Source organism: Pedobacter sp. (genome assembly GCF_965279535.1).
Classification (GTDB): Bacteria; Bacteroidota; Bacteroidia; order Sphingobacteriales; family Sphingobacteriaceae; genus Pedobacter.
Map to the genome: position 1 here is coordinate 5,362,513 of NZ_OZ257244.1, position 57,671 is coordinate 5,420,183.

A 57,671-nucleotide genomic window follows, 5' to 3' on the forward strand; every position below is an offset into this window, starting at 1 on the left:
TTAATTATTCTCTTGCCGTTATCAATTTCACTACGGAAGCAAACATTCGGCTACAACTATCTGTTAGGTAATCAATTGATTCCTATGCAAGTAAAAACAAGCCGTTCGCAACAAATATTCAGGATTTTATTAGGTATGGCCATGTTGTTGGCTGGAATTGGACACCTGAGCTTCCAACGTGAGGAGTTTCAGGCACAGGTACCACAATGGCTCCCACTGGGAAAAGATTTTGTGGTAATCGCTTCCGGAGTTGTAGAAATTGCACTCGGCCTGGCCATGATCTTTTGGGAAAAGCAGCAGTTAAAAATCGGTTTCATACTGGCGGTTTTTTATGTACTGGTATTTCCCGGAAACATTGCGCAATACTTAAATAAGGAGGATGCTTTTGGCTTAAATACCGACCAGGCCAGACTGATCAGGTTGTTCTTTCAACCTGTCTTGATTTTTTGGGCCTTATGGTCAACAGGAGTTATTGCTTACTGGAAAACATCCAGAAAAGAACGATAAAGAGCAAAGCGTATCTCATGGTTAACCTGAACATAAGGGCTCCGCGCAGTTAATTTTCTTCTAAAGGCCTATTCATATTCGCACAGAACCTTCCTTCGGCAGACAAATAAATTAATATTTTGCACTAAGCAAAACCCTTTTCACAAAGATGTGGTTATAAACAATGCCCATGGGGCAGATATAACGCGAATTGAAATTGGAAAAAGAACTTAATATTGCCATTCTGGGAGCAGGCCCCAGCGGAATGTTTCTGTTGAAACGTTTAATAGAATCGGGTAGAAAGAATTTTCGTGTTGACATTTTCGAACGGGGAGATAAACTGGGATCGGGGATGCCTTACTCCCGGCAGGGAGCAGGCGATGAACATGTAACCAATGTATCGGCCAATGAAATACCGCTGCTCGTTCATCCGGTAGCTGAATGGCTCAATACGGTAAATGCAGATACACTCTCGCGGTTTAACATCAGTGCTGAGCGATTTAATGATTACAAAGTACTGCCACGTTTGCTCTTCGGTAACTATCTTTCAGATCAGTTTTCGGCAATAATTAAGCAAGGTCTTGATTTGGGCATTAAAATTAACATCAGGCTTAATTCTATGGTTACGGATATTGCAGATCAACCCGATGCAGATCAGGTGGTTGTTCATACCAACAAGGGTAAAGCGTATAGCTATGATCGGGTAGTGGTTTGTACAGGACATCACTGGCCTGCTGGCAGCCAACACGATACACCAGGCTATTATGATGCCCCTTATCCGCCACACCGGATCAGGCAAAAGGTTAATCATGAGGTGGGTATTCTAGGGGCATCGCTTACAGCAATAGATGCTGTGCGAACGCTTGCCCGTGAAAACGGAGAATTCTACCGCGATAATGATCAGCAATTGGCCTACCGCCGGGATTCATCCTGTCCAAACTTTAAGATCGTTATGCACAGCCGTGGAGGAATGCTCCCTGCCATCCGTTTTCACCTGGATGATTCTACACTTAGCAGTCAGGGGATGCTCTCTAAGGCTGAATTAGCTGCAATCAGGGAAAGTAACGACGGTTTTTTGCCTTTGGATGAGATTTTTAAACGAAGTTTTCTGGAGCCTTTACAAAAGCGGGATCCCGAATTTTATAATGAGATCAGCAACCTGAATCTGGAAGCCTTTGTTGCCAAGATGATGTCGCTGCGCGAGGAATTAGATCCATTTGTGCTTTTCAGGGCCGAATACACCCAGGCCCAGAAATCCATTAACAGGAAACAGTCTATTCATTGGAAAGAGCTGTTGGCCGTGTTGAGCTTCTCCATGAATTATCCGGCTAAATATTTCTCTGCCGAAGATATGCTTCGTTTGAAAGAAGTACTTATGCCATTAATTTCGCTGGTGATTGCTTTTGTACCCCAGGTGTCTGCCGAAGAACTGTTGGCACTTAATGCGGCTGGCGTGCTCGAACTGATTGCTGTCTCTTCTGATAGTGTGGTCATTCCATCGGATAAAGGGGGAGCCGATATCATCATTGATGGTGCAACAAAACACGAAAGAAAAATACATTATCCATTGTTTATAGATTGCAGGGGTCAGCCACAGCTATCATTTGATCAGCTGCCATACCCTTCATTAATTGAACAAGGTACAGCAAGCCCCGCTTCATTAAGGTTCAACAATGCTGCTCGTGCTGCGGCGCTGATGGATGCAGGTGATCATCCCATCGGAAAGGATGAAAACGGACGATATCACCTTCGGGTATCGGGCATTGCTATTAATGATCATTTTCAGCTGGTAGATAGTTACGGCGGGCATAATCAGCGCATATATATGATGGCTGTACCCTTTATAGGTGGTTATAATCCTGATTACTCTGGTCTGGATTTCTGTGAGGAAGCTTCAGGCCGTATAACAGAAAAAATATTTAACTGATATGGAATAATTTTTAAGCTGATGACATTGAATTCGAACGATGCAACGCAGGAGCCTAAACTGTTTATGGTGCTGTTGGGGTCAAAGGCTCCCAAAAGAAATGTGGAGCAACATGATTATTTTTTTGGTATTGGGAGCAGTTTAAAGGATCTGGTGCCTCAAATGCAGGCATTCTGGCCTGAGGCCGGAAAGAGTTTGCATGTAGATGGATGGAGAGTGGTAACCAATGTGGATGGTTATCGCATTCGTGTGCGGGAAAAAGATTCGCAACCTGCTGAAAACGATAATGGCCTCAGGCTATTTTTTATCAACCTGGGTGGCTACAGCCATGGCAGATTGGAAGAACAGCATTACACAGTACTTTCGGTTCATCCAGATAAGGCTTTGGCCATGAAGGATTCTAAACAAACCGTTTTCTTTAAGGAAACCTCAGTAAAAGGGGCAAACTCTCATATCGACGAAAAATATGGTATTGATGTAGACGATGTTTACAGGATTGAAGAAATCCTGAGCAGCGCGCTTAAATCAGCTTTTGAAATCCATATAGCAGATACAAAGGAAAACCTTGATGAAGACGAAATTCATCTGGGTTATTTTAAGCTTGATAAGTTATAACAAAAAAGAGGTTGCGTTTTTAAAGCAACCTCTTCACATTTACGCATAACCTATGGTTTTATGCATGCGCGTCTCTTAATGCTTTTATGGAATCATGACTGGCATTAATGCCTTCCTGTTGAGATAAAAGTACTGATCTTACTGTCTCGCCCAAATCATTTTCCTGGAGTGCATCACGATAAGCCTTTTTAATGGCATCTTCACCACGCTCGCATTCTTCGAGTATGCTATGTCGGCCGTCGCCACCAAAACTTGCTTTAATGTCTATCCAGGCCCTGTGAAGACTGCCCAATATCGTATTTCCCTGGTCAGGAGCGCCTCCGTGTTGACCGATAAGACCTGCCAGCTCAGTTACATTACTTCGGCTACCCGCGGCAAGCTTCTCGAAAACGGCCTTCAGGTCGATATTCTCTTCGCTTAAATCCTTAGCAGCTTTGTCAAATCCATCTGCTCTGTCGTTGTTGATCTCAATAAGATCATTTAGTACCTGAACGGTATTTTCTGTATTTTCCATGGTAATGATGTTTTTCTTTATTACCTAGAACACGCGCTTTCAAAATAGGTTTTACTTTGTTTACAACCTCAGGCCATGAAAAGGGCTTAGCATGCCGGAAGATTATTTTTAAAATCACCTGAGGATCGTCAAACATTTTTTTGATAACGTTGTTGAACTGGTACTATGAAAAAAATGGGTAACAGGAGTGTAGTGTTATCAGAAATGAATACCGCTTCTTCATCTGGTAACATCAATAATAGCTTTTACAAAATGAGGTTCGGGTTATGAATGCAGGGAATGTTATTTTTATTGTTTTTGCCGTTATGCTCATGCGCAGGACCTGGTTTTTTTATAAAATAAATAAAAGGCCATGACCGCAATAGCGAAAAGAATTTGGAGAGAAAAATACCCTCGATTAACTGATTATTCGTCCCTAAAACTATAAATTGTGATAGCTAGTGTTCGCCAGGTTATTCACGCTTTTCTTGGTTTTTATCTTCAAGTTTTTTGAGTTTAAGTGCCGTTTCCTCGGCCTCGATCTTTTCTTTTTTAAGATCTATCCTGATTAAGGCATACAGACTCATGTAGATATTGGCTGTCCAGACAATGGTAAATCCTGAAACCACAAAACCGATCCAGTTATCATATATCATTTTGTACCCGGTAATTGCCAGCAATAAAATGGTAACATAATGGCTGAAACAATATTCGCAGGTAAACACATAAAAGAATTTTCGCTTCCAAACCGTGTTGCACGACTTTGATTTGTCTACGCAAAACTCACGAGACTCTCTAAAAACCTCCTCTTTGGTAATGGTCCAGGCAATGCATGCCACTACCGCTGCAAGGATCAGGAAATTGTAGGGGTTGCTTTCCATATCAGTGTGTTTTATCTGTCAGTAATCCGTCTGTTTATAACGGGTAACTGGCAAATGAACATGATATAGCTAAGAAAAGTTTGGCGTTTTTAAAATTGCTTATCCATTAATAATTTTCCCGATGATTTAATCCTTTAATCCAGCCAATCAGATAATGAATAAAGCTTGCAAGGATTGTCCAGTAAATGGCAAAGCCGATAACCAAAAACGGGGGAGGTGGATCAGGCAGATTAAGTAACGGAAGCATAGGGCCTGCGAGCACAATTTTTACCGGATACAGCAAACCAGCAATCGTGTTTTTCCATCCATATTTCAAAATAATATTTTAAGCGCTGGATTACAGTGGTTTAAAAGGGGGTAGAGAATAGATTATTCCGGTAATAATTTCATCTGTTTCATCCAGGCTACAAATGTATCCATCCAGTTATCAGTTCGGCTGGAGTTGTTAAGACCAAATCCGTGTCCTCCTGCAGCATAAACATGCACTTCGGCTTTTATGCCATTTTTTACCAGGGCTTCATAATAATTTAGCGTATTGGATACAGGTACAACTTTATCGTCGGTATAGTGGATCATAAAGACAGGTGGTGTATTGATACTACATAAGCTCTCTGGTCTAATAAAATAGTTGATCTTCATGATTGGAAGATCGTTGTTTAAAGTGTTTGTAGGTTATAAAAGAACTTTTTATTAAATTTAGCTGTTGACGCTAATTTTGATATGTTGTTTTAGTTGTTGGTATATAGTGTGTTAAAGAGCGTTTTAGATTTGTATAGGCGATAACTTTAAGGGAAACTATTGATTCACGAACAAAAATATACTGGGAATTCAATCGTATTTATTGATACTGAGATTGAACCTAAAAGTGGCAGGATTTTGGATATTGGAGCCACTAAGAATGATGGAAGCAATTTACACAATGCCTCGATAACAGCATTTGTTAGGTTTATAAATGACGCAGAATATCTCTGTGGACATAATATTATTAATCACGACATAAAATATATTGGAAGCATAATAAATGATTCAAGCGCTACATCGGTCAGAATTATAGATACACTCTACTTATCCCCACTTCTTTTTCCAACAAAGCCCTATCATGCTTTAATAAAAGATGATAAACTTCAATCCGATGATGCAAATAATCCATTAAATGATTCAATAAAAGCTAAGGATCTATTTCATGATGAAATTTCTTCCTTTAAACACATAAATGAAGTACTCCAAAAAATTTTCTACCTTCTTTTACATGATAAGAAAGAATTTTCTGCGTTTTTTCATGTCCTGGGTTATTCAAGCTTAAACTTAGATCTTGAAAAACTTATTTTTCAAAAATTCAAAGGTGAAATTTGTGAACAAGTAGATTTGTTAAGAATAATTTCAAACCAACCTGTTGAACTGGCTTATAGTTTGTCGCTAATCAACGCCTTAGTCAGCCATAAGAAACTTCGTTCCATCACTCCACCCTGGGTATTAAAAAACTACCCAGAGGTGGAAAAAATAATATTTAAACTCCGAAACAAGCCGTGTATAAGTGGTTGTTCTTACTGTAATTCTGCATTAGATATACATAAAGGCTTAAAAAAATTTTTTGGGCATAGTTCATACAGGACTTATGGAGATTTACCGCTGCAAGAGAGCGCAGTAAAAGCTGCTGTTCAAAATAATTCGTTAATTGCGGTTTTTCCAACCGGAGGTGGTAAATCTATTACCTTTCAAGTTCCTGCATTGATGAGTGGAGAAAGTTCAAATGGGTTAACTATTGTGATATCTCCTCTACAATCTTTAATGAAAGATCAGGTAGATAATCTTGAAAAAGTTGGGATTACGGATGCCGTTACGATAAATGGTTTGCTAGATCCGATAGAAAGGGCAAAATCCATTGAAAGAGTGGAAGACGGTTCAGCGTGTATTCTTTATATTTCGCCCGAGTCTCTGCGTTCTAAAACTATAGAACGCTTAGTTTTGGGAAGAAAAATTACTCGCTTTGTAATTGATGAAGCACATTGTTTTTCCTCTTGGGGGCAAGATTTTAGGGTCGATTATCTATACATCGGTGATTTTATTAAGTTAATTCAGGAGAAGAAGGGACTTGATGATGCTATTCCCGTATCTTGTTTCACAGCTACAGCAAAGCAGAAAGTGATTGAAGATATTGTTGAGTATTTTAAAGAAAAATTATCTCTTGATCTTAAAGTGTTCTCTTCAACAGCCTCTCGAACAAATCTTCAGTATAGGGTTTTCGAAAAAACTGATGAAGAAGAGAAGTATTTAGCAGTAAGGGAATTAATTGAAGAGAAGAATTGTCCAACAATAATTTATGTTTCGCGAACAAAGAAGGCTTATTTACTTGCTGAACGATTGGCTAAGGACGGTTTTAATGCAAAACCCTACCATGGCAAAATGGATAAACAAGAAAAATCTTCAAACCAAAATACTTTCATTAATGGAGAAACGAAAATAATGGTTGCTACTTCTGCTTTTGGAATGGGGGTAGATAAAAAAGATGTAGGTATGGTTATCCATTATGAAATTTCTGATTCTCTTGAGAATTATGTGCAAGAGGCAGGTAGGGCAGGGAGAGATGAAAATATTATTGCGGACTGCTTTGTTTTATTTAATGAAGAAGACCTTGGAAAACATTTTATTTTATTAAATCAAACAAAGCTTTCCATTAAGGAAATTCAGCAGGTTTGGAAAGCAATAAAAGAAATCACAAAATTTCGTTCAAAGGCATCTAATTCTGCACTTGAGATTGCCAGAAAAGCGGGCTGGGATGATAGTGTAGCGGAAATAGAAACCAGGGTAACTACAGCAATTGCTGCGCTGGAAGATGCAGGATATTTAAAGCGAGGACAAAATATGCCTCGGGTTTTCGCAAATAGCATTCTTGCTAGAAATGCTCAAGAGGCAGTAAGTAAAATCAGGGAATCTGAAAAAATAGATGAGAGCCGAAAAGAGAAAGCCATTAGAATTATCAAAAAACTTTTTTCGAGCAAAAGCAAAAAACATTTGAATGAAGAATCTGCAGAATCGAGAATTGACTACATCAGTGATCATTTAGGGATTGTAAAGGAAGAAGTCATCAATATTGTAAATCTTCTTCGTGAAGAGTCTATTCTAGCTGATACAAAAGATTTAACTGCGTTTATTAAAAAGGGAGAGCAGAAAAACCGTTCTTTTAGTATTGTAGAGGCCTTTAATAAAATTGAAAGTTTTTTACTTCAGATTTTTGATGAAGAAGAGAAAAACTTTCACTTCAAAGAATTAAATGAAGAAGCTGAAGCATATGGATGTACAGATGTAAATGCTGCAAAAATAAAAACGGTTATCAATTTTTGGGCAATTAAAAATTGGATTAAAAGGCGGAGTTTGGATCATTCAAAAAATCATTTAAGGGTATTATGCTTGCACCCGAGAGAATCCTTAAAAGAAAAATTAGAAAAACGACATGAACTAGCTAAGTTTATAGTCGAATTTTTATACGATAAAAGTAATTTAAACCTTCCAAATGCCATCAAGGATAAAGAAGAAGTATTAATTGAGTTTTCTGTTTATGAATTAAGAACAGCTTATGAAAATGGGATTAATTTACGTTTAAATATAGATCTGAATGATATTGAAGAAACATTGTTCTATTTGTCGAGAATTGAAGCGATTAAAATAGAAGGTGGTTTTTTAGTTGTATATAATCGTTTGACGATCGAACGTACTGAAGAAGATAATAAAAAGCGCTATACGAAGGAAGATTATCAGAAACTTCATCAGTTTTATGAAAATAGAATCCAGCAAATCCATATTGTTGGTGAATATGCAAGTAAAATGATTATCGATTATAAGAATGCATTGCAATTTGTGGATGACTATTTCCAACTGAATTATGGTTCATTTTTGAATAAATATTTTAAGGGAAGCAGGCAAAATGAAATCAAACGAAATTTAACTCCCGCTAAATTCAGGCAGCTCTTTGGAGAATTATCTCCAACGCAATTAAAGATTATCAATGACAACGAATCTAGATACATTGTTGTTGCTGCTGGGCCTGGAAGTGGAAAAACAAGATTACTTGTACATAAACTTGCTTCTTTACTTTTGATGGAGGATGTGAAACATGAGCAATTGCTGATGGTTACATTTTCAAGAGCCGCAGCCACAGAGTTTAAAAAAAGATTACTCGCTCTTATCGGAAATGCGGCTAACTACATTGAAATAAAAACCTTTCATTCTTATTGTTTTGACTTGCTGGGGAAAGTGGGTAACCTGGAAAATTCTGATCTAATCCTAAAAAAGACAATTGAAAAAATTAAAAACGGAGAAGTTGAACCAAATCGAATCACAAAAACCGTTTTGGTAATTGACGAAGCTCAGGATATGGATCAAGATGAATTTGATCTGATTAAAACCTTAATGGAACGGAATGATGAAATGAGGGTGATTGCCGTTGGTGATGATGATCAAAATATTTATGAATTTAGGGGAGCGAGTTCAAGATATCTCGAGAAATTCATCCGAATAGAATCAACGGCTAAGTATGAATTGGTTGAAAATTATCGAAGTAAAAATAATCTCGTTATATTCAGTAATCAATTCATTAAACGTGTTGCTAATAGATTAAAGCAAACACAAATTATTGCAGTTCAAGAGGACAATGGGAAAATAAAAATAGTTAAATATCAAAATGGAAATCTGATTGATCCAGTTGTGAAAGATATATTGGATTCTGAGTTAACAGGATCTACATGTATCCTTACGAAAACAAATGAAGAAGCTATACAGATTACAGGACAACTGCTAAAAAACAACGTTCCGGCAAAGTTGATTCAAGCAAACGATAACTTCAATTTATATAATCTTCAAGAAATTAGATTTTTTCTGGATAGCTTAAATCTAAAAGATGATAGTTTCGTAATCAATGATGATCTATGGGAAAATGCAAAACGCCAACTGATTAGTGAATTTTATAGTAGCACTCTGTTAGATGTTTGTAAAAACATTATAAAAGATTTTGAAGTAACGAATACAAAAAAGAAATATAAATCTGATTTGGAAATTTTTATTCGTGAATCCAAATTAGAAGATTTTTTTAACGGGAATAAGGAAGTCATTTTCGTTTCAACTATTCACAAAGCTAAAGGTAGAGAGTTTGATAATGTTTTTTTGTTACTTGAAAATTTCATTTCAACTTCTGATGAAGCAAGAAGACAATTGTATGTTGCATTGACAAGAGCTAAACAAAACTTGACAGTTCATTTGAATTCGAATTTTCTTGATGATCTTTCTGCAGATAATTTATTGCGGATAGATAATCAAGAGAAATTTGCTCTTCCAAAGGAATATATTATACAGTTGCATCATGAAAATGTCAACCTTGGATATTTTAGGTATGTTCAACAGCACATTGAGAACATGATAAGTGGTGAAATGTTAGAAATAAGGGAAGAAGGTTGTCTAAATAAACAAGGTAAGATGGTTTTGAAATTTTCAAAAAAATTCCTGGAGACCTTGGCTGCTAAAAGAAATGGAGGATATTTTTTGAAGCGTGCTAAAGTCAATTTTGTGGTTTATTGGAAAAATGAAGATTTACAGCAAGAAATCAAAATAATTTTGCCAGAGCTTTATTTAGAGAAGGTAAATTCATGAGGCATGTGCTTCCTCAATTTTCGGATATCCCATAAAATCCTGCGGATATTGAACGGAAACGATTAAATGTGCAGTGGTATTTTTGAGGATAGTTTGCTATTAATATCTTTAGCAAAAAATCTATTCCTTATTAAATAACCGGTTCTGTATTATGCATTCTCCTCATATCAGCATTAAGCACTTAAATACCAAAAATATTTGGAAAACTATCGGTGTAATCATGCTGTTTATGGTTTTTTCATGCAAACAAAAAAATGACCCTACCGGGAAAACCTCCGGCCAGGCAGCAGGTCAAACCAGCCAGACTGATTATTTAACCCTCGTTATTTCTTTAGATACACTGTCTCCCCCTCAATATAATAAAACGATCCATGGACTTGTACAACAGTTTGAAAAATCTGGAAATGCGGTACATAATCCCTTTTACCATTATTTTAGGGCAAAGAAAATGATTCTGGAAAAAAAACGTGACAGTGCCCTTATTGAGTATAGGCATATGAAGGGACCAGGAGGTACAAACGATACGGATCTGTTAAGTGATTATAGTGTTTTGAACAACAGTTCCGGTAATGGAGTGGTAATAGAGGCGGCCATGATGAAGCGGATGCTTGGCAAAATGGAGACAGCTGAACGGAGCAATAGTAAAATCACCTATTTATTTTACGATTTGCTCGCCAAAGCATACTACCAGAGTTATAATGAAAAGGATGCACTAATTTATATAGAACGTTACCACAAAAGTCATCCCTACCGGATGCATCGTGTTATTCAGCAGCGATATTTTGATATCTGCTTTCTTCTGGCTTCACGAATGAACGACTTCAAAAAAATGATGGACTTTAATACCAAGGCAAGGGTACTGGCCAAAAATATTAACGATAGCCTGGCCCTTGCCCGAACTTATGATAATGAGGCTCAAATTTATGTTCAGCAAGGGGAAAATGAAAAAGCTATAGCTGCCAGTAAAGTTTATTTTAATTATTTAAAGCGCAAAAAGAACTTAAATGGTACCGCTTTTAATAATCTGGCAACAAGTTTTGAAATGGGCGGACAACCTGATTCTGCCATTCATTATTATCTTGAAGGAATTGCATTTGAAGGGAAAAATTCTTCAGCTAAAAGTAAGAGTATGTTTTACAATGGCTTGAAAAATGCCTACAAAATGAAAAAAGACTTTGCCAGGGCTTTAGAGGCAGCAGATTCCGCATATACAATAGAGATTAAGGATATTACAGAAATAGAGGCTGTTAAGGTTGCAGAAATGCACGAGAAGTATGAAACAGAAAAAAAGGATCGAAGTATCACGGAGCTTAATGGCCGAAATACACTTTATCAAAAAATTATTGTCCAGCAACGGTGGACACTCGGCCTGGCCTTACTGATATTTTTAGGAGGATTGTCTTTTTTCTACATCGTTTACAGGCAACAGCGCTTAAAAGGTAAAAATAAATTGCTCGAATCAGAAAATAAACGCTTATGTATAGAACAAAGACTGTTTCAGGCGCAGCTTAACCCTCATTTTGTATTCAATTCTATAGCCAACTTACAAGGGTTAATCGCTTCAGGTGATACCAAGCAGTCTGTGCGCTACCTGAGTGCCTTTTCTCAATTGTTGCGAAGTATATTGGAGCAAAATCGCAAAGAATTTATTGATCTGAATGAAGAAATAGCTTCCTTAAATAATTATCTTCAACTACAACAAATGCGTTATGTGGGGCTTTTTGATTATGAAATCATAACCGATCAGACGCTTAATTTGGACGATACCATGATTCCGCCAATGCTTATTCAGCCCTTTATAGAAAATTCAATTGAACACGGGTTTAGAAATATCGATTACAAAGGGAGGCTCATTGTTTCATTTACAACCGAAACCAATCAGCTTGTAATCACCATTGATGATAATGGTATTGGCATCAACAGGAAAGAGAAAACTGAAAAACTGAAAACATCACTCGCCCAGGTAATATTGAAAGACAGGCTGGATGTACTATTCAGATCCATTGGACACGAGGCAGGTTATAAAGTAGAAGAGAAAAATAGCAAAGGTGCCACAGGGGTTCTGGTTGAGATCAGGGTGCCTTTAATAAATGATTAAACAAATAGCGATGAAACTTTATCTGCTGGAAGATGAAATGCATATTATGCAGCACATATTACAGATTGTGCAAAAAATTGGTCAATTTGAAGTAGTGGGTTACTCAGGAGATGTGGCTAAGGCAGCTCAGGAAATCCCTTTACTTAAACCAGAGATTATATTGGCAGACATCCGGCTCAGAGATGGCGACAGTTTTAGCCTCTTCAATGAGATGGGTATTGAAGACTTTCAGGTCATTTTTCTTACAGCCTATGATGAATATGCCATTCAGGCCCTTAATATGGGTGCCTTTGGCTATTTGTTAAAACCCATCGACGAAATTGCACTGGCTGAAGTATTAAACAGGTGCTATCGTCAGCGGGAACAGGAACATTTTGACCGTGAGCAACTGGAGGTAGCAAGAAATCACTATTTAGCTCAAGGTGTTGCAGGTACCAAGCGCATAGCATTAAAAAGTATCGAATACATTGAAATTGTTGACGTTGAAGAAATTATTTACTGCAAAAGTGATAAAGGATATACCACATTTTACCTGAAAAATAAGCGTGAAATCCTGGTGTCAAAGGGACTTAAAGAATACGAGAGTATGCTTGCACGCCTGGGCTTTTTACGCTGTCACCAGTCGTTTTTGATTAATTTTCAATATGTGAAGAAATACTACAGGGAAGGATTCTTACAGATGCTGAATGATGATAAAATCCCGGTTTCGAGCAGAAAACGGGAAGAAGTTTTGAAGTATTTGCAAAATATAGCCTGATTGGATTTGAGCAATTTGTTTGCCCTAACAGAGGCTTTGGGAAGGCCCGGTACTGCGATGAGTGGTGTAGGATAATTAAAGGGATAGTGTGGGTGTGTTAATCATTAATGCTTCAGCTTCGCCATCCACACCGTTCGATCACAATCGGGGTCGTTAACTGCATATTTCAGTATTTGAAAGTGATGTTTAGCCAATAAATCCTGATAAGCCTGCTGATCAAGTGAGGCGTGAAATAGATTTTCGCCACCATTCATTCCCCAGGCTTCGCCATGTTCAGTACCTGACGTGAAAATCAATACTCCACCAGGATTTAAATGACCTTCAAAAATGGAAAACATTGCCGGTTGATCTTCAGCAGGAAGATGGAAAAAACTATCCCAGGCAATTATTGCATCAAACCGCTTGTTTAAATTCATTGAGCGCATATCTTGCCGGATAAATTCTGTTGAAGGGAAATTTACGCTGGCTATTTCAAGTATTCTTTCACTTCCATCTACGCCTGTTACCGAAAGCCCTCTGGTTAAGAGGTACCCGAGAATGGGTTTCCCGGTTCCGCAACCCAAATCCAGAACGTTCCCATTGGCAGGTATTTCATCAATTAGCAAGTCTAAATATCCCACTTCACTCATCCGGGTTGATCTGTTTAGCGCAAACCAGTTAGCAATCTTATCATAAACTTTATAAACATCCTTTTTTTCGTTTTTCGCCATCATATAAATAAAGGTATCTTTTTAGTTAGTTTTAGGCTTTCGGAAGAAATTAAAATATACCGATAATATAATCGCTGTTAAAAAGCCCAGGCCGGTTAGCCAGTCAATAAGCAAAGGAGATGAATCCCCACCGCTTATTCGATCTGCAATATACTTGATAAAAGAGGCCGGGAGATGCTGCTCACCTAATTTCTCTTTCAGTTGCCAATGCCAGTCGGTAAGCGGGCAATAGCCTATTCCATACCAGATTCCAAAAATGAGCCAACAAGCAGCAGTGATACCGGCTACCACCAGATGCAATTTTCTGGTTGCAGGCCAAATCCAGGCGGTTAAATTTACGCCAATAATTAACAGGTGAAGGATGGTAAGTAAGTAATCTAAAATCATGTCTCAATTCCAATCAATAAGATACAGGTTTTATGAAAGTGAGCCAAAAAATCATTGAAAAACTTGTTCTGGATCACTAAGGCATAAAAAACGGGCTGATCATTAAATTAGCCCGTTTTTTATTACGCAAAGGATAATTACCCATTAAATCCCATGCGGAAAATATTCGTTTTCCAGGCTGCCATCTGCATAGAGTTTAAGGATAGCGTAGCCTGGCGGCGTTTCCAGATAATTGCCAATGCCAGTCGGTAAGCGGGCAATAGCCTATTCCATACCAGATTCCAAAAATGAGCCAACAAGCAGCAGTGATACCGGCTACCACCAGATGCAATTTTCTGGTTGCAGGCCAAATCCAGGCGGTTAAATTTACGCCAATAATTAACAGGTGAAGGATGGTAAGTAAGTAATCTAAAATCATGTCTCAATTCCAATCAATAAGATACAGGTTTTATGAAAGTGAGCCAAAAAATCATTGAAAAACTTGTTCTGGATCACTAAGGCATAAAAAACGGGCTGATCATTAAATTAGCCCGTTTTTTATTACGCAAAGGATAATTACCCATTAAATCCCATGCGGAAAATATTCGTTTTCCAGGCTGCCATCTGCATAGAGTTTAAGGATAGCGTAGCCTGGCGGCGTTTCCAGATAATATCCCGGTCCGGCAGATTCTGCATCTCCTTTTCCCCACCAAAATCCACTCATGGCACCGTTGCAACAGTAACGAACGCCATTGTAGCTGGTATCATCCGAAAGGTGATTGTGTCCACTCAAACAGATTTTTACCTTATCGCGGTGCTGATAAAACAAATCTTTCAATTTTTTGCAGTCAGAATGGCCACCACCTACCAATACTTGTGTGGTGCCTAAGATCGGGTAGTGAGACATCAATAAGGTTGGTGTACCTGGCTTTAAACCCTTTAACTCCTGTGCCAGCCATTTATACTGCTCTTCATCTAAAGAAATTTTACTGTTGTTCCCATCAAGAATGATAAAATGCCAGTTATTTTTAGAAAAACTATAGTAACGATTGGGTATTTTCAGTCGCTTTACAGCATAGGGTTTGCCATACATCTCATCCGTTTGGTTTGGTGCCTTCCACCAGGTGTCGTGATTGCCAATGCAACTTTTAAGTTCGTATTTATCGATCACTTTGATACAATCATCCCAGATGGCCCATTGTTTGGTAACCTGTTCTCTGACTACATTATCATAAGATGCATCGTTAATAGAATCTCCGCCATTGAGGAAAAAGTCTGGTTTATGATTTTGAATAATTTGTTTCAGGCAGGTTTTAAACCGCTCTGGGGCATCGTCACCCTCACGAATGTGTACATCTGTAATATGGGCTACAGTTAATACAGGTTTTTTTTCATTCGTCCTATCTGCGATAGCTAAAGCAGGTAAGCCCGTGGTAAATGCTGCACCTGCAGAAAGTCCCATCGCTTTTAATAAAGATCTTCTTTTCATTTTCAGGAATATTACCAGCCAAAGATTTGTTTAAGTTTAGGATTAAGTACGATTTGTTGCTGCGGAATCGGGCGGTAATAGAACTTTGGCTCTTCAAAGTTTCTGGTTACATTTTCAGTGACGATATTCCCGCCACTATTTCCGTTTTTAAGGTACACAGTAGCGTCAGTTCCTATTGTTCCGGCCCGGTAATAAATGAGTTTTACACCAAGTGAATTCTTTTCTTTCTGATCCTCACCAGGAATGGTAGTTGTTCTGTCAATTAAGATAATATCCTCAATCCCGTCGCCACTGAGGTCGTATTTTCCCAGGCCCGCAAAAAACATACCTTCCGGGCTCTTCGTTAATAGTTTTCCCACTTTCCAACGCATCAGGTCATCGAACCTCATGTTTTCGAATGCAAATTCTACCCTGCGCTCTCTTCTTATTTCGAGTATAACACCGGCATTTCCATTCACGTTTGGATATTGTTGTTGTAATACCGGGTCAGGATTTGCATTTGCAATGGCAAGGTTCAGATCGGGCAGCCCGGCTCTTTTCCGTAACAAATTAACAGATTGATCCAATTGTGATTGCGTTAATGTTCCCAGTTCGGCAAGTGCCTCAGCATAAGTAAGCAATACCTCCGCATAGCGGTAAACCGGAAAATCTACTCCATTTAAAATGGCGTTATCGGTACTGTTTACATAACCTTTTAACTGGTGATAACCTGTAAAGTTCTTATTCAGGCGCTGAATGTACGGTGTTGCATCGGGCACTCTTACCCATCCCGGGTAAACCATGGTTTGGGAGAGGCGAGGGTCGCGGTTTTGAAATTCTTGTACGAATCCCATTTGAGCGTGATTAGGCAAACCGGTAAAACGGCTTCCGTCACGCATCAGGTAGGTTTGAATGAGATCTTTAGCAGGTGCCTGCTCATAATCGCCAAATACAGTAGAATTTACATTTTGACTTTTACCTTTGCTGAGGTCGAAAATGTTCACTAAAATCACTTCATTATTTCCTGTTAAATCCTGACTTGAAAACAATGCAGCATAATCCTGCTCGGGTTTTCCTGTGTTATAGATGCTGAATTTTTTGGCATTGATCATTTCACCAGCAACTCTTGCAGCAGTTTCGAGGAAAGCATTTGCTGAACCCGCCAGGTTAAGTTCGCTGTGATATTTGCGGTAGCTGCCTTCGTAAAGTGCCGCCCTTGCATACAGGGTTGCCACCGCCCATTTTCCTGGAGTACCTGTTGGAACTGTCTCTCTCACATTTTTATATGCGAAGTCTAAATCTGCCATGATGCTGTCTGCAATTAATGTTCTCGGGTCCCTCGGTTTGTAAAGATCTTCATCGGTTGGTTCCAATGTGCCTGAATACCATGGAACATCTGAGAAACGTTTCATTTTATCGAGGTAAAATTCGGCGCGATAGTATCTTGCCAGTCCGGCATAATGATTTTTTACTGCTCCGGAAACCTGTGCTTTTCCGTAATTTTCCAGGAAATAGTTGATGTTCCTCAAACGTGTCCAGCTCCAACCGGTAGTAATATTTTGTGCATTGGCACTTCCGGCCATGATGTTTTTTATTTCTACTGCGGCTGTTGTGGCAACATTATCAGTACTCTGATCGTTCAGGTAAGTATTTCTGTCTGGCTGGGATAAAAGACCATTGATATACAGCGAAAGGTCACTCTCGGTATTGAAGAAAAGATTAGGTGAAATGGAGGTCTGAGGAAAGCGGTCAAGATCGCCTTTTTTACAGGCAGCAAACATCCCCAGAGCTGATATTGATAATAGGTATAGATACTTTTTCATTTTACTTTGCTATTGAAAGTTATTGATTGGTGAGTTAGAAATCGAGGTTCAGACCAAAAGCATACCTTCTTTGATATGGATATGCCCAGGCGCTAGGGCCCTGGTTAACGGCCTCAGGGTCGATGTATTTCTTGATTGATGAAAACTCGTACAGGTTTTCTCCGGTTACAAAGAAACGAAGACGGTTTACATTGAATTTTTTAGTCCATTTAGCCGGTAGGGTATAGCCAAGTGATATATTTTTTATCCTGAGATAAGCGCCATTCAACAAGTATTTGGTTTGTGGGATATCAAGGCCAGCGCCATAGTTGGCATCGGCAAGCCAGGATTGTAATACAGGGTATTCTGAATCCGGGTTGGCATCTGCCAGCCCTGCAGCAATATAAGCGGCAGAGTGTTTGGCCCGTTGCTCCGGCGAATCTGATGCGCCACGGTAAAAATCAAGGTTCCAGGGGTAGACGTTCGCATAGGGCTGTTGATACGGACCCCAGAACAGATAATGATGCGGGTAGAAATCTCTTTTTAATACTCCCTGTAGAAAAACAGAAAGGTCAAATCCCTGCCAATCCATGTTCAGGTTTGCCCCAATAGTGTAACGGTCTGAACTATTTCCAATCACTTTTAAGTCTTTCGGATCGTTAGCGCTTAAACCGCGTTCAATTTTTCCGTTTCCATCTAAATCTCTATACTTTGGCCAGCCTTCCACAATTGAAAGTGCTCCCCAGGGAATAATAGCAGATTGGTCCAATGCAGCAATTTCTGCTTTACTGCGGAAAACGCCATCGTTTTCAAGTCCCCAGATTTCACCAATATCCTGACCAACACGATAGCCTGAAAACAGGTTTTGATCATTTTTAAAACTGGTGATTCTGCTTCTGGAATCGGCAAGGAAAATCTTCGCGTCAAAGCTCAATGGTTTAGTTCCCAAATCGAAACGATCTCTGTAGGTTACAGAAAGTTCCCAGCCTTTAGTACGTAAGTTGGCCGCATTTTGACGGGGTACACCCGTACCTAATACAGCAGGAAGCTCCTGTCCGGCCGTGAGCATACCTTTAGTATCGCGGATATAGTAATCGAAAGTGAAGGATAACTTATCATTGAGCAAACCAAGGTCTGCACCCATGTTTAAAGTTGATACCCTTTCCCAGGTATAGGTTTTAGGATCGACGTTTAAACCGGGAGCACCATTAATCACCAGGTTTTGACCGGCGCCGCCAATTAAATATCCTGATGTGCCGGTAAGGAGTGATTGAATATATCCAAAATCACCAACATTTTGATTTCCTAAGTCACCATAGGAAGCACGTAATTTAAAAGTGGAGACCGCAGGGGATAGGGGTTTGAAAAAATCTTCGGCACTGGCTATCCAGGCAGCAGATGCTGAAGGGAAGAATCCCCAGCGCCTCTCTACCGGAAAGCGTGATGAACCATCGTACCTTCCTGTTGCTTCTAAAATATACCTGTTCTTAAAGGTGTAATTTAGTCTGGAGAATACACTATTGGTAGCATAAGCTGAATATCCTGCAGCCACAGTACCTGTACCGCTGGTCAACGACAGGTAAGGCAGAGATGAGGAAATGAGCACATCCCTGTAAGCATTTACGGTCGAATAGTCATAGTCCTCACTATTGAACCCAATCATTGCGCTCATAAAGTGATCGCCAATGGTCTTTTTATAGGTGGCGTACAAGTTAAAAGCGTTATTGAAAAGATAGCCATTGTTTTCAGTTACCGAACCGGTACCGCCTTCTTCGCGGATATCATTCGGACCGTAGCCAATTTTGTATTTTTTGCTGTCATTATGTGTTTTCCAAAGTTCACGCTTAAATGAGGCATCGGCATTAACTTGTAAATCGCCATTGAGGAAGAGGGCCGTAGCACTTGTAATATTTTGGAAACCAAACATATTCTGCATATTGTTTCCGCCATCAACTAACTTAGCGGCCAGCTTACCTGCAGCAGTATTGGCCCAGGTACCATCCGGATTTTGAGCAACATCAGTAGGCATGAGGTAATATAAATCAGTAATATTGCCATTTGGAAGCGCTCTCTTGGTTTGATAAATATTGAGGTTATTGTCTACTTTAAGCCAGGATAGCGGGGAAAAGCCCACTTTTGACCTTAAGCCATAACGGTCCCAGAAGTCGGCAGTAAGCTTGTTAAGCCCGTTGTCTCTGGCGTAATCAGCAGAGAGGTAATAGGTAAGTGGTTTATTATTTACAGTTGCACCGCCAGAAAAAGTTAAGGTATGACTTTTGGAAATACTGGCATCGTTAAAGAAGTAGCTGTACCAGTCATTGCTTCCCATGTAAGCCCATTTTGTAGGGTCAGTTGGGTTTAGCCTTGTGTCCTCAATGGAGGGATTGTCTGATCTTTCTTTTGCCCAGCGGTAATATTCATCAGAATAATTTACATAATCCCAGGGTGTATTATCGGTAGAAGTTTCTAAAACCCTAGAAAAGATATATGGGTCTGTTACCGGCTTGGGCAGCAGCGTTGGTTTTGCCCAGGAGTAAAAGGTGTTGTAACTGATTACATTATTACCGGCTACGCCCTGTTTTGTAGTGATTAAAATAACGCCAAATGCAGCTCTGGCGCCATAAATTGCGGCAGAAGCTGCATCTCTAAGTACAGTAAAAGAGGTGATGTCTGATGGCGTAAGGCGGAGCATATCATCATTACTTGTAGCCGGGATCCCGTCGATAACAATTAGCGGTGAGCCCCCATTAATGGAAGTATAACCCCTGATGTTGATATTGGGAACACTACCTGGTGCCCCGCCCGCGTAAGTAATGTTTAAACCCGGACTAATACCCTGTAAACCTTGCAGCACGTTGTTTACTGGCCTGGATTCGAGTTGTTTGCCAGAAATCTGGTCAATTGCTCCTGCCACGTTAATCTTTTTCTTGGTGCCAAAACCCACCACCATTACTTCATCCAGGTTCGCATAATCTGCATCCATAGCAACATTGAGGGTGGTCCGGTTTCCAACCGTTATTTCCTGTTGCTTGTAACCGATATAACTGAAGATAAGTACAGCATCGGTTTTAAGATTGGTAATGGTATAAGCACCAGTTCCATTTGTAGCAATGTGTAGGTTTGTACCCTTAACGCTAATGTTTACCGCAGGCAGGGTTTCTCCTGTTTTTGCGTCAGATACTACTCCTTTAAGGGACGTACTTTGAGCATAGCAGCTGCCAGAAATGAATAGGATAAGGAATATCCAACATAACTTTTCTTTCATTGTCATTAATTATTTAGTTGTTTGATTTATAGTTCTGTATGCTTTTAAGCATCCGCTAAATTCTGCATACAATATTAAGTTGAAGTTAAATGCAAATTAAAATATTAATTGAACATTCATTCAATTTATTGCTAAAAATAATTTATGAAATCTCTCTGTTTTTGATTAGTTTGCTTCATCAAAAATTGACAGCAGGATGGGACGTAAGAGTTTAAAAGAAGCAAGACGCCAGGAAATTGTTCGTGTATTCTACAAGGTTGCGAAAAAGGAGGGGTATGAGAATACTTCAATAGCTAAAATTGCCAAGGTTATGGATATTAATCCCAGCCTGATTATTCATTATTTTGAAACCAAAGAGGATTTGACCTTTGAATTAATAGATCATATTCTGGAACGATATCTGTCAATTTTTACGGTCAAGCATCGGAAGGAGGCGATAATAGAGGACCTCCAGCGAACAGTTGAAATACTTTTCTCAAAAAAATGGAACCTTTTGTTTGACGATGGTTTGTTCTATACTTTTTATGCCCTGGCTTTTCGGGATAAAAAGATCAAGGAAAAATACAAACTAATATTAGATGCTTTGCGTAATGAACTTGCACACATGATCAGGCAATGTAATGCACAATCCTTAACTGCTATTTCAGATCCACAGGCAACTGCAGATTTTATCTTTGTACTGGTGGATGGGGCTTATTTTTACCTGTCGATGGAAAGTAACAGGAAGGCATATGATGAGCGTTTAGCTTATTACAAACAAAAAGCATATGATGCTTTAGCCATTAGGCCTCTCGGTACTGTTCTGTCTCCTGCTGAACTGCCTGCTTAAAGCATAAAGGCCAATAGACATCCAGAGTATATTAGCTGCTGCATTGGGTAAATCGTGGGTATCTACAGCAGTTACCGCCAGGCAAAGTCCCCCGGCGATATTAAGTAATTGAAAAGGTAAAGAATCGGCACGTATGGTTTTCAAGCTTAAGAGTAAATAACCTAAGGTGCAAAAAACTACACCAGACCATCCTATAACAGGCATTAACAGATTCATCATATAGTAATCAATTTGAGATTAATAATCTGTCGAATATAGATTTTATTTTCTTTTTTTAATGCGCTTAATATAGAAGTGGGTTGATGTGCTTCTTGTTGGAAGAGGGGCTTTTATCATCATTCAACTTTAATACTTAGCTCTTAATGCCGGGTGCTCTTTATGTAGGCGATAAACTAAGTAGAGCAGCAAAGCTGAGCAAAGCAATCTGGCAGTTAAATCTTTTTAAAAACGGAAATTCGGCGGATTACATCAATTACTAAGTGTTTTTCGCATCATTATATCTGTTTGCGCTTCATCGCCCAGATGGAATATATGTTTGTCAAAAGCTACAAAACCATTCTTCTCATAGAAACGAATGGCCTTGAGATTTTCCTCCCAAACGCCTAACCAAACTGTTTTTTTTTGTTTTTGCCGGGCTACTTCCAGGGCTTTGTCAAAAAGCAATTGACCAATTTTTTTTCCTTGATGAGTAGCCTTAACATAGATTCGCTCAATTTCCAATGCGTCTGGACCCAGCAGTTCTGTTTGTGCATTTCCGGTGTTAATTTTTAAGTAACCTACAGGTAAATCATTGTCCCAGGCAATAAAGAATTGCGATTCTTTATTTGCAAGTTCTGTTTTGATTTTTTTGTCACTGAAACTGGTGCTGAGATATTCCTGCATTACACCTTCTGGATTTTGACTGGCAAATGCCTCATAGAATGTCTCTCTGCCAATTGATTGTACTACCTGATAATCATCAACAACGGGTAAACTGAGCTTTATTTCGTTCATTTCTGGGTATATATTACAAAAATAACTCCTGTGGTCATAAAATTATTTAACATTTGTTAAAAGGTACAAGTATTTTTCAAAAATGATCAGGCACCATTAGTAAAGTCCGGAGCTATAAGCTACAATACTGGTCAGATTAAGTATTTTAATCAGGGTTGAGGTTATTTTTGAATACGGAGGTAAGTTTCTCAGTCACCGGCGCTGAAGATTGATTCAAATTCGCACCAATTACAGCGCTAACAGTCAATTACATATGCAGGGTATTCAACAGAATTGGCGGAGCAATAGAATCTTGAGTTATCCTGATTAAGTTCTTGTTAGCTCGCTTATTGGGCGATCAGGCCTGATTTTAGCTTAAAATACTTCTTGTTTGGTTAAATCATTTGCACAATAAAAAAGTAAGCATCTGCCAAAATAGTTGACAAATTCGCCAATTCTCATACCAACTAATATTGAGTTTATCCTTTAATTGCATCTACCAAATATTAACTAACGTATGAGTCAAAAACACTACCCCAGGGCTAAGTGCCTGTGGCGCTATGCAATCGAATTGCACTGCGCTGTCTATCAAGAAGATAGTACAACCTGTCAAGTCAATCTTTCGCTAACTTTTGGTTAAAACGACATGAAAAGAAAAATAACGCAATTATTCAAGCTGCAACAGCTGTTTTTCCAGGTAACGGTGATCGTTTGTTTGCTGGCATTTATCGGTGTAAGCGAAGTTTCTGCACAAGCCCAAACCAGGGTTTCGGGTACGGTAAAAGATCATACAGGAGCTGTATTACCTGGGGTAAGCATTAAGATTAAAGGCCAAACCGGGGGAGTTTCTACTGATAATGATGGGAGGTATACCATTTCGGTAGCAGCAGATGCCATTTTACAATTTAATATGGTGGGTTATACCGCTGTAGAAAAGAAGGTAACTGCCGGAACTTTAAACGTTGTGCTCGAAGAATCGTCAAGCGCCCTGGATGAAGTAGTGGTAACAGGCTTTGGGGGGAAGGTAAAGCGAAGTGATCTGAGTTCAGCAGTATCCTCTGTTTCAGCTAAAGATATTCAGGAAAGACAACCTGTTGATCTTTTGAATGCTATACAAGGTAAAGCATCAGGTGTAACTGTTACAACAGATGGCGGACCCGGAGGAGAGGGAACCATCCAGATTAGAGGGGTAACCACTTTAAACGGAGGAGCAGGTCCGCTTTATGTGGTGGATGGGGTAATTACCGATAATGGAAGAAACATTAATCCCCTGGATATTGCTGGTATTGAAATCCTCAAGGATGCTGCCTCTGCATCTATTTATGGAGCACAAGCTGCTAACGGTGTTATCCTCATCACCACCAAGAAAGGGATTGAAGGCAAGCCAAGGGTGGATGTGCAATATACCCATCTCTTTGGCAGATTGGCCCATAAACTTCCGCAAAGTAACTCTCAGGAAGTGAGGGCTTTCAGGAGGTTGCAGAGTGGAGGAACGCCGACTGCTGGTTCAAATACCGATTCACTAAACGTTTCATTTAATTCAGATAACGATTTGCAGGATCTCTTACTGGGAAATACGGGGCACCGCAACCAGGTAAATGCAAGTTTGGCGGGTGCTTCCAAAACTTTTAATTATTATGCCAGTGCCAACTACATCGATGATAAATCTATTGTAATCAACAGTTTTGCTAAATCGCTTCAAACACGGTTGAATATATCTTATCAGGCATTGCCAAAACTTAAATATACCACAAACGTATCTCTTTATTATCAGAATAAGAACGAAATTCCAATTGCCAGAACTGTCAATGTGATTTTCGACCGGCCGGCATTCTCTTTAATTTATTATCCGGATGGGCAATTAACCAGTTATATTGGTTCGAAGCGGAACCCTGTAGCCAACGCTTTATACGAAACCAACAGAACAGAAACTTATTCGGCACAGGTTAACAACCAATTGGATTTTGATATCACCAAGTATATAAAATGGACAACCTTGTTTAATATGGCTTATGAAACACCACAGTATACTTTTTTCTCACCAAGATATGTAAGTGCCAATAAGAATACTAATAACGGTATAAATGAACTGACTAAAAATTTCAGGTACGAAGCTCAAACGTATTTCAACTATAATCAAAAGTTTAAAGACCATACGCTTAGTGCAACTTTAGGTGCAAATGCCATCCGCAGAACACAAAATTTATTTCACCTGGAGTATCAAAATACAGCAAGTGAGGAAATTAATGTGGCACTTCCGGCATACCTGATGGTTTCAAGATCTTATACAAGTGGTACAGCGAATACCAATCAGGCTATTTTTGCACGGGTTAACTATGATTATAAGAGCAGATATTACGCAAGTGCGGTATATCGTAATGATGGTTCATCCAGGTTCGGGCCAGAAAATAAGCGTGGGTCCTTCTATTCAGGATCTGTGGCCTGGCGTTTTTCAGCAGAAAAATTCATGGAATGGTCTAGAAATATTCTCGATGATGCCAAGATTCGCGCCAGCTATGGTCGTGTGGGTAACGATCAGATTGAGGATTTTGGATCCATTACTAAAGTACAGTTCGAAGGAAACTATAACGGTGTAGGTGGCGCATCTTACAACACCACAATCGGTAACAGCCTGATTAAGTGGGAAACCGGTATTCAGAAAAACCTGGGCTTAGACCTGAATTTTCTAAAAGGTCGGTTAACCTTTACTGGTGAAATCTATGAGAAAGAATCAAAAGATCTTTTATATCAGCGTCAGTTGGTTAAAGAAACGGGTTTTTCTACTGTTATAGTGAACGTAGGCTCTATTGTTAATAAGGGAATCGAATTCACGGTTTCGGGTACACCAATAGCTAAAAAGAATTTTAGCTGGAACGTAGATGCCAATATCTATTTCGAAAGGGGCACGATCAAAGAGCTTGCAGGGGGTGTTCCGTTCATTGCAGGTAACAAATGGTATGTTCAGGAAGGTGGAAGAATCGGAGATTTTTACGGCTGGAAAAACCTGGGCGTTTATCAATGGAACGAATCTAATGCCTATAACGATAGTTGGGACAAACTAACAGTAGTGCTGGGTGCAGATAACAAACCTTTATATGTGAATGGCAAGCCACAATACACTTATAATGGTCAGCCTTACACGGGTACAGTGCACAATTTGTACGACCCTTCGGGTAAATTAATAGCTGGGGATACGGAATGGGCCAATGTAAAACGAGATAGTTTGATCGACGATGGAGACCGCCACATCATTGGCAATGCTCAGCCTAAGTTTAATGTAGGTTTTGGTAATACATTTACTTATAAAAGGTTGTCGCTAAACTTCTTATTCAACGCTGCCATAGGTGGCCAGGTTTACAATACACTTTTATATAATGCCAATAATCCTTCAAATACTGGTCCGGGTAATCCTGATGTACTCTACAATTCCTGGCAAAAACCGGGAGACATAGCGAAGTACCCTTATTACCCTAACCGCACTTCCCGCGGTAATTTAAAGGCCAATGGCAACAGCGCATATATTGAAAGCAGCTCTTTTATCAGGCTGGCGAGCATGAGGTTAGCCTATAGTATGGATCCGCTTATGGCAAAAAAGCTTTATCTTAAAGGGATAACCGCATTTGTGTATGGTACAAACTTAATGACATGGACAAATTACAGGGGCTACGATCCGGAATTCAGTACTTCTAATCCGCTCACCCCGGGAGACGACACTGGGAAATACCCTAAAAGAAGAGAGTTTGGTTTAGGTTTAAACATCAGTTTATAATTGCTAATTATGAAAACAATAAAATACACTTGCCTATTTGTACTGTTAATCAGTTTGGGCGGTTGCAAGAAATTCCTTACAGAAGCACCTGTTTCTCAGGTAGCAGCCGAGGATTTTTATAAATCTAAATATGATGTGGATGCGGCAATGGCCGGAATGTATTCTGCTTTCCAGTTAACCATGGTTGGCGAATCACAGTTTAATGATCGCTATCATTATTGGGGCGAGTTCAGAGCCGATAATTTCGATCGTTTTCTTTCTTATACCACTACTTATACCACAGAAATCGCGCTGAACGCATTAACTACCGATAATCCTTATGCAGATTGGTCAAGGCTTTACACGGTTATTGCCAGGGCAAATAGTAATATTAAATATATACCGGGTGTTGCAGTTTTGGATAATAATGTTACACCCGCGGTAGTGAATGCCAATTTGGCCCAATCTTATGCCCTGAGGGCGATGTCTTATTTTTATCTGGTAAGGGTTTGGGGAGATGCACCAGTTTGGCTTGAGCCTTATGAAAATAGTGAGGTGAATGCCGAGCGTGAAAGGACTAAAGCTGCGGTGATTTTAGATGATGTGATTATCAGGGACCTGAAATTAGCATATGATTTAACGGTTAAAAACCAAAATGCATCTGTTTATTACATCAATGAGGGAGCAATATGTGCGGCATTGGCCGATGCTTACATGTGGAAAAAGGACTACACAAACGCCATTCTTTGGATTAATAATCTTTTCAAGGCAAGATCGCCTAAAGGAACCGTTTATACCGGTACATCAGACGCGAATCTTGAACCGACAGCAACATGGAAAAGTATATTTACCTCTCCGCCATCCAGTATAGAAACCATATGGTCTATTCATTGGGATTATACCACTAACGGATGTGCTTGTATGCAAATCTCTTTTTCACCAAATAACAGGCAGTTTCAGGTTGATCCGCTTTTGTATGCCAAGTACTTTTATCCCCAAACACAGCCTGTTCATACCAACGATATTCGTCCGAAACAAACATTGGATATGTATGCCGTAACGAATCCGTTATTGAATAACAGAGATCGTTTTCTGAAATTCTATGCCAGTCCGGCAAATCCTGTTGCTGCAATTCCAACAACAGATTTAAATATTTTTTATACACAAAATGCACCTGTTTACTTACCCATGTACCGGTTGTCTGATATTTATTTGCTTTATGCAGAGGCGCTTAACGGGAATAATGATTTGCCAAATGCATTAAAATATTTAAACTTCATCAGGAAAAGAGCTAATGTTGATCAATATTTAGCAACGGATGTCAAGGTAAGTACCAAACAAGCAATGGAAAATGCAATTCTGGAAGAGCGTCAGTATGAGCTGATTGGTGAAGGTAAGCGCTGGTTTGATTTAGTCAGAACCAACAAAGTAAAAGAAGTAATGGACCCTGTTTTGAAAGATAGACAAACCAGAAATGGAAACGCTGATGTTGTAGGGTTCACCGATGTGCGTCGTGCATACTGGCCATTGAGCAGGGCAGTAATGAACTCCAATAGAAAATTGGTGCAGAACCCGGGTTACGGCGAATAATTTTGGATTTTTTTAACAACAGACTTGTTTTAGCAAGTTTTAAAAGATACGGAAATGAAAATTTTTAGAAATGGAATATTACCCGCAATACTATTGATTGTGGTAGCCGGCAGCCAAACAGGCTGTAAAAAAATGTTTGGTTTAGAACGTCAAAAGGATTATAAATACGTAAAACAAACGCTCGATCCAAATATTGGTGTATCGGCCAGAAAATTCCTCGAAGACCGCGCAACCGGTACAGGAATGGCAAGTGATCCTACAGATACAGTTTTTAAGTACATGAAGTTGGGTTTAGAATATGCAGGCATAGATTTGGCCGAATATGAGAAAAATGATCGCACCTTTTTGTTTTTACATAATCTGGGGGTTAGGGTACTGCCCACCAGAACTACAAATGGGGTGGTGGTAACAACCAGTAATGTTCCAACAGCTGGTTTGTGGTTCGATTATCCCATTGTAACGGGTACAAATCCAACTACCGGACTGCCAATAACGCGTCCGGCAACTAAATGGAGCGACTATCCTAAAGAAGATGTGAAAAATTATTTTCTGTATCTCATCGGGCAAGGGAGGTTTAATTTCGATAACCTCAATGCTAACAATGTTACAGTAAAATCATTGTTGCCAGCTGGTGCGGTGCTTTCGAAATCAACTATGCTGGGGTATTTCAATAATGGAAAAGGTTTTGATGAAAATGGAAATTTTTATCTTAAAATCCTGAACAACAATGATCAGGCTCCAATTGTACACAACAATAGAACAAACGACAGAAGTGCGGGCTATATCGCTACTAATGGCATTGTTCATGTTTTTGGAGCTTCATTAGCGCCCGCTTTATAACCTGTGAAAAACAAATCGGGTATGGGAAACTATATCCGATTATTTTTTGGCTGTTTTAAATATTAAATAACGGAAATGGTTTCTGGTTACCTAAGCATCTATCTTATGAAATTTAATAAATCACTCCTTTTATATTTGCTGTTTTTTTTGCTTCATTTCAACTTGAATGCACAGGAACTGACATGGACTGAGGTTGAGCCTGGTGTATGGAAAGGTGTATTCGGAGTTCCCGAATCTTACAACCTGTTAACAGCATCAGGAGTTAAACCAGATCATCAATCGTTAAAAGCTTTAGGTACAGCCATTTTTCCTTTTGCCGGCAGCCCGGTAGTTGCACAGCAACTGGATGGCAAAACATACCTTCGCTTTCCATTACATCACACCGAACAACTTTATGGGTTTGGATTAAACTTTCAAACGGTGCATCAGCGTGGAAAAATATTAGAATTGCATGTAGACCATTATGGAGGAAAAGATAATGGGAGAACCCATGCCCCAACACCATTTTACGTTTCATCGGCAGGGTATGGGGTATTTATCAATTCGGCCAGGTACATTAAAGTTTGGACAGGAACTTCCATGAGGCAAGAAAGCAAAGCTTTTCCAACTCCAAAGGACAGGAATACCGATAAAACCTGGTCATCCAGAAATCAGTCTGATGAGGTAGAAATATTGGTTCCGGGCACAGGTATTGAGATTTATGTATTCGGTGGACCAAAAACTATTGATGCCATAAAAAGATATAACTTATTTAATGGAGGAGGATATTTGCCACCTCGGTGGGGCTTAGGCTTTACACAGCGCTTAATGACGCGCTCTACCGCTGAGGAGGTAGAACAGGAAGTGGATGCTTTTAAAGCAAAGGGCTATCCCTTAGATTTTGTTGGATTGGAGCCCGGATGGCAAAGTAAAGCCTATCCAGGTACTTTTTCCTGGGATAAAAACAGGTTTCCACAACCTGCATCCTTTGTACAAAGTATGCTCGATAAGGGTATTAGACTAAATCTATGGATTAATCCATATGTCTCGCCAGATGCACCTTTCTATAAAGAAATTAAACCTTTAACGGCGTCTCACACGGTTTGGTTAGGTCTTGTTCCCGACCTTAACCTGCCGAAAGCCAGAAATCTGTTTTTTAATCAGCTGCAAAAAGATCAGGTCGATATAGGGGTTAGTGGGTATAAAATTGATGAGGTGGATGGCTATGATTATTATTTATGGCCCGATGTAGCCACTTTTCCATCAGGAATAAGTGCTGAGCAAATGCGGCAAACGTATGGGCTCTTAATGCAACGCTACTCTGCAGAAATGTTTAAAAACAATAATAGGCGAACATTTGGCTTGGTTAGGGCATCAAATGGTGGAGGAACTTCCTTTCCGTACGTGATTTACAACGATTATTATAATCATGAAGATTTTATAACAGCCTTGATCAACAGTGGTTTTGCAGGCGTTTTATGGACTCCTGAAGTTCGGGCTTCTAAAACAGCAGAAGAGTGGTTGAGAAGATTTCAATCCAGCGTGTTTTCGCCCATGGCCATGATCAATGCCTGGGCAAGTGGTACCAAACCATGGACTTACCCCGAGGTTGAAAAACAGGTGAAAGAATTTGCTTTACTCAGGATGCGGATGATACCTTATTGGTATACCACATTTGCAAGGTATCATTTTGAGGGAATTCCTCCTTTCCGTGCAATGAGCCTGGAAGAGGGTTTTAAACCGGATTTACAATCCACTGCCGGAAGCGCTAATCTGGAAGAAAATCCATATGCTGAAGCTACGGCCAAAGAAATAAAAGATCAATACATGGCTGGAGAATCTTTACTTGTTGCACCCATGTTTACCGGCCAAACAAAGCGGCAGGTTATTTTGCCTAAAGGTAAATGGTATGATTTTTACACAGGCGTTTTTGCGGGTGATGGACAAGTGATTACCGCAACACCTGGGCTGGATAAAATCCCTGTATATGTAAAGGACGGTGCAGTAATCCCGATGATGCCTGCATTATTGCATGCGCCAAAAAGTGGAGAGAAAGTTGATCTGGAAATCCGCCATTATGGCGAAAAAGAAACCGATTACAGCCTTTATGATGATGATGGCGAAACTTTTAATTTTGAGCAAGGACAGTTTAGCTGGAGAAAAATCAGGGTGAAAAGACAAAAAAACGGTCAATTAAAAGGGAGTATGAGTCCTCCGGAAATGGGGAAACCCAATTCTATTGGCCGGGTAACATTCAAATTTATGACTCCATAATATGAAACAGTATATCATTTATCTACTTTTTATCTTTCAAATTTTTACTGGTCAACTGTTCGCTAAATCAAATGATGATCCCTATCTGGGGGCTGTTGTTACGGTGCTGAGAAAGCAGGTTTTAGCGGAAGCAGAATGGGCGCTTTCTCAACAACCCATAACGGTTACTGCGGCAAGCTCTTCCAGAAGCGCAGGAAATAAACACGATTTTTTCTCAGAAGGGGATTATTGGTGGCCAGACCCGCAGAACCAGCAGGCACCCTATATTCAAAAAGACGGCTTAAGCAATCCTGATAATTTCGTAGCACATCGTTGGGCTATGATCCGCCTGAGCAGGATAATTGGCGCGCTGGCGTCTGCCTATAAAATTACTGGATCGATAAAATACGTGAATCATGCATTTGTACATTTGAAGGCATGGTTTGTAGATGCCCAAACTTTAATGAACCCCAACCTGCTGTATGCACAAGCGATTCAAGGAAGGTTTACAGGAAGAGGAATTGGCATCATTGATACCATTCAACTGATGGAAGTAGCTCAGGGAATTATAGTGATGCAGGATGCTAAAACAGTAAATAGAAAAACACTTGGGTTGATTAAAAAGTGGTTTGCAGATTATTTAACCTGGCTTACTACCCATCCGTACGGAAAAGATGAAATGAATGCCGAAAATAACCATGGTACTTGCTGGACCATGCAGGTAGCCTCTTTTGCCCGACTAACCGAAAATAAAGCACTACTTGAATTTTGTAGCAATCGATATAAAACAGTACTTCTGCCTACTCAAATGATTACAGACGGAAGTTTCCCCAGAGAAACCAAGCGAACTAAACCTTATGGCTATTCCTTGTTTAATTTAGATGCGATGACGATGCTTTGTCAGATACTATCTGATGAAAAAGAAAACTTATGGACTTTTCAATTATCAGATGGTAGAAGCATTAAAAAGGGCATTGAATATCTGTATCCATTTGTAGTGGAAAAATCGCTTTGGCCTTTTCAAAAAGATGTTATGTATTGGGATAATTGGCCTGTGGCACAACCCTTTCTGATATTTGGAGCAAAGCAATTTAAAAATGACAGCTGGTTAAAAACCTGGATTAAATTAGACCACCATCCCCAAAATGCTGAAGTGATTAGAAATTTACCGATAAGAAATCCTTTGATCTGGATGTGAGCGCCTGCGAAAAAAGTACTCTATACCAAGAACAACACATTAAAATGCATTGACGAACTGCCAACAGTACATTGATGCTTAGAAATCAATTATGAGAAAACTGAAATATACCATTGCCTCAATTATTTTAATCGGACTGCAAACTACTGTTTTCGGCCAAAAAGTAAACATTAAGAGGGCTTTTAAACATGCTGCGGCACAAACTAAGGTTATGTTGCAGGAAATACCAAAAGCAGCCAATGCAGCTGCACCCGAACTGGTGTCTCCAAGAACTTTAGAAAATGGAGCGCTTAAACTCGTTGCTTCAAAAGACTGGACAAGTGGCTTTTTTCCTGGAGTACTTTGGTATCTGGACGAATATTATCATCAGGAGGAATGGAAAGCTGCAGCTCAAAAATTTACAGCTTATATAGAGCAGGAAAAAAACAATGGAGGTACCCACGATATGGGCTTCAAAGTATATTGTAGCGTAGGAAATGGCTACCGCCTAACGCATGATCCGCACTACAAAGCGGTTATTATTGAATCAGCAAAAACACTCGCAACCCGATTTAATCCTAAAACAGGTGTCATTTTATCCTGGGATCATAGCCGGAATAAATGGGTTAACCCTGTCATTATTGATAACATGATGAACCTGGAATTACTATTTGAAGCAACGAGGCTAACGGGAGATTCGACATATTATCAAATTGCAGTGAGCCATGCCAATACCACAATGAAAAATCACTTCAGAGAAGATTTTAGCTCCTATCATGTAGTAGATTATGATCCGCAAACGGGTGCTGTACTAAAGAAAACTACCCATCAGGGGTACAGCAATTCCTCTGCATGGGCGAGGGGACAGGCCTGGGCTTTGTATGGTTATACAATGTGTTATCGCTACACTAAAAATCCGGTTTATTTAAAACAGGCAGAGCAAGTTGCAGGCTTCATTTTTAACCATCCCAATATGCCTAAAGATCTTGTTCCTTACTGGGATTTCAATGCTCCTCAAATACCCAACGAACCAAGGGATGCATCAGCGGCGGCTGTTATTGCCTCCGGATTATATGAATTAGGTCAGTATAGCGATCAGCATGCCGATTACCTGAAGAAGGCCAATCAGATTTTGAAAAGTTTGAGCACAACATATATTGCCCCGGCAGGTTCAGCTAAAGGTTTTATTTTACTTCAAAGTACAGGTTCTAAACCTTCAGATAGTGAAGTCGATGTGCCGCTCAGTTACGCCGACTACTATTATCTCGAAGCACTTTTAAGATCAAAAGCAATGAAATAACTATAAAAAGCTACCTGAAAAATAATCATCAATTCCCTAACTATGAAAATAAAATACTGCATAACAAGCCTTTTGTTAGCTTCGGCAATTTCCGGATTTACAAAAGAGTATAAAATAAGTTCTGCCGCCGAGCTGGCTGCTTTAAGACTGGTTGCCGGCGATGAGGTAATTGTTAAAGACGGATCGTGGGTCAACCAGCAAATGGTTTTAAAAGGCAAGGGAACTGCTGAAAAGCCTATTAAATTAAAAGCTGAACATGGTGGTGCGGTATTCCTAACCGGAACCTCATCCCTTAAAATCGATGGTAGCTGGTTATTGGTAGATGGAATATCGTTTAAAGAAGGAGCAACCAAAGGGGAAGATGTCATTTTATTTGCCGAGAATGCTGATCATTGTCGTTTAACCAATTCATCAGTAGTAGGATATAATCCATTGGATAAGGCTTTAGAATATACTTATGTCTCTTTATATGGTGATCACAACCGCATAGATCACTGTTATTTTGAAGGTAAAACTAATCTAGCCCCAACTTTAGTAGTATGGCTTTCCGATAAGCCTAACTATCATGAGATAGATCATAATTATTTTGGTACCCGTCCGGATGTAAATGGAAATGGCGGAGAAAGCATTCGGATTGGAACCAGTACCTGGTCTATGTTTGATTCCTTTACCAGGGTAGATGCCAATATTTTTGCACATTGCAATGGCGAAACAGAGATTGTTTCTGTTAAATCCTGCAGAAACATCATTTCCAATAACCTGTTTTTCGAAAGCCAGGGAACACTTACCCTTAGGCATGGGAACTATAACGTAGTTTATGGCAATATTTTCATCGGCAATAAAGTTCAAAACACGGGAGGTATCCGCGTAATTGGCGAACACCATCGGGTTTACAATAACTATTTGCAGGGTTTAACCGGTACTGGATTAAGGGCAGCTATTTCGGTGATGGATGGATTACCGAACCCAATATTGGTTAGCCACTGGCAGGTAAAACATGCAGATATTATTGCCAACACTATTGTTGATTGTAAAGAAGCTTTCTCGTTAGGCGCAGGAAAGAATACTGAACGGATATTGCCTCCACAGAAAGTGTTAATTGCTAACAACCTGGTGAAGGTGGAAAAAAATAACCCGGTAAGCTGGGTCGATCAGGCTGCTGATGTAGCTTTTGCCGGTAATATGTTGGATGCTAAAAGTGCCCCAGAACCTCTGGAAAAAGGATTTGTACTGGTGGATGCAAAAATGAAAAGACATGAAGGGTTTTGGGTGGCGCAACCAGATAGCCCGCTGATAGGAGCTTTTAAGGGAAGTTATTCCTATTTGAAAAACAATGATGTAGGGGCAAATATAAAATTTGATGTAGCGGCCTTGTTAAAGGTAAAATACGTTGGGCCAAACTGGTATAAGACATATCCGGCCATGGAGATTAAATGAAGGGTTTAGCATTATGCTCCTCTAAAAAGATTAAGTTCTTGATGTAAGAACTGGTATTTTAATAATTCAATAATAATATGATCAGGAAAATTTATTTTTTGTTTTTGATTTCAGTTTTGTATGCAGGTGTTGCTAATGCACAGCAAGCGCAATCAAAGGAAGATAGGATGAAATGGTGGCGGGAAGCCCGTTTTGGTATGTTTATACACTTCGGTGTATATGCACAATTGGCTGGTGAATATCAGGGGCATCAGCAAACCCGTGGTGGGGCAGAGTGGATTATGAATAGAATGAAGGTGCCTGTTGCCGAATACAAATCGATAGCGAAACAGTTCAATCCGAGCCAGTTTAATGCCGATGATTGGGTAAGAATGGCTAAAGATGCCGGAATGAAATATCTGGTTATTACGGCCAAACATCACGATGGTTTTGCATTATTCGACTCAAAAGCGAGTGATTGGGATATTGCTGATGCAACGCCTTATAAAAAAGACTTGCTTAAACCGCTGGCAGAGGCTTGTAAAAAGTACGGTATAAAACTTGGGTTTTATTACTCTCAGGCTCAGGATTGGGGAAATGCCGGAGGCTCGGCCGCCCGCAAACTAATGGCTGAGGGATGGCAGAATCCGGATAGTACCCAGATTAATAATTATACCCTGGCCCACAACGGCCATTGGGATCCTGTTCAGGAGACCGCAACTTTTGGTGAATATATTGATAGGGTTGCTGTGCCTCAGGTAAAAGAGCTTATGACCAATTACGGCGACATTGCTGTGCTCTGGTGGGATACACCAACTAATATGACAGACAACGCCGCATTTAAATTGCAGGAACAATTAAAATTACAGCCCAACATCATTACCAACGACAGGCTAAAACGTCCAAATTTTCCAGGAGATACCAAAACGCCAGAACAAAAAATACCCAATTTAAGTGAACTGGATGGTCAGGATTGGGAGACCTGTATGACCATGAACGGTACATGGGGGTTTAGAAATTCAGATACCAATTGGAAATCATCACAAGTTCTAATCCGTAATCTGGTAGATATTGCTTCAAAAGGTGGTAACTATTTATTGAACATTGGCCCTAAGCCAGATGGACTGTTCCCTGAAGAAAGTATACAGCGTTTGAAAGACCTGGGGGCATGGATGAAAGTAAATAGCGAATCTATATACGCTACACAGGCCAGCCCTATCCAAACACAAACATGGGGTAGGGTAACCAGAAAGTCGATTCCTGAGGGTAATACAACCTTATATTTATCTGTTTTCGACTGGCCAGAAAATGGTGAGCTCATAGTAAAAGGATTGTCTAATAAGGTGTTATCTGCCATTTTATTAAATAACGGAAGCGCAGTGACCTGGAAAAAGTCTGCTGATGGGCTGAAATTTAAGCTTCCCGTTGAGGCACCAGATCAGGTAGCCAGTGTAATTAAGATAGAGGTGAAAGGCAAAATGCAAACCTGGTTTGGCGAATCAGGTAAAGAAAAAATGAAAACCGGGGCTATAGATTAATAACCATATGCAATTGACCAAAAAACTTGCTTGCTTAAGTATATCTGCTTTGCTGTGGACGCCACTCATGGCACAGAAAATCAGCCCACTCTGGACTGATTTTATCTCCCAAAAAACAGACAGAAAAATCCCCGCTTTACCTGATTTTTCATATGCCGGGTATCATTTTTCTGAAAAACAAATTCCTTCAACAGCCGACCGAAAAATTTTTAATGTGCTTGATTATGGGGCCATTCCAAATGATAATGTATATGATGATGAAGCCATTCAAAAAGCTGTAGATGCTGCCGAAAAAAATGTGGGCGGAGGGGTTGTCTTTTTCCCTTCCGGGAAATTTTTATTGGCTAAAGATAATGACAGCACTAAATGCATCAGGATTTCTAAAAGTAACATTATCCTCAAGGGCAGTGGAAGCGGTTCGAATGGTACAGAAATTCACCAGGATCAAATGAGGGTTAATGGGAGACAGATTATTTTTCGCCCTGTTGCAAATGTTCAGAAGAGGTTGACTGTTGTAACCAAAAACGCCCGGCGGGAAAGCTTTTGGATTACTGTAGAAAATGCAGATGCCTTAAAGCAGGGGATGGATGTAGTGTTAAGGCACAGAAGTGAAGCTTTTACGAAAATTTATTTTGCACCATTAACACTAAAACCAGAGTGGACGAGGTTGTTCGGTGATGGTGGAGGTATACTCATCAATGAAATCCACACCATCGAAAAAATTGAGGGGAATGATATCAAGTTTAAAAACCCTATTCACTTCGATCTTACCTTAGTTGATAAACCATTTGAGCTTTTAAGTTATAATTCCATTGAAGAATGCGGAATAGAGGACATTCGGTTTACCAGCAACTGGAAAAACTATCCCGAAGAATTTATTCACCATAAAAATGCCATTCACGATTATGCATACGAAGCTGTAGGTATGGAGTATATTAAAAATAGCTGGGTCCGTAATTGTGAATTTCAAGACTGGAATGAAGGTTTGTTTATCCGGTCAGGATATCAGGTAAGCGTTTTGAATGTAGATTTTACGGGTAAAAAAGGGCATGCTTCTGTACATGCCCGCACCGGATATGGCGTTTTGATTAAACATTGCAATTTCAATAATGCACAACATCACGGTGCTGGAACGGGATATAGTGCTGTTAATACTGTTATTACGCAATGTACATTGGGTACAGATCAAAACATCGATATTCATTCGGGGCAACCTTTTGCTACACTGTATGATGACATTAAAGGGGGAGTATTTTATAATTTAGGAGGTCCTGAACCCGGTCATCCTCATCATGGTAAATACCTTGTTTTCTGGAATTTTAAGCATCAATCGGCAAAAGATCAATACTATAATTTTTGGGATCTCAACAAAAGAAGAAACTATACTATTGCTCAACCTTATTTAATTGGCTTTCAATCTGATCATAAAGTTACTTTTGAAAATGAGGGAACTAATGAGTCGCAAGGAAAAGCTGTACTACCCAAATCATTATTTGAAGCACAGCTAACCTTTAGATTAACGGGTAATGATGTAGCTAAATAAATTGCAAAACAAAACAAATCTCTCCCTATGAAAAACGTTAATGCTTTAGTTTTTAGCCTCTGGATGGCTTCCCCGGTTCTGGCTTTTTCTCAATCAGCCAGTTTAAAGAAATGGCCTGAGGGCTGTTCACCAGAAGTAGTTGGTAAAAGAGTTGCTGCCAGGTTTGTAGCTACGCCACATACTAATTTTAACAGGCCAACACCACCGAAAGTTATTACATATGCAGAAAGCTGTACCTGGTATGGTGCATTAAAATTTGCGCAGGCCTTAGGAAACAACGAACTCAAAAAGGACCTGATTAAAAGATTTGAACCCATGTTTGGTACTGAAGCCGGAATGGTACCACCAGTAACCAATGTGGATTATGCTGTTTTTGGTGCAGTGCCATTGCAATTGTATATCCAAACGGATGAAAAAAGATATCTCGAAATGGGGCAAAATATCGCCGATCAGCAATGGACAAAACCAGGCGATCAGGTAAAAGTAAGTATTGAGCAATTAGCTGCTTTTCAGAAAGGGTTTAGCTGGCATACCCGAATGTGGATAGACGACATGTTTATGATTACGGCATTACAAACTCAGGCTTACAGGGCAACCCATAACGAAAAATACATCAACAGGGCGGCAAAGGAAATGGTACTATACCTGGATTCGCTCCAAAAACCAAACGGCTTATTTTATCATGCCCCGGATGTTCCATTCTTTTGGGGCAGAGGTAATGGATGGATGGCAGCGGGCATGGCAGAAATACTTAGTTCATTGCCTTTAAATAACCCCGATCGACCCCGGATTATGAAGGGGTACCAAACCATGATGACCTCATTGTTGAAATATCAGGCACCATCCGGTTTATGGCGACAATTATTAGATGAACCGGCTTCATGGGCAGAAAGCTCATCCACAGGAATGTTTACCTATGCCATGGTAGTGGGTGTTAAAAAAGGCTGGCTGGATCGCAAAATATATACTCCGGCAGCAAGAAGGGCCTGGCTGGGATTGGTGTCTTATCTGGATGATAATGCTGATGTGAAAGATGTATGTGAAGGCACGAATAAGAAAAATGATAAACAATACTATCTGGACAGAAAAAAGGTAACCGGAGATCTTCATGGGCAGGCACCCATTTTATGGATAGCCGCTGCGCTGATTGATTAATATTAAAGGCCGGGTAAATTGCCCGGCCTTTTGAATGTTAAAACTGTTTGAAAGGAATTTCTCTGGAATCCTGAAAAACTCCATTCACTGATGTTAGTTTGTATGTTGGGAAATAAACTCTTTCTGATAACTTAACGGACTTTTACCAGTAGTCATCTTAAAATATTTATGAAAACTGGCCATGTTATTGAAACCACTTTCATAACACAACTGCTTAATATTTAACTTGTTTTCTATCAGTAATCTACAGGCATGTCCAACTTTAACTTCCGTTAAAAACCTGGAATATGTTTTTCCTGTTTTAGATTTAAAATATCTGCAGAAGGAGTTTGGACTTATAACAGCCACATTAGCAATCTCTTCGAGCTGTATTTTCCTTCTGAAGTTTTCTAAACTGTAATTATATATGGCGTTGATTTTGATGTTTTCTGTTTCGTCATAATCCTGCTTAAAACCAATTGAAGAAAGTTTAACCGTTTGGTTTGAATTCGCAATCAGGTTAAGTGCTTCCATGAGTAAGATAATGCGATTGGCACCTTCAGAAGTAACCATTTGTTCAAGCAAATTAGCAACCTGTATTTTAATTTTGCCATTCACCTGAATGCCCCTTCTGCTATTTTCCAGTAAGCTTTTAATGGGTTTGTTTTCGGGTAAGTTAAGAAAGTGGTCACCCCAGAAGTTCTCGCTAAAATGTGCAACTCTAACATCGGCAGAGACTTTAGAGGGGTTTTTGAAATAGATATCGTCAAACCGCCAATAATGAGCAAGATGAGCGCCAACCAGTACAATGTCTCCTGATCGAAAACTTTTGATGCTGTCGCCAATGAATTGCGTTCCTACACCTTTTTTAAGATGGATGAGTTCTACCTCGGGATGGTAATGCCACTTATTATTCATGTAGGGAACCAGATCTCTACGCACACTAAAGGATTGCGCAGGTCCGGTTGAAACTTTTAATAATTGTGGTTTCATAATAAATAGGGATATTTGGTTAACTTAAATATACATCATAATTCTATATTGTGATTATTTTATGATAATAATGCTGAATTTTCGCTTTACAAATCAATGTATATATATAAGGCAACCAATAGTTAGTTTTGGGTGAATAAACTATAATTAAAATATTATTTTTATTGATGAGGCTGCATGAAGTCGCCATAAAATCCAACGCTGTTCTCATGCAGCCTCATTAAAATCTAATTATTGGGCAGCATCTGCATAAGTATTAGCTATTCTGATTTTCTTTACAAAATGCGTGGCTTGAGAGGCATCACCTCCATAAACACCCCATTTAGGATCACAATAATCCACATCAAGGGTTCTGCAATATAAACGCTGGCTGCCATTAGATAAGGTTTGTTTAACCCCATTGTACCAGAATTCAATATAACCGATAGCAGGATCTCTGGATACTTTCATCCGAATAACGAATTTAAGCCAGGTGTTTACAGATAAAGGTGTTGACCAAGGTACAGTTGCTACATGATTGTCATCAAAATGCTGAAGCTCCAGATTTCCAGACTTGGTTCTGAGCATTAACGGATGGTTTTGTAAAGATCCGGCTGTTGGATAAGATTTCCATTGAAATATAGCATCTGTTTTTAAGGTTGTGGGCATATAAATTTTGCTTGTCCAGCCGATGTATATTTCATCTCCATCTTGAGCCTCATAGTTTTTGGCACCATGTCCCTCTGTACGATGGCTGTCGGCTGGCTTCAGGAATTTCCAGGTTAGCGTACCAGTTTCATCATTTACGGTTGTAACCGTTCCGGTACCTTCGATGTTAATGTCTTTCCAAACGTTTGCCGATCCATTAGAGGCATCGCCATTGAAGAGAACAGACATAATCTGTATGCCTCCAGAGGCACTTTTTACTGGTTTTTCGATGTTTTCCAATTGATTGTCTGCGCTTTCAATTGTTGTTTGTTTTTTGCAGCCAAACTGCAATACAGCCGCGCAGGTAAGCGCCAGCATTACTGGTTTAATTTTTTTCATGAGATGATTATTTGATTAGTAGATTAAATTTAGGCGGTTAAATCAGCTCTTTGTTGTGTGATATAGGCCAAATAATCAACAGAATTAGCAGGTCTGTGCTATGTGTTATTGTTGCAGGCTATTAGTATCAGGCGTTTAGTGTAAAGTCAGGTAAAACAGTTAAGCAATTAAACAGTTCAACAATTAAGCTTAACGCGGTTCATCTGTTCTCTTGGTCTTTAGTAGCAAGTATTAATATCAAGTCTCAAGACTTGGAGCCAGGGAGGGTAATGTGGCTCATCTTTTTTCCTTATTGTTTGCGCTTTACAACTTTAAGCATTGTAGACTTTGGACTTGCGATTTTAATAATTAAAGATGTTTGTTTTTAAAAGAGACATTCATTAGGAGCAGATTTGCCTGCGCTAATCTTATTTTACCCCTTTAATTTTACCATTTATACCCCTAATCATATATTGTGATTTGTATACATTTGGTGCAGTGTAATACTTATTAAATATTCTTGATTGTATTATTTATTAGTGTTTTGTAATTAGGGATAGATTATAATAAGGTTATGCTATAATGATAATTAACCAAATATTAATCAAAATTAAGCAAAATGAGCAAACACAAATTTCTTACCGTTCTCCTTTTAATGGGCCTGTCTGTATCACTTTTATCCTGTAAAAAAGCAGAGAAAGAAAATCAACAGGAAGGAACCAAATCAGTAAAAGCATGGGAAACATTGTTGGATGGTAACTCCCTTTCGAGTTATAGTAGTTTTGAAGCAGCATGGAATTATAATTATCCATGGGGCACTGATCACAATGGTTCTGCCCGAATGGTTGGAAGCAGTACCAATCATAATCAACTTTCTTTGAGTGGTGGGGTACTCACTATTAAAGCTACCCGTTTAAGTAGTTCACCAGGAAACAGTACAGCCAATGGTTTTACTAACATTGCAATCTGGTACAATTCAGGAGCCTGTTATGCCAAACAACAGGTAATAATTAATGATCAGTTCCCAAGTTATACGATTTCCGGCGATTTTGCTGTACCCACTGTTAAAGGAACCTGGCCTGCTTTCTGGATTACTGGTGTCAATTCCTGGCCTCCGGAAAGCGATATTATGGAATTTAAAGGCAGCTCAACCAATTGGCAAAATACCTATGATGGTGGCTGGGAAAATAAGCTGACAAATGTATCCAATGCCGGATCCTATCATAATTACAAGTGTTGGTATAATAAAATCAACGCCACTGATGTCGAATGTCATTATTATATAGATAATGCCTGGGTAGCTAAGCATATCATGAGCAATTCGGTGAATAAGCCGATGTGGCTCATTATTAATATGCAAATGGAAGGTGATAGCGGTTCACCAGGCCCGTCTGGGAATACAATTTATACCGCCAAAAATATTTACATGGGAAGAGACAGAACGTTTTAAAATTTCAATTTCAATTCCACTCAGGAGGCAGAACAAAAGCTGCCTCCTTTTGAGGTATACCCTATGAGAAAAAACAGGCATAGCATTGGTAGGCTAACGGTTTGCCTGACCGTATTATTATATTTTACTGCATGTAAAAAGCAGGAGATTGATTCCGGCTACGTACAGGCAAACCAACTGCTTGAAAAAATTAATCAGCTCAGGCAAACTGGATGTAATTGTGGCTCAGAGTGGCAGCCTCCTGTAGCTCCGTTATCCGTAAACAAATCATTGCAGGATGCTGCGCAACTACATGCCAGGGATATGCAACTGCGTAATTATCTGGAACATGTAAACCCCGAAGGTATCAGTCCGCAAGAAAGAGCTGAAAAGGCAGGTTACACCGGTTACTTTAGGTCTGAAAACATTGGTAAAGGTTATGCCAGTGCTGATGAAGTCTTGGAAGCCTGGAGAAACAGTATCAGCCATTGCAAGGCCATGATGGATGGGACAGCTGCTGTTGCAGGAATAGGGTATAGCCATTACTATTGGTCAGTTTCGTTTGGAAATCCATTTTAATTCTTTAAAAAAATAATCTATTTTAAAAAGTACTTTTAATTGCAAAGTGAAATTTTTATATTTGATCTGGTCTTAATTCAAATCATATGAAAAACAGAACAGGATTAATTATCGGTTTTATAGTTGGCCTGGTTGGCTTTCTTCTAATGTTTAAAATGCTTGTACTGGAACGCATTCCGCGGGAAGATGAACTTGCACCGGGAGCAGTAGTGATTGTTGGAATATTTGCTGGAGTACTATTTGCATTTATAGGTCGTTTTGTGCAGGGTAGGTTAGAAAAATAGAATCTACTTTTATAGGCTGGGGAGGGTAGATGAATCTGCCCTTGGGGAATTGTGTTGGACAAAAGCTAACTACCTTGATTTTTGGCTATTTCATAATGAAAATAAGGTTTCGTCTGAAAATTGAAAACATTTGCTTGAAGCTTTTGGTTTAGTTATAATAGTCTGGTAAGGCATTAAACTTTATAAAACCATAACATGAAAACCCCCGAAATGGATAATGATATTGAGTATTTAAGAACAAAATTTAACAAGGTTCTAGTTGACACGGTGTGGAGTGATAACGGTGAGCTGGGGTATATAATTCAAGATGGTTTCGATCTTAATGAATATGCAGAGATGGCCAAGAAAATTTTGGAGGCAGACCGGGATATTGCACATGACTTTGTAGGAACGGTAAGCAACCAATCACAAACTGAGGTGGTAACGTTTGATTATCGATCAGGCTGGTTCCTGGAAGGGATTGCCGATGGAGAAATTGAATAAAATTAATTACATATTGCCAACCTTTTCTGAAAATACGCATAGCTCAGCAGCAAGAGTACAGCCATACCCAAAACCATTATTTCATCATCAATAGGGCAGTAGGTGGTACTGCTCTGAAAAGTTCCGCGAATACCTATAGTGCCATTAATTGAATAGCTCATGTTAGTAAAACCAGGCAAGCCAAATTATGTATTTCTGCTTGCTGTTTTTCTTTTTGTCCTCCTTCAAATTGCTATTTTTCACTTCCCGAACACCAATAAGTGTGTATATTTGTTAATTAAGTGCTAGGTTTGAACGTTCATCAATCTAGTGAGCAAACAAACAGGTAATGAAAGCTTATGATAAAATTTCTGACGGGGAACTCTTCTTACTGATCAAAGAGGATGATGAGAAAGCCTATGCGGAAATTTTTAAGCGTTATGCTGAAATTTTACTTCGGCATGCCTTTCGCTTACTGGCCAACAAAGAGGAGGCAAATGATGTTATTCAGGATGTGTTTATGACCCTATGGCAGAAACGAGCTGAGATCGAGATCAAAACAGCCCTTTCTTCTTATCTGTATTCTGCTATCAGAAATAGAATATTTGACCATCTTTCCCATCAAAAGATTGCAGTCAGATATGCCGAATCAATCAGCGCCTTTATGATTGAGGGGTACAATATTACTGATGATGTAGTTAGGGAAAGGGAGCTCGCACATTTAATCCAGCGCGAAATTGATGCCCTTCCTTCACGTATGCGCGAAGTTTTCTTACTCAACAAAAAAGAGGGACTAAGTTATAGTCAGATTGCAGATCAGATGGGGATCACCAGTGAAACTGCTAAACAACAGGTTTATAAGGCCGTTAAAATCCTGAAACCCAGGATTGATGATTTTCTCAGCGCATTTCCTTTTTTGTAAATTATTTTATCTTTCTGATATTCAGTATTTTGTGTTTTATTTTAAAAAAATATAAAAAATGGATATGACGACCTTATGAGATAACCGTCATAGTTTTAATTGCAGCCAGTGATTTCTATCAGATAAGGATATGAACCCAAAATCAATTTCAGACCTGTTTAAAGATTATGCTAACGGAAAACTTAGTCCGGAGGAGAATTCAAAGTTGGAAAGCTGGTACCTGGCCTATGCATCACAAAGTGATGTAGTGATGAGCGACATTGAGGTAAAAGATAGTTTAAACCATTTGAGGAAGCAGCTGGGGATCAAATCTAAGATCTTCGTTAAACTCTGGCCTTATATCGCTATAGCATCCTGCCTGTTATTAACAATTGGCCTGTATTTTTATCTCAATTTAGGATACAAACCGGATGCAGATTTAACCCAATTTGCCGATGTAGAACCAGGTAAGAATGCTGCTACCCTAACATTAGACGATGGGAGGAAAATCTTTTTGACTGATTCAAGGAACGGAGAGCTGGCACAAGAGGGAAACATTAAGATCAGTAAAAAGGATGGTCAGTTGATCTATCAGATAGTAAGTTCTGGTAAACAGCAAAATAAGTTCAATACCTTATCTACAGTCAATGGCGAAACCTATGCCGTTATTTTACCCGATAAAAGTAAGGTTTGGCTAAATGCAGCTTCATCACTCAAATATCCGGCATCGTTTGCCACATTAAAAAATAGAACAGTTGAGTTAACAGGAGAAGCCTATTTTGAAATTGCTAAAGATGCCCAGCATCCATTTGTAGTTAAAACACAAAAACAACTGGTAAAGGTTTTAGGAACTCATTTTAACATAAATAGTTATACTGATGAGCAATCTATTACCACCACACTTTTGGAAGGTTCGGTACAGCTTAACACAGGAAAAACTACCCGAATATTAAAAGTAGGCGAGCAGGCCGTAAATGAAAACGATCAGATTTCAATCAGCAAAGCCAATATCGATAGCATTACCGATTGGGTAAACGGAGATTTTTATCTGGATGATATGAATTTTAAGGTTGCCATGCGAAAAATTGCGCGTTGGTACAATCTTGAAGTTATTTATGATCAATCTATTTCACAAGATATCGAAACAGGGGGGGCGATTTCAAGAAAAAATAAACTTTCTACCGTACTTCACCTGATAGAAAAATCAGGTCAGGTACACTTTAAATTAGCAGGTAAAAAGCTCTATGTAACTAAATAAACTTTATAAATAAACCACACAAACTAACTAACCAACAACTCCAAATGAATAGAAGCACGATTAGCTCCGGTTGAAAAAGTACAACCAGACGCCAAAAGGCATCTGGTTGTGATTTGGATTAACTCCTGAAGAAGTCAATTATTTAATGCGCTGCCTTTACCGTCCAAAGCTGAGGCAGCTTGCAAAACCAAACTCAACAAATGTATACAAATTATACCAAAAAATTGGGTATACCTAAAAGGCTATGCTCTAAAATATTGCTTATTATGAGATTGATAACTGTGATTATGATAGCGTTTTTAACGCAGGTAAGTGCAGCAGCATTTAGCCAGCGTATTACGTTAAATCTTCGCAATGCCTCTCTTAAAACAGCACTGAAAGAGATTAGAAAACATAGTGGCTATGATTTTTATTACGATGGAAAGCTCATCGCTGATCAAAAAAACGTAAATATTGTGGTTGCCGATGCCAATTTAGAGGAAGTGCTTCGAAATGCGCTAAAGAATACCGATCTCACTTTTGAAATCGAAGGAAAAACGGTTTCCATTACCAGGAAAACCAAAGCAAATATAGTAGATAAATTACTTCGCATTCTGAACCTGATTGACGTTCAGGGATATGTGTTGGATGAACAGGGTAGTCCATTGGTTGGTGCATCTGTACGGGTTAAAGATGGCAGGGAAATAACAAATACCAACTCGGATGGATATTTTTATTTAAAAGGTATTGAAAAAGATGCTGTTTTGGTAATCAGCTTTGTTGGCTATCAAAATAGGGAAGTACAGGCCACTGCGCAAATGGGCAGGATAAAAATGGAGCTTACAGAAGCGAAGCTGGCAGAGGTAGATGTTACAGCTAATACAGGTTACCAGCGTATTCCCAAAGAAAGGGCTACAGGATCTTTTGGGGTAATTGGTGAAGAAACACTAAAAAACAAAATAACGGGTAATATCGTAGATCGGTTAGAGGGCTTGGTTAGCGGTTTTAATGTAAATATTAACCGTGCAGATGCAACGCTTGCACAAAACAGAAGTAATTTCAGCATACGGAGCCAGAGTACCATCCAGGCCAATGCTGCACCACTAATTGTGGTTGATAATTTTCCTACGGATTTTGATTTAAGTTACATTAATCCCGATGATGTTGAAAGCATTACGGTATTGAAAGACGCGGCCGCTGCCTCCATTTGGGGAGCCAGGGCAGCCAATGGTGTAGTGGTGGTAGTAACCAAAAAAGGCGCAATGAACAGCAAGTGGAAGGTTAACTTAAACACAGATTTAACCTTAACAAACAAACCCAGATTAGATTACCTTCCTATAATGGGGGCTGCTGAATATGTAGAATTTGAACGCGATCTAATGGCTAAAGGAAAAGTTTCAGATCCTACCAATGCACCACCTACAGCAGCTACTTTGCCACACTCAGCTGGTTTAACCATCTTAATTAAGCAAAAAAATGGATTAATGACCAATGCCGAAGCAGAAGCAGCGCTGGCTGCCTTGTCCAGTCATGATTATAAAACACAATATAACAGGTATTTACTTCAAAATCCTGTGTTGCAACAATATTCGCTTTCATTAAATGGTGGGGGTAGCAATAGCAGTACTTATTTGTCGGCTTCGTATGCCAACGAATTGCCTAATGCTACAGGGAATAAGACCAACCGGATGACCCTAAACTTATCACAAACGGTTAAATTCTTAAACAGATTTACCTTTATGGGTAATCTGCAGGCCAGTTCTTTTGGCATTGTAAATAACGGACTGGGTTTATCACCTTTAACGCCTGGGCCAACAACTTTTTTACCGTATGATCAAATTGTTGATGATAATGGTAATCCTGTAAATTTCTCCAGGGCTTATTATTATACCACACTTGATCGTTTTGAAAAATTAGGTTATCAGAACTGGCGCTATAACTATCTGGATGAACTGGCTAATTCGGACAGGACGAGTAAAAATGATTTTTATCGCAGTACTGTATCCCTTAGTGGTGATATTGTTAAAGGACTTTCGGTAAAGATTGAAGGAACTTTAGAAAAACAATATAACTACAACAGGAATTATTATAATGAAAATACTTACTTCACGAGAAATAACATTAACTCCACCACATCGGTTAATGCCACAGGAGCATTAGTTTATGGTTACCCAACCGGAGGAATTTTGCAGGAAGAACAGATTAATGGCAGCAATTATAATCTGCGCGGCCAGTTAGACTATAATGCCACTTTCAATAAAAGTACAATTAATGCCATTGCAGGTATTGAGATGAGGGAGGTATTTGCCAAGGGCTTTAATAATACCCGTTATGGATACAGTGATCGCGATTTAACTTCAAAGCCCGTAGCTTACGGAACGATTGTAAACGCAGCAATTGGTACAAGAACTTTGTTGGATCCTGCTACTAATAGCTGGAATCAAAATCGTTTCATGTCGTCATTTTTTAATGCCAGCTATACTTATGATAACCGGTATATTTTTTCTGCCAGTGCAAGGTTAGACGATACCAATCTTTTTGGCGCCAGTCAGTCTTATCGCATTACTCCGCTTTGGTCTTTAGGGGCAGCCTGGAATTTGACAAAAGAAAGCTGGATCAATACACCAAAATGGATCAATAACCTCAAACTCCGTACTACTTATGGTGTAAATGGAAATGTAGATTTAACCACCAGTCCTTATCTTATTTCTACTATTTTTCAAACTATAGATGTGAATACGCTTCAAAATTATGCGTTGATTACTACACCTGAAAATCCATACCTAACCTGGGAAAAAACAAAAACTTTAGATGTTGGATTGGATTTTGGTTTATTTAATGGAAAAGTTAGTGGAGCAATTGATTTTTACCACAAATCCAGTTATGACCTGCTGGGGGCGATGACCTTAAACCCTACATTAGGATTTACTACAGCAATTGTAAATACTGCGAATATGAAGGGTAAGGGTTTAGATGTAAACATTAATGTAAGGGTATTGAGAACCCGTGACTGGCAAATAGGCACAAGTTTAAACTATGGCTACAATACAACCGAAATTAGCAAAACCAGTGCGCAATTAAGTACGGCCAACTACTACTTGCTGGCTGGATCTGCTGCACCAATTGTGGGCCAGCCCGTTGATCGTTTATTTAGTTATCAATACGCAGGTTTAGATAATACTGGTCAGCCACAGGTTTTTAACGAAAAAGGAGAGGTCATCAAACAGAATGTTGCAGTAAATGTAAAAGATGCACTGGTTTATAGCGGGCGTACTACTCCGCCGCATTTTGGCGGCTGGACTACAAATTTTCAGTACAAAAAAATCTCATTATCTACCCTGGTTACCTATCAATTCGGGCATATATTCCGAAGACCATCAATAACGGATTACAATAATTATATTGCTCAGAAATCCCTGCACCGTGATGTAGCAATAAGATGGAGAACTGCCGGAGACGAAGCAAAAACAGCTATTCCTGGTCTGACAAGTGGAGGAGCAGTCTCAAATTACAACCGTTTTCTTCTTTCCGATTATCTGATTGAAAGTGCATCACATATTAGACTGCGTGAAGTGGTTTTGAGCTATGATATTATCAGCGGGAATAAACCTAACCAATTCATTAATAATTTAAGATTAAATATTCAGGGAAGAAACCTTGCCTTGTGGACAAAAAACAAACAGGGAATTGATCCAAACTTTATTCCTGCAACCGGCACCTTGGTTTTACCACCTGCTGCCTCATTTGCCTTGGGATTAAAAGCTCAATTTTAATTGTTAAAATTTAAACTTATAGCCATGTATAATACTAAATATATCTTGTTTTTTTTCATTATCAGCTTCGTATTTTCTTCCTGCAGGAAATATGTCGAGATTGAACCTAAAGGTAAAGTTGTCCCATCTGAAGTTCGTGATTATCGCCTGCTTTTAAATAACAGTGGAACCTTATTAAACGCCATAGGGATGAATGAGTACGGCACAGATGACATATCCTTCCTGGCAGATGTAAAACAGAAAGCTGCTGTAGGTGGCATAGCTAATAATTTATATGCCTGGAATACAATGATCTATAATCAGGATGAAAACGATGGAGAGTGGAATAATCTTTATAAACAGATTTATGTTGCCAATGTGGTGATTAATGGCATCCCTAAAGCCAAGCCAAGCAACGGCGTAAATGCCGATCAGGTTTTGGGAGAAGCTTTGGTGTTAAGGGCAGCTAATTATCTTTATTTAATTAATAGCTATGCGAAGGTTTATAATCCAGCTACAGCTGACACAGATGATGGAGTCCCGTTAATTCTTTTGCCAGACTTAGAAGCCAGCCTGGTTCGTGCAGATGTGCAGACGGTTTACAGTCAGATTTTAACAGATCTTAATGCAGCAGTAACTTTGTTAACCAATCCATTGGGCAATAGGTTTTTTGCAAGTAAGGCTTCAGCCTATGCGTTTTTAGCCAGAACATACCTCATGATGAGTGATTTTGAGAAAGCAAATCAAAATGCAACAGCATCATTGGCATTGATAAATACTTTGCAAGATTATAATACCTTGGTTACCAATACAAATGGTAATTTGGTTGTAATTCCTGATAACATTGTGCTTAATAAGGATAACATTGAAATTATTCAATGGCGACAAGCTGCAAATGGCTATGGCGGATTCTTCTTAAGCGATGAAGTTATAGGTTTATATCAAACAGGTGATATCCGTAAAACGTTAAATACTTTGCCAGCGACCATAATAGCAGGTATGGGCGGTACCATGTATAATGGTGAGTATAACTATAACACCGCTACATTACGCGGCAAGTCGGTAACGAGAAATGTAGGCCCAACAGTAGCGGAAATGATGTTAATCCAGGCCGAGTACCAGGCCAGATCTAACAATAACCCGGAAGCAATGAAAATTTTAAATGGCCTGAGGGTCAAGCGTTTTACACCCAGCACTTATGTGGCAATAACATCATCACCCAATATGCTTAAAACGGTTTTGGATGAGCGCCGACGCGAATTACTGATGCGGGGAGCCCGCTGGTTCGATTTACGCAGGTTTACCAAAGAGCCTGCTTTGGCTAAGGTACTGGTTCACCAGTATGCAGATGGCGGAAGATTTGAGCTTCAACCAGGAAGTCCGAAATACGTTTTACCCATTCCACCTAATGTAATTGCATCTTCTAACGAAATTAAACCGAACGAAAGGTAAGTAAACACACTTATTCACCCGATATTAATCCATAAAAGATGTTTAAAAAACAATCTATAGCCATGCTTATGCTTTTACCAGTCTTAAGCGTGGCGCAAACTAAACCTTATGCTTTAAAGGGCAGGCTCACAGATTCTGCCCTTAAGGGAACGATTATTTTACAGAAATATATTAATAATCAGATATTAAAAGATACTGCAAGGATTCAAAATGGTTTTTTTGAGTTTAAAGGATTTACGGATACACCAATTGCAGTTAACATTACCTTTTTAAGGGATGCTGATGTTTCAAGTGAAAAATCAGTCTCAAGAGACTTTCGTACAGTTTATATAGAAGCGGGAGTAATGGAAGTTGTAATTGCCGATTCCCTAAAAAATGCTTCCATTATCAACTCAAAAATTAATGATGATTATGGAAAATTCAAAAAAAGCACTGAAGTGACTGATGCGCAGATTACTAAACTAAGAATGCAATATTATCAGCAGAAAAAAGAGCAAAAAGACAGTTCGCAGCTCAATCAAACCTCCAGTGAGATAGAACGTTTAACGGCAATAAAAAGGCAAACCTGGGTAGATTACATTAAACAAAACCCCGACTCTTATTTTAGTTTGCAAGCTTTAAAGGAAGTAAGCTTTCCATTTCTTGATCCTGCATTTGCCGGACCGCTTTACGATCAGCTTAGTAGCAGGGTTAAACAATACAAGCTGGCCAAAGAACTAAATAAACTAATTAAATCAACAGAGAAAGTTGCGAAGGGAAAAATCGCACCAAACTTTACCCATCCCGACGCTAAAGGAAAAATGATCAGTTTGGCAGATTTTAAAGGCAAATACGTGCTTTTGGATTTTTGGGCTTCCTGGTGTATGCCTTGCAGAGCAGAGGCTCCTTTTTTACGAAAAGCTGCTGAGACATTCAGTGCTAAAAATTTCATGGTTCTTGGAGTATCAATAGATGTTAGTAAGGATAGAGAGAAATGGACAAAGGCATTAAAAGACGATCAAAGTCCAGGTATTCAGTTAAATGATGCAGATAAAAGTAATGTTAAAGGAGCAAATAGCTTATATGGTATTACGGCAATTCCGGCGAACTTCTTAATTGGCCCTGATGGAAAGATTATAGACACAAATCTCAGGGGTGAAGACTTAGAGAAAAGACTTTTAGAAATAATAAAATAAATGAATAAAAAGAGAAAGCCATGTATTAACAACGATTATCTCTTTACCAATCGCCCGTTGATTAACCTGCCTTACCTGTTTTTGAGGTAGGGTAGGTTTCAATTTCACGATTAAATGTTTACGACTCTCAACCCGATCGAATGGAATTACTGCCCTCCATTCAATTTTTAGAGGTTGTTATTTGTGATCATACAAAGAAAATGTGAGGAATGTAATACTTAAATAAAGTATATATATGCAAAATTGAGGCGCAGTCGGAGTAGGGACCGGTCTGAACCAAAATGAAAACATATATCAACCATTCTAATCACCCGTAGATTGACTGGCCAATTCCTGATATTCAGGTTTGGTCAGTTATTTCCGGCGGATATTTTTAAAAACGCTAAATAGTCCATGTTGAATCTTGAAAGCTCAGGCATCCATTGCCTGGGCTTTTGTCGTTATTTCCGGGCCTGCATTAATAATAAACTGCATTGACTTTTAAAATTTTCACTTTTAAATTTTATTCTATACAGATTTAAGTCTTTCTTCCTATATTACTTTTTGTAAATGTTTTTGATTGACTGAATCTCGGTTAAAGGTTATACCGGGTTTGACGCTAACGAACACATTTAAAAAGCTAACCAAATAATCATTTAATGCTAATTTAACAAAGAGGGTGCTTAAGATTCATCTGAAGATTAGTTCCTTGGGTTTGAGTCTGTATACCATCACCATTTCAAGTTTAGAAGTTAAAGTAAGTTAACACAGCCTTCACATTCTGAGATTAGCTTTGCGGCAATCTAAGGAATCTAGGAAATAAATAATAAAACGATTTAGAGTCTTTACTAATTTAACTAAAAATGAAAAAACCTTTACTGTTAAGGCAGAAGGTTATGGTATGTGCTTCAATTGCGAGTTTGCTCACAAATGCAATTGCTGTACCTGCCATGGCTATTCCCCACCTAAGCGATTCTCCTTACATCGCAAAAACACAAGCAACCGGAACAATCAGTGGAAAAGTGGTTGATGAGCGGGGCGAACCGCTTCCTGGAGCCAGCATCCTGATTAAGGAAATTAACAAAGTAGTTCAGAGTACCGGTAATGGATCCTTTAGTATCAATGTTCCGGAAGGTACTTACAACGTTTCAGTAACATTCATTTCCTACACCACAGTTACCTTCAATAAAGTTGTTGTTAAAGGAGGAGAAAATACACCACTCAATGTAACTTTAAAAGGAGAAACAGGAACCCTTAACGAGGTTCTTGTGGTTGGATATGGTACCCAAAAGAGAGAGAATGCAACCGGGGCAGTCGATCAGATTTCATCTAAAAGCTTAGAAAACAGACCGATTACGAACCTGACTCAGGGTTTGCAAGGACAGCTTCCTAACTTAAACCTTAAAATGTTAGATGGTAAGCCAACTCAATCGCCTAGCTATAACATCAGGGGTACAACTTCTATTGGACAGGGCGGTAGTGCATTAATTTTGATTGATGGTTTTGAAGGCGATCCCAGCTTGCTTAATCCTAACGATATTGAAACCGTATCTATCCTGAAAGATGCTGCTTCAGCCGCTATCTATGGTGCAAGGGGTGTGTTTGGGGTAGTATTGATTACCACCAAAAAAGGTGAAAAAGGACGTACAAGTGTATCTTATTCAACAAATTATGCCATAAAATCGCCGATTACAAGACCTGACTTTGTTACAGACGGTTATACCTGGGCAAAAATGTTTGCTGAGGCATTTGTGAACGGCGATGGAGCTTTTCCGCAAAATGCCAATAAAACACAAAAGTTTTCACAAGCTTATCTGGATGAATTTAAACGAAGAGTAGAGTCTGGCCAACCTTATAACCAGATAGAGGTAAACCCAACCACCGGTGAATACACTTATTACGGTAGTACGGATTATTACGCAGAATTGTATAAGGATAACACCGCTGCATTTGAGAATAACATTTCAGTAAGTGGGGGGAGTGATAAGGCAACTTTCCTCGTTTCTGGCCGGTTCTTAAATCAGGATGGATTATTCAGGTACAATAGCGACGATTATGCGATGAAAAACATCCGTGCAAGAGGGTCAGTACAGGTTTTTCCCTGGCTAAGCATCGAAAATAACGCTGACTATTCGATCATGAAATACCATAACCCCATTAACGTGGGCGAGGGTGGCGGTATCTGGAGAAATATCGCGGATGAAGGAAAACCGACAATGCCGCTATTTAACCCTGATGGATCGTTAACTTTTGCTTCTGCGTATACTGTAGGCGATTTCTTTTATGGGAAAAATGGAATCGATAATACCCGTGAGGTATTCAGAAACATTACTGGTTTGAGAACTAATTTTTTTAATAATAAATTCCGCGTAAATGCTGATTTCACCTTCCGAAATACAGATAACGACAGGGAGCAAAAACGAGTTCAGGTACCTTACAGCAATTTTCGTGGTGTAACCGCTTATGTAGGCACTACAACTAACGACTTGTTATTCGATTTAAGGGAAACCCGATACCTGGCAACCAATATATATGCAGAATTCGAAGACCATTTCGGAAAGGATCATTACTTAAAAGCAATGGCCGGCTATAACTACGAACAATCTACCTATAACCGCGTATCGGTACAGCGTAATGGTCTTATTTTTGAAGATGCTACAGATCTTAATCTGGCTTTGGGCCAGTCTATAACCACCGGAGGCGGATATGAGCAGTGGGCTATTCTGGGCGGATTCTCCAGATTAAACTATGCATTCAAAGATCGTTACCTTATTGAATTAAATGCCCGTTATGACGGATCTTCAAAATTCCCATCTGATCAGCGCTATGGATTTTTCCCTTCAGTTTCTGCAGGCTGGAGAATCAATAAAGAATCATTCTGGAATGTTTCAGATAAATTGATTTCTGATTTGAAGTTAAGAGCTTCTTATGGTTCGCTTGGAAATGGTAATATAGCTTCTTATGCTTTTCAGGAGATTTTTAATATCAGCCAGTCAGGTGTTATATTAAATGGCTCAAGGCCACAAACTACCCGAAATCCGTTGGTATTGCCTGATGGGTTAACCTGGGAAACCTCTACTACAAGTAACTTTGGTATAGATTTAACCATGCTTTCGGGCCGTTTAACCTTTACCGGGGATGCTTATATCCGTAAAACAACCGATATGTTTACGTTTGGATTAACGCCTCCGGCAGTATTTGGGGCAGATGTACCCAAAGGTAACTACGCCGATTTGACCACACGTGGCTGGGAAGCTACACTGAGCTGGAATGATCGGGTAGGTAATTCTGCGAAACCATTTAAATACAATGTAAGGCTTACCTTATCGGATAATAAAACCAAGATTGATAAGTATAATAATCAGGATAAGTTGCTGAGTGATTACTATGAAGGTCAAACTTTAGGTGAAATCTGGGGTTATGAAACTGAAGGTTTCTTTATTGATGCTGCGGATATTGCATCTCATGCAAAACAAGACCCACAAATGCGTGCTTCACCATCCGGGCTTTGGTTTCCTGGTGATATCAAATTGAGAGATCTTAACGGTGATGGTTTCATTAATGTTGGCGAAAATAAAGTCGGTAAATCTGGTGATAGAAGAATTATTGGTAATTCAGCACCAAGATACATGTACGGAATCAATCTGGGCGCAGAATGGCATAATATCTCATTCTCTGTATTCTTCCAGGGTGTGGGTAAGCAACAGTGGTATCCAAGTACAGAAACCGAGATGTTCTGGGGTCAGTATAACCGCCCATACAATAATATACCAACATTTCATTTAGGTAATATGTGGACACCAACCAATACAGACGCCTATTTTCCACGTACCATGTCAAGAGCGGCCTCTAGTAATACCAACAGAACATTGGGGGTAGCCCAAACCCGTTACCTGCAAAATGTGGCCTACCTCAGAATGAAGAACATTCAGGTAGGGTATACGCTACCTACTAAATGGGTAAACCGTATTGGCGCACGCAATGCAAAAGTGTTTTTCTCAGGAGAGAATCTTTACACCTATTCTCCAATGTATAAAATCGTAAAAAATACAATTGATGTAGAAAATGCAGTGCCTTCAGATCAGGATTTGAATTCGGGAAGCACCAATGGCGACGGATATAACTATCCATTATTGAAAAGTTTCTCTTTTGGATTAAACATAGGTTTTTAATCGCTGGTAATAACATAAAATGATCAAAATGAAAAATAAATATATATGGGTTTTGTTGGGCGGTTTGAGTTTAGCTGCCTGCAAAAAGCTAGATCAACAACCCGAATCAACAGCCTCTAAACAAGCTGTTTTCGGTACTGAAAATGGCTTAAAATTGTATACCAATTCCTTTTATGGTATGGATCTTATGCCGAAGAATTCAACTAGCCAGGATGCAATGTCTGATTACCTGGCGGTAAAATCTGTCCAGGATTTTATTCGTGAAGGCGGCTTCGCGGCAAATAACAGCTCTGGCTGGACCTGGAGAGATTTAAGGAACATCAACTATTTTATCGAAAACTGTAATGATCCGGCTGTTCCTGCATCCGTTCGGAATAACTATTTAGGCATTGCACGTTATTTTAGGGCATACTTTTACATGGAGAAGGTAAAGCGTTTCGGCGATGTGCCCTGGATTAATAAAGCACTGGAAATTGATGATCCAACCTTAAATGCTGGCCGTGATAAGCGGGAACTGGTAATGGATTCGGTGTTGGCAGATATTAATTTTGCTTGTAATAACATTTCGGTAACAAATGACGCCAGTAGAACAACAGTAAGCAAATGGGTTGCTTATGCTTTTAAATCAAGAGTATGCCTTTTTGAAGGTACTTTCAGAAAATACCATACCGAATTGGGCTTAACCAGCTCGGCAAATAAGTGGTTAGATGATGCCGCAACAGCTGCCGACCAGATTATCAAAAATGGTGGTTATTCATTAAATACAGCTGGCGGCCCGGGCGCATCTTATCGTCAGGTATTTACAAGTAATACGCCTTTAGCCAATGAAGTATTGCAAGCAGCGGTGGCTGATGTTAACCTGGGGGTTTTGAACGAAGCCAACTGGTGGTGGACAAGTGGTACCTATGGCGCAAAGGCCAGTTTTACGCGTACCTTTATCAATACTTACCTGAAGTTGGATGGAACACCTTTTACGAATGATCCGGCTTATCCGACCATGTTATTCAAAGATGAGGTTAAAAATCGCGACCTGAGATTAAAGCAAACCATTCGCATGGGAGATTATAAGCGCATTACCAACGGACAGCAAATACCTGCTCCACCAGTATTTTCTTACACCTTTACCGGCTATCAGCCTATTAAATGGACGCTGGATGACACTTATTTTGATGCCGGAGCTTTAAATACTAATGCAGTGGCTTTATATCGCTATGCGGAAGTATTGTTGAACTATGCAGAAGCTAAGGCCGAGTTGGGAACGTTAACCAATGCAGATTGGGCACTAACCATTGGTGCATTAAGATCAAGAGCTGGAATTACCGGTGGATTGACCACTAAACCAACTGTTGCCGATCCTTATCTCATTACAAACTATTTTCCCGGAATTACAGATCCAACCTTGTTAGAAATCAGAAGAGAAAGAG

At 39.3% G+C, this 57,671-nt stretch carries 44 protein-coding genes (2 of these 44 only partly in view); 29 read left to right on the forward strand and 15 right to left on the reverse strand.

The genetic code is table 11. The annotated features are described in order from the left end of the window. From ACQY77_RS22190 to ACQY77_RS22205, 4 genes are all read left to right on the forward strand, one after another. On the forward strand, positions 1-4 hold the final stretch of the coding sequence (locus ACQY77_RS22190) for a class I SAM-dependent methyltransferase (RefSeq protein ID WP_428430113.1). Its footprint begins 614 nt before the window's first position; 4 of the gene's 618 nt are visible here — the last part of the coding sequence; its start codon lies beyond the left edge, outside the window; the stop codon is at positions 2-4. A gap of 80 nt (positions 5-84) precedes the next feature. Next, positions 85-507, forward strand: coding sequence for a hypothetical protein (locus ACQY77_RS22195; RefSeq protein WP_421940130.1), 423 nt, complete (start codon positions 85-87; stop codon positions 505-507). Positions 508-703: 196 nt separating this feature from the next. Beyond that, a complete protein-coding gene (locus tag ACQY77_RS22200; protein WP_421940129.1) occupies positions 704-2,413 on the forward strand; it encodes an FAD/NAD(P)-binding protein in 1,710 nt (569 codons plus the stop codon). A 21-nt stretch (positions 2,414-2,434) separates the two neighbouring features. Next, positions 2,435-3,028, forward strand: a complete 594-nt coding sequence (locus tag ACQY77_RS22205; RefSeq protein WP_421940128.1) for a DUF1543 domain-containing protein — start codon at positions 2,435-2,437, stop codon at positions 3,026-3,028. A gap of 58 nt (positions 3,029-3,086) precedes the next feature. Here the strand turns inward: ACQY77_RS22205 and ACQY77_RS22210 are convergent, their stop codons facing one another. The 4 genes from ACQY77_RS22210 to ACQY77_RS22225 all read right to left on the reverse strand — a co-directional run bounded on the left by ACQY77_RS22210 (position 3,087) and on the right by ACQY77_RS22225 (position 5,041). Further along, on the reverse strand, positions 3,087-3,542 hold the full coding sequence (locus tag ACQY77_RS22210; RefSeq protein WP_421940127.1) for a PA2169 family four-helix-bundle protein: 456 nt from the start codon (positions 3,540-3,542) through the stop codon (positions 3,087-3,089). A 452-nt stretch (positions 3,543-3,994) separates the two neighbouring features. After that, positions 3,995-4,402 carry a hypothetical protein gene (locus ACQY77_RS22215; protein ID WP_421940126.1) on the reverse strand — a complete coding sequence of 136 codons (408 nt, stop codon included), beginning with the start codon at positions 4,400-4,402 and terminating at the stop codon, positions 3,995-3,997. Between the two features lie 106 nt (positions 4,403-4,508). Beyond that, positions 4,509-4,718, reverse strand: coding sequence for a hypothetical protein (locus ACQY77_RS22220; protein WP_421940125.1), 210 nt, complete (start codon positions 4,716-4,718; stop codon positions 4,509-4,511). Between the two features lie 53 nt (positions 4,719-4,771). Next, on the reverse strand, positions 4,772-5,041 hold the full coding sequence (locus ACQY77_RS22225; protein ID WP_421940124.1) for an alpha/beta hydrolase: 270 nt from the start codon (positions 5,039-5,041) through the stop codon (positions 4,772-4,774). 159 nt (positions 5,042-5,200) lie between these two features. On the opposite strand from ACQY77_RS22225, the gene ACQY77_RS22230 reads away from it, so the two are divergent. The 3 genes from ACQY77_RS22230 to ACQY77_RS22240 all read left to right on the forward strand — a co-directional run bounded on the left by ACQY77_RS22230 (position 5,201) and on the right by ACQY77_RS22240 (position 12,897). Continuing rightward, positions 5,201-10,042, forward strand: a complete 4,842-nt coding sequence (locus ACQY77_RS22230) for a RecQ family ATP-dependent DNA helicase (RefSeq protein ID WP_421940123.1) — start codon at positions 5,201-5,203, stop codon at positions 10,040-10,042. 151 nt (positions 10,043-10,193) lie between these two features. Further along, positions 10,194-12,140: a tetratricopeptide repeat-containing sensor histidine kinase gene (locus ACQY77_RS22235; RefSeq protein ID WP_421940122.1), complete on the forward strand. Its 1,947-nt coding sequence runs from the start codon at positions 10,194-10,196 to the stop codon at positions 12,138-12,140. 10 nt (positions 12,141-12,150) lie between these two features. Next, a complete protein-coding gene (locus ACQY77_RS22240; protein ID WP_421940121.1) occupies positions 12,151-12,897 on the forward strand; it encodes a LytR/AlgR family response regulator transcription factor in 747 nt (248 codons plus the stop codon). 104 nt (positions 12,898-13,001) lie between these two features. Here ACQY77_RS22240 and ACQY77_RS22245 read toward each other — a convergent pair whose 3' ends face one another. The 6 genes from ACQY77_RS22245 to ACQY77_RS22270 all read right to left on the reverse strand — a co-directional run bounded on the left by ACQY77_RS22245 (position 13,002) and on the right by ACQY77_RS22270 (position 20,508). Continuing rightward, positions 13,002-13,610 carry a class I SAM-dependent DNA methyltransferase gene (locus ACQY77_RS22245; RefSeq protein ID WP_421940120.1) on the reverse strand — a complete coding sequence of 203 codons (609 nt, stop codon included), beginning with the start codon at positions 13,608-13,610 and terminating at the stop codon, positions 13,002-13,004. Between the two features lie 18 nt (positions 13,611-13,628). Then, on the reverse strand, positions 13,629-13,994 hold the full coding sequence (locus ACQY77_RS22250) for a DUF2784 domain-containing protein (RefSeq protein WP_421940119.1): 366 nt from the start codon (positions 13,992-13,994) through the stop codon (positions 13,629-13,631). Positions 13,995-14,131: 137 nt separating this feature from the next. Beyond that, a complete protein-coding gene (locus ACQY77_RS22255) occupies positions 14,132-14,425 on the reverse strand; it encodes a hypothetical protein (protein ID WP_421940118.1) in 294 nt (97 codons plus the stop codon). Between the two features lie 131 nt (positions 14,426-14,556). Then, positions 14,557-15,462, reverse strand: coding sequence for a metallophosphoesterase family protein (locus tag ACQY77_RS22260; RefSeq protein WP_421940117.1), 906 nt, complete (start codon positions 15,460-15,462; stop codon positions 14,557-14,559). Positions 15,463-15,473: 11 nt separating this feature from the next. Next, positions 15,474-17,264, reverse strand: a complete 1,791-nt coding sequence (locus ACQY77_RS22265) for a RagB/SusD family nutrient uptake outer membrane protein (RefSeq protein WP_421940116.1) — start codon at positions 17,262-17,264, stop codon at positions 15,474-15,476. Positions 17,265-17,298: 34 nt separating this feature from the next. Further along, positions 17,299-20,508: a SusC/RagA family TonB-linked outer membrane protein gene (locus ACQY77_RS22270; protein ID WP_421940115.1), complete on the reverse strand. Its 3,210-nt coding sequence runs from the start codon at positions 20,506-20,508 to the stop codon at positions 17,299-17,301. Positions 20,509-20,704: 196 nt separating this feature from the next. On the opposite strand from ACQY77_RS22270, the gene ACQY77_RS22275 reads away from it, so the two are divergent. Continuing rightward, the gene (locus ACQY77_RS22275) at positions 20,705-21,337 is read left to right on the forward strand and encodes a TetR family transcriptional regulator (protein WP_421940114.1); all 633 of its coding nucleotides are present in this window, start codon (positions 20,705-20,707) and stop codon (positions 21,335-21,337) included. On the opposite strand, the gene ACQY77_RS22280 is transcribed toward ACQY77_RS22275, so the two are convergent. After that, positions 21,284-21,556 carry a CBU_0592 family membrane protein gene (locus tag ACQY77_RS22280; protein ID WP_421940113.1) on the reverse strand — a complete coding sequence of 91 codons (273 nt, stop codon included), beginning with the start codon at positions 21,554-21,556 and terminating at the stop codon, positions 21,284-21,286. The two genes, ACQY77_RS22275 and ACQY77_RS22280, sit on opposite strands and share 54 nt — an antisense overlap. A 249-nt stretch (positions 21,557-21,805) precedes the next feature. After that, complete coding sequence (locus ACQY77_RS22285) at positions 21,806-22,330, reverse strand: GNAT family N-acetyltransferase (protein WP_421940112.1); 525 nt, start codon at positions 22,328-22,330, stop codon at positions 21,806-21,808. A gap of 625 nt (positions 22,331-22,955) precedes the next feature. Between ACQY77_RS22285 and ACQY77_RS22290 the strand changes: the two genes are divergently transcribed. From ACQY77_RS22290 to ACQY77_RS22335, 10 genes are all read left to right on the forward strand, one after another. Then, a complete protein-coding gene (locus tag ACQY77_RS22290) occupies positions 22,956-26,078 on the forward strand; it encodes a SusC/RagA family TonB-linked outer membrane protein (protein WP_421940111.1) in 3,123 nt (1,040 codons plus the stop codon). A gap of 9 nt (positions 26,079-26,087) precedes the next feature. After that, complete coding sequence (locus ACQY77_RS22295; protein WP_421940110.1) at positions 26,088-27,647, forward strand: RagB/SusD family nutrient uptake outer membrane protein; 1,560 nt, start codon at positions 26,088-26,090, stop codon at positions 27,645-27,647. Positions 27,648-27,701: 54 nt separating this feature from the next. Then, positions 27,702-28,487 carry a hypothetical protein gene (locus ACQY77_RS22300; protein WP_421940109.1) on the forward strand — a complete coding sequence of 262 codons (786 nt, stop codon included), beginning with the start codon at positions 27,702-27,704 and terminating at the stop codon, positions 28,485-28,487. 105 nt (positions 28,488-28,592) lie between these two features. Further along, the gene (locus ACQY77_RS22305; protein WP_421940108.1) at positions 28,593-30,740 is read left to right on the forward strand and encodes a glycoside hydrolase family 31 protein; all 2,148 of its coding nucleotides are present in this window, start codon (positions 28,593-28,595) and stop codon (positions 30,738-30,740) included. 1 nt (position 30,741) lies between these two features. Beyond that, positions 30,742-31,917, forward strand: coding sequence for an alginate lyase family protein (locus ACQY77_RS22310; RefSeq protein WP_421940107.1), 1,176 nt, complete (start codon positions 30,742-30,744; stop codon positions 31,915-31,917). 91 nt (positions 31,918-32,008) lie between these two features. Continuing rightward, a complete protein-coding gene (locus ACQY77_RS22315) occupies positions 32,009-33,196 on the forward strand; it encodes a glycoside hydrolase family 88 protein (RefSeq protein ID WP_421940106.1) in 1,188 nt (395 codons plus the stop codon). A 42-nt stretch (positions 33,197-33,238) separates the two neighbouring features. Next, positions 33,239-34,633, forward strand: a complete 1,395-nt coding sequence (locus ACQY77_RS22320) for a polysaccharide lyase 6 family protein (RefSeq protein WP_421940105.1) — start codon at positions 33,239-33,241, stop codon at positions 34,631-34,633. Positions 34,634-34,710: 77 nt separating this feature from the next. Then, positions 34,711-36,150 carry an alpha-L-fucosidase gene (locus tag ACQY77_RS22325; RefSeq protein WP_421940104.1) on the forward strand — a complete coding sequence of 480 codons (1,440 nt, stop codon included), beginning with the start codon at positions 34,711-34,713 and terminating at the stop codon, positions 36,148-36,150. Positions 36,151-36,163: 13 nt separating this feature from the next. Further along, positions 36,164-37,693 carry a DUF4955 domain-containing protein gene (locus ACQY77_RS22330; RefSeq protein ID WP_421940103.1) on the forward strand — a complete coding sequence of 510 codons (1,530 nt, stop codon included), beginning with the start codon at positions 36,164-36,166 and terminating at the stop codon, positions 37,691-37,693. Between the two features lie 27 nt (positions 37,694-37,720). Then, positions 37,721-38,848: a glycoside hydrolase family 88/105 protein gene (locus tag ACQY77_RS22335; protein ID WP_421940102.1), complete on the forward strand. Its 1,128-nt coding sequence runs from the start codon at positions 37,721-37,723 to the stop codon at positions 38,846-38,848. A gap of 93 nt (positions 38,849-38,941) precedes the next feature. On the opposite strand, the gene ACQY77_RS22340 is transcribed toward ACQY77_RS22335, so the two are convergent. Both ACQY77_RS22340 and ACQY77_RS22345 read right to left on the reverse strand, forming a co-directional pair. Beyond that, entirely contained in the window at positions 38,942-39,820 is an 879-nt protein-coding gene (locus tag ACQY77_RS22340) for an AraC family transcriptional regulator (RefSeq protein WP_421940101.1), read from the reverse strand. Positions 39,821-40,051: 231 nt separating this feature from the next. Continuing rightward, positions 40,052-40,846, reverse strand: coding sequence for a heparin lyase I family protein (locus tag ACQY77_RS22345; protein ID WP_421940100.1), 795 nt, complete (start codon positions 40,844-40,846; stop codon positions 40,052-40,054). Positions 40,847-41,444: 598 nt separating this feature from the next. On the opposite strand from ACQY77_RS22345, the gene ACQY77_RS22350 reads away from it, so the two are divergent. The 4 genes from ACQY77_RS22350 to ACQY77_RS22365 all read left to right on the forward strand — a co-directional run bounded on the left by ACQY77_RS22350 (position 41,445) and on the right by ACQY77_RS22365 (position 43,600). Then, positions 41,445-42,275 carry a glycoside hydrolase gene (locus ACQY77_RS22350; protein ID WP_421940099.1) on the forward strand — a complete coding sequence of 277 codons (831 nt, stop codon included), beginning with the start codon at positions 41,445-41,447 and terminating at the stop codon, positions 42,273-42,275. A 63-nt stretch (positions 42,276-42,338) separates the two neighbouring features. Continuing rightward, positions 42,339-42,833: a CAP domain-containing protein gene (locus ACQY77_RS22355; protein WP_421940098.1), complete on the forward strand. Its 495-nt coding sequence runs from the start codon at positions 42,339-42,341 to the stop codon at positions 42,831-42,833. 86 nt (positions 42,834-42,919) lie between these two features. Beyond that, on the forward strand, positions 42,920-43,117 hold the full coding sequence (locus ACQY77_RS22360; RefSeq protein WP_421940097.1) for a hypothetical protein: 198 nt from the start codon (positions 42,920-42,922) through the stop codon (positions 43,115-43,117). 195 nt (positions 43,118-43,312) lie between these two features. Further along, positions 43,313-43,600, forward strand: coding sequence for a hypothetical protein (locus ACQY77_RS22365; RefSeq protein WP_421940096.1), 288 nt, complete (start codon positions 43,313-43,315; stop codon positions 43,598-43,600). A 2-nt stretch (positions 43,601-43,602) separates the two neighbouring features. On the opposite strand, the gene ACQY77_RS22370 is transcribed toward ACQY77_RS22365, so the two are convergent. Continuing rightward, positions 43,603-43,761, reverse strand: coding sequence for a hypothetical protein (locus ACQY77_RS22370; protein WP_421940095.1), 159 nt, complete (start codon positions 43,759-43,761; stop codon positions 43,603-43,605). A gap of 167 nt (positions 43,762-43,928) precedes the next feature. Between ACQY77_RS22370 and ACQY77_RS22375 the strand changes: the two genes are divergently transcribed. The 7 genes from ACQY77_RS22375 to ACQY77_RS22405 form a co-directional block, all read left to right on the forward strand. Beyond that, positions 43,929-44,501 carry an RNA polymerase sigma factor gene (locus ACQY77_RS22375; protein ID WP_421940094.1) on the forward strand — a complete coding sequence of 191 codons (573 nt, stop codon included), beginning with the start codon at positions 43,929-43,931 and terminating at the stop codon, positions 44,499-44,501. A 130-nt stretch (positions 44,502-44,631) separates the two neighbouring features. Next, positions 44,632-45,738, forward strand: a complete 1,107-nt coding sequence (locus ACQY77_RS22380) for a FecR family protein (protein WP_421940093.1) — start codon at positions 44,632-44,634, stop codon at positions 45,736-45,738. 266 nt (positions 45,739-46,004) lie between these two features. Then, the gene (locus tag ACQY77_RS22385; RefSeq protein WP_421940092.1) at positions 46,005-49,490 is read left to right on the forward strand and encodes a SusC/RagA family TonB-linked outer membrane protein; all 3,486 of its coding nucleotides are present in this window, start codon (positions 46,005-46,007) and stop codon (positions 49,488-49,490) included. A gap of 24 nt (positions 49,491-49,514) precedes the next feature. Next, positions 49,515-50,921: a RagB/SusD family nutrient uptake outer membrane protein gene (locus ACQY77_RS22390; RefSeq protein ID WP_421940091.1), complete on the forward strand. Its 1,407-nt coding sequence runs from the start codon at positions 49,515-49,517 to the stop codon at positions 50,919-50,921. A gap of 38 nt (positions 50,922-50,959) precedes the next feature. Further along, entirely contained in the window at positions 50,960-52,096 is a 1,137-nt protein-coding gene (locus ACQY77_RS22395) for a redoxin domain-containing protein (protein WP_421940090.1), read from the forward strand. 842 nt (positions 52,097-52,938) lie between these two features. Beyond that, positions 52,939-56,247, forward strand: a complete 3,309-nt coding sequence (locus ACQY77_RS22400) for a SusC/RagA family TonB-linked outer membrane protein (protein ID WP_421940089.1) — start codon at positions 52,939-52,941, stop codon at positions 56,245-56,247. Between the two features lie 28 nt (positions 56,248-56,275). Beyond that, positions 56,276-57,671: the 5' portion of a RagB/SusD family nutrient uptake outer membrane protein gene (locus tag ACQY77_RS22405; protein ID WP_421940088.1), read on the forward strand. 383 nt of this gene lie beyond the right edge of the window; 1,396 of the gene's 1,779 nt are visible here — the first part of the coding sequence; it begins with the start codon at positions 56,276-56,278; its stop codon lies beyond the right edge, outside the window.

Coding starts and splice junctions, on each gene's coding strand:
- ACQY77_RS22195 (WP_421940130.1), top strand. CDS start 85: ATGCAAGTAAAAACAAGCCGTTCGCAACAAATATTCAGGATTTTATTA.
- ACQY77_RS22205 (WP_421940128.1), top strand. CDS start 2,435: ATGACATTGAATTCGAACGATGCAACGCAGGAGCCTAAACTGTTTATG.
- ACQY77_RS22210 (WP_421940127.1), bottom strand. CDS start 3,542: ATGGAAAATACAGAAAATACCGTTCAGGTACTAAATGATCTTATTGAG.
- ACQY77_RS22215 (WP_421940126.1), bottom strand. CDS start 4,402: ATGGAAAGCAACCCCTACAATTTCCTGATCCTTGCAGCGGTAGTGGCA.
- ACQY77_RS22225 (WP_421940124.1), bottom strand. CDS start 5,041: ATGAAGATCAACTATTTTATTAGACCAGAGAGCTTATGTAGTATCAAT.
- ACQY77_RS22235 (WP_421940122.1), top strand. CDS start 10,194: ATGCATTCTCCTCATATCAGCATTAAGCACTTAAATACCAAAAATATT.
- ACQY77_RS22240 (WP_421940121.1), top strand. CDS start 12,151: ATGAAACTTTATCTGCTGGAAGATGAAATGCATATTATGCAGCACATA.
- ACQY77_RS22245 (WP_421940120.1), bottom strand. CDS start 13,610: ATGATGGCGAAAAACGAAAAAAAGGATGTTTATAAAGTTTATGATAAG.
- ACQY77_RS22250 (WP_421940119.1), bottom strand. CDS start 13,994: ATGATTTTAGATTACTTACTTACCATCCTTCACCTGTTAATTATTGGC.
- ACQY77_RS22260 (WP_421940117.1), bottom strand. CDS start 15,462: ATGAAAAGAAGATCTTTATTAAAAGCGATGGGACTTTCTGCAGGTGCA.
- ACQY77_RS22265 (WP_421940116.1), bottom strand. CDS start 17,264: ATGAAAAAGTATCTATACCTATTATCAATATCAGCTCTGGGGATGTTT.
- ACQY77_RS22270 (WP_421940115.1), bottom strand. CDS start 20,508: ATGAAAGAAAAGTTATGTTGGATATTCCTTATCCTATTCATTTCTGGC.
- ACQY77_RS22275 (WP_421940114.1), top strand. CDS start 20,705: ATGGGACGTAAGAGTTTAAAAGAAGCAAGACGCCAGGAAATTGTTCGT.
- ACQY77_RS22280 (WP_421940113.1), bottom strand. CDS start 21,556: ATGATGAATCTGTTAATGCCTGTTATAGGATGGTCTGGTGTAGTTTTT.
- ACQY77_RS22285 (WP_421940112.1), bottom strand. CDS start 22,330: ATGAACGAAATAAAGCTCAGTTTACCCGTTGTTGATGATTATCAGGTA.
- ACQY77_RS22290 (WP_421940111.1), top strand. CDS start 22,956: ATGAAAAGAAAAATAACGCAATTATTCAAGCTGCAACAGCTGTTTTTC.
- ACQY77_RS22295 (WP_421940110.1), top strand. CDS start 26,088: ATGAAAACAATAAAATACACTTGCCTATTTGTACTGTTAATCAGTTTG.
- ACQY77_RS22300 (WP_421940109.1), top strand. CDS start 27,702: ATGAAAATTTTTAGAAATGGAATATTACCCGCAATACTATTGATTGTG.
- ACQY77_RS22305 (WP_421940108.1), top strand. CDS start 28,593: ATGAAATTTAATAAATCACTCCTTTTATATTTGCTGTTTTTTTTGCTT.
- ACQY77_RS22310 (WP_421940107.1), top strand. CDS start 30,742: ATGAAACAGTATATCATTTATCTACTTTTTATCTTTCAAATTTTTACT.
- ACQY77_RS22315 (WP_421940106.1), top strand. CDS start 32,009: ATGAGAAAACTGAAATATACCATTGCCTCAATTATTTTAATCGGACTG.
- ACQY77_RS22320 (WP_421940105.1), top strand. CDS start 33,239: ATGAAAATAAAATACTGCATAACAAGCCTTTTGTTAGCTTCGGCAATT.
- ACQY77_RS22325 (WP_421940104.1), top strand. CDS start 34,711: ATGATCAGGAAAATTTATTTTTTGTTTTTGATTTCAGTTTTGTATGCA.
- ACQY77_RS22335 (WP_421940102.1), top strand. CDS start 37,721: ATGAAAAACGTTAATGCTTTAGTTTTTAGCCTCTGGATGGCTTCCCCG.
- ACQY77_RS22340 (WP_421940101.1), bottom strand. CDS start 39,820: ATGAAACCACAATTATTAAAAGTTTCAACCGGACCTGCGCAATCCTTT.
- ACQY77_RS22345 (WP_421940100.1), bottom strand. CDS start 40,846: ATGAAAAAAATTAAACCAGTAATGCTGGCGCTTACCTGCGCGGCTGTA.
- ACQY77_RS22350 (WP_421940099.1), top strand. CDS start 41,445: ATGAGCAAACACAAATTTCTTACCGTTCTCCTTTTAATGGGCCTGTCT.
- ACQY77_RS22355 (WP_421940098.1), top strand. CDS start 42,339: ATGAGAAAAAACAGGCATAGCATTGGTAGGCTAACGGTTTGCCTGACC.
- ACQY77_RS22360 (WP_421940097.1), top strand. CDS start 42,920: ATGAAAAACAGAACAGGATTAATTATCGGTTTTATAGTTGGCCTGGTT.
- ACQY77_RS22365 (WP_421940096.1), top strand. CDS start 43,313: ATGAAAACCCCCGAAATGGATAATGATATTGAGTATTTAAGAACAAAA.
- ACQY77_RS22370 (WP_421940095.1), bottom strand. CDS start 43,761: ATGAGCTATTCAATTAATGGCACTATAGGTATTCGCGGAACTTTTCAG.
- ACQY77_RS22375 (WP_421940094.1), top strand. CDS start 43,929: ATGAAAGCTTATGATAAAATTTCTGACGGGGAACTCTTCTTACTGATC.
- ACQY77_RS22380 (WP_421940093.1), top strand. CDS start 44,632: ATGAACCCAAAATCAATTTCAGACCTGTTTAAAGATTATGCTAACGGA.
- ACQY77_RS22385 (WP_421940092.1), top strand. CDS start 46,005: ATGAGATTGATAACTGTGATTATGATAGCGTTTTTAACGCAGGTAAGT.
- ACQY77_RS22390 (WP_421940091.1), top strand. CDS start 49,515: ATGTATAATACTAAATATATCTTGTTTTTTTTCATTATCAGCTTCGTA.
- ACQY77_RS22395 (WP_421940090.1), top strand. CDS start 50,960: ATGTTTAAAAAACAATCTATAGCCATGCTTATGCTTTTACCAGTCTTA.
- ACQY77_RS22400 (WP_421940089.1), top strand. CDS start 52,939: ATGAAAAAACCTTTACTGTTAAGGCAGAAGGTTATGGTATGTGCTTCA.